Source organism: Pontibacter sp. GD7 (genome assembly GCF_058216375.1).
Window position 1 is genome coordinate 519,044 of record NZ_JBYZMP010000001.1, and the last position, 56,719, is coordinate 575,762.

Annotated in this window: 56 protein-coding genes (1 of these 56 only partly in view); 30 read left to right on the forward strand and 26 right to left on the reverse strand. The window is 48.4% G+C overall.

Going from position 1 to position 56,719, the window contains the following annotated elements; all coding sequences use genetic code 11:
• Positions 1–269 precede the first annotated feature (269 nt).
• On the reverse strand, positions 270–1,856 hold the full coding sequence (locus AC4BAP_RS02140; protein ID WP_490580962.1) for a serine hydrolase: 1,587 nt from the start codon (positions 1,854–1,856) through the stop codon (positions 270–272).
• Positions 1,857–1,986: 130 nt separating this feature from the next.
• Here AC4BAP_RS02140 and AC4BAP_RS02145 point away from each other — a divergent pair, with 130 nt between their 5' ends.
• Entirely contained in the window at positions 1,987–2,961 is a 975-nt protein-coding gene (locus AC4BAP_RS02145; protein WP_490580963.1) for a GNAT family N-acetyltransferase, read from the forward strand.
• Here the strand turns inward: AC4BAP_RS02145 and AC4BAP_RS02150 are convergent.
• Complete coding sequence (locus tag AC4BAP_RS02150; protein WP_490580964.1) at positions 2,958–3,947, reverse strand: zinc dependent phospholipase C family protein; 990 nt, start codon at positions 3,945–3,947, stop codon at positions 2,958–2,960. The genes AC4BAP_RS02145 and AC4BAP_RS02150 overlap by 4 nt on opposite strands.
• A 181-nt stretch (positions 3,948–4,128) precedes the next feature.
• Here AC4BAP_RS02150 and AC4BAP_RS02155 point away from each other — a divergent pair, with 181 nt between their 5' ends.
• From AC4BAP_RS02155 to AC4BAP_RS02175, 5 genes are all read left to right on the forward strand, one after another.
• On the forward strand, positions 4,129–4,713 hold the full coding sequence (locus AC4BAP_RS02155) for an EF-hand domain-containing protein (protein ID WP_490580965.1): 585 nt from the start codon (positions 4,129–4,131) through the stop codon (positions 4,711–4,713).
• A 191-nt stretch (positions 4,714–4,904) separates the two neighbouring features.
• Positions 4,905–5,651 carry a hypothetical protein gene (locus AC4BAP_RS02160; protein WP_490580966.1) on the forward strand — a complete coding sequence of 249 codons (747 nt, stop codon included), beginning with the start codon at positions 4,905–4,907 and terminating at the stop codon, positions 5,649–5,651.
• A gap of 86 nt (positions 5,652–5,737) precedes the next feature.
• Positions 5,738–6,133: a hypothetical protein gene (locus AC4BAP_RS02165; protein ID WP_490580967.1), complete on the forward strand. Its 396-nt coding sequence runs from the start codon at positions 5,738–5,740 to the stop codon at positions 6,131–6,133.
• Between the two features lie 75 nt (positions 6,134–6,208).
• Positions 6,209–7,297 (forward strand): signal peptidase I, encoded by a 1,089-nt coding sequence (lepB, locus tag AC4BAP_RS02170; protein WP_490580968.1) that lies wholly within the window; start codon positions 6,209–6,211, stop codon positions 7,295–7,297.
• A gap of 85 nt (positions 7,298–7,382) precedes the next feature.
• Positions 7,383–7,811: a VOC family protein gene (locus AC4BAP_RS02175; RefSeq protein WP_490580969.1), complete on the forward strand. Its 429-nt coding sequence runs from the start codon at positions 7,383–7,385 to the stop codon at positions 7,809–7,811.
• Positions 7,812–8,181: 370 nt separating this feature from the next.
• Here the strand turns inward: AC4BAP_RS02175 and def are convergent, their stop codons facing one another.
• From def to AC4BAP_RS02215, 8 genes are all read right to left on the reverse strand, one after another.
• Positions 8,182–8,751, reverse strand: a complete 570-nt coding sequence (def, locus tag AC4BAP_RS02180) for a peptide deformylase (protein ID WP_490580970.1) — start codon at positions 8,749–8,751, stop codon at positions 8,182–8,184.
• Entirely contained in the window at positions 8,748–9,164 is a 417-nt protein-coding gene (ruvX, locus tag AC4BAP_RS02185) for a Holliday junction resolvase RuvX (protein ID WP_490580971.1), read from the reverse strand. The genes def and ruvX overlap by 4 nt, the downstream gene beginning before the upstream one ends.
• Positions 9,165–9,273: 109 nt before the next feature.
• Entirely contained in the window at positions 9,274–9,759 is a 486-nt protein-coding gene (locus tag AC4BAP_RS02190; protein ID WP_490580972.1) for a DUF2231 domain-containing protein, read from the reverse strand.
• Between the two features lie 3 nt (positions 9,760–9,762).
• The gene (locus AC4BAP_RS02195) at positions 9,763–10,080 is read right to left on the reverse strand and encodes a hypothetical protein (RefSeq protein WP_490580973.1); all 318 of its coding nucleotides are present in this window, start codon (positions 10,078–10,080) and stop codon (positions 9,763–9,765) included.
• A gap of 62 nt (positions 10,081–10,142) precedes the next feature.
• On the reverse strand, positions 10,143–12,572 hold the full coding sequence (locus AC4BAP_RS02200; RefSeq protein WP_490580974.1) for a TonB-dependent receptor domain-containing protein: 2,430 nt from the start codon (positions 12,570–12,572) through the stop codon (positions 10,143–10,145).
• Position 12,573: 1 nt separating this feature from the next.
• Positions 12,574–13,947 (reverse strand): HTTM domain-containing protein, encoded by a 1,374-nt coding sequence (locus AC4BAP_RS02205; RefSeq protein WP_490580975.1) that lies wholly within the window; start codon positions 13,945–13,947, stop codon positions 12,574–12,576.
• 16 nt (positions 13,948–13,963) lie between these two features.
• Entirely contained in the window at positions 13,964–15,076 is a 1,113-nt protein-coding gene (locus AC4BAP_RS02210) for an imelysin family protein (RefSeq protein WP_490580976.1), read from the reverse strand.
• 98 nt (positions 15,077–15,174) lie between these two features.
• Positions 15,175–16,269 (reverse strand): DUF4856 domain-containing protein, encoded by a 1,095-nt coding sequence (locus tag AC4BAP_RS02215; RefSeq protein ID WP_490580977.1) that lies wholly within the window; start codon positions 16,267–16,269, stop codon positions 15,175–15,177.
• 261 nt (positions 16,270–16,530) lie between these two features.
• Here AC4BAP_RS02215 and AC4BAP_RS02220 point away from each other — a divergent pair, with 261 nt between their 5' ends.
• The 5 genes from AC4BAP_RS02220 to AC4BAP_RS02240 all read left to right on the forward strand — a co-directional run bounded on the left by AC4BAP_RS02220 (position 16,531) and on the right by AC4BAP_RS02240 (position 23,336).
• Positions 16,531–18,192: a S41 family peptidase gene (locus AC4BAP_RS02220; RefSeq protein ID WP_490580978.1), complete on the forward strand. Its 1,662-nt coding sequence runs from the start codon at positions 16,531–16,533 to the stop codon at positions 18,190–18,192.
• 72 nt (positions 18,193–18,264) lie between these two features.
• Positions 18,265–19,464, forward strand: a complete 1,200-nt coding sequence (locus AC4BAP_RS02225) for a homogentisate 1,2-dioxygenase (protein ID WP_490580979.1) — start codon at positions 18,265–18,267, stop codon at positions 19,462–19,464.
• A gap of 97 nt (positions 19,465–19,561) precedes the next feature.
• The gene (locus AC4BAP_RS02230) at positions 19,562–20,089 is read left to right on the forward strand and encodes a hypothetical protein (protein ID WP_490580980.1); all 528 of its coding nucleotides are present in this window, start codon (positions 19,562–19,564) and stop codon (positions 20,087–20,089) included.
• A gap of 16 nt (positions 20,090–20,105) precedes the next feature.
• A complete protein-coding gene (locus tag AC4BAP_RS02235) occupies positions 20,106–20,486 on the forward strand; it encodes a co-chaperone GroES (protein ID WP_490580981.1) in 381 nt (126 codons plus the stop codon).
• Positions 20,487–20,777: 291 nt separating this feature from the next.
• On the forward strand, positions 20,778–23,336 hold the full coding sequence (locus AC4BAP_RS02240) for a DUF5916 domain-containing protein (protein WP_490580982.1): 2,559 nt from the start codon (positions 20,778–20,780) through the stop codon (positions 23,334–23,336).
• A gap of 74 nt (positions 23,337–23,410) precedes the next feature.
• Here the strand turns inward: AC4BAP_RS02240 and AC4BAP_RS02245 are convergent, their stop codons facing one another.
• The 5 genes from AC4BAP_RS02245 to AC4BAP_RS02265 all read right to left on the reverse strand — a co-directional run bounded on the left by AC4BAP_RS02245 (position 23,411) and on the right by AC4BAP_RS02265 (position 31,393).
• Complete coding sequence (locus tag AC4BAP_RS02245; protein ID WP_490580983.1) at positions 23,411–23,956, reverse strand: hypothetical protein; 546 nt, start codon at positions 23,954–23,956, stop codon at positions 23,411–23,413.
• A gap of 90 nt (positions 23,957–24,046) precedes the next feature.
• Positions 24,047–27,811 carry a S8 family serine peptidase gene (locus AC4BAP_RS02250; protein WP_490580984.1) on the reverse strand — a complete coding sequence of 1,255 codons (3,765 nt, stop codon included), beginning with the start codon at positions 27,809–27,811 and terminating at the stop codon, positions 24,047–24,049.
• Positions 27,812–28,016: 205 nt separating this feature from the next.
• Complete coding sequence (gene hemB / locus AC4BAP_RS02255) at positions 28,017–28,988, reverse strand: porphobilinogen synthase (RefSeq protein WP_490580985.1); 972 nt, start codon at positions 28,986–28,988, stop codon at positions 28,017–28,019.
• A gap of 710 nt (positions 28,989–29,698) precedes the next feature.
• On the reverse strand, positions 29,699–30,940 hold the full coding sequence (gene rocD / locus AC4BAP_RS02260) for an ornithine--oxo-acid transaminase (protein ID WP_490580986.1): 1,242 nt from the start codon (positions 30,938–30,940) through the stop codon (positions 29,699–29,701).
• A gap of 144 nt (positions 30,941–31,084) precedes the next feature.
• A complete protein-coding gene (locus tag AC4BAP_RS02265) occupies positions 31,085–31,393 on the reverse strand; it encodes a hypothetical protein (RefSeq protein ID WP_490580987.1) in 309 nt (102 codons plus the stop codon).
• A gap of 149 nt (positions 31,394–31,542) precedes the next feature.
• Here AC4BAP_RS02265 and AC4BAP_RS02270 point away from each other — a divergent pair, with 149 nt between their 5' ends.
• From AC4BAP_RS02270 to AC4BAP_RS02300, 7 genes are all read left to right on the forward strand, one after another.
• On the forward strand, positions 31,543–31,716 hold the full coding sequence (locus tag AC4BAP_RS02270) for a C1orf53 family protein (RefSeq protein ID WP_490580988.1): 174 nt from the start codon (positions 31,543–31,545) through the stop codon (positions 31,714–31,716).
• Between the two features lie 134 nt (positions 31,717–31,850).
• Complete coding sequence (rpmB, locus tag AC4BAP_RS02275) at positions 31,851–32,090, forward strand: 50S ribosomal protein L28 (RefSeq protein ID WP_299826280.1); 240 nt, start codon at positions 31,851–31,853, stop codon at positions 32,088–32,090.
• Positions 32,090–33,706, forward strand: a complete 1,617-nt coding sequence (locus AC4BAP_RS02280; protein ID WP_490580989.1) for an aminopeptidase P family protein — start codon at positions 32,090–32,092, stop codon at positions 33,704–33,706. Before rpmB ends, AC4BAP_RS02280 begins: the two co-directional genes overlap by 1 nt.
• Positions 33,707–33,842: 136 nt before the next feature.
• Entirely contained in the window at positions 33,843–34,031 is a 189-nt protein-coding gene (gene rpmG / locus AC4BAP_RS02285) for a 50S ribosomal protein L33 (protein ID WP_073851609.1), read from the forward strand.
• 2 nt (positions 34,032–34,033) lie between these two features.
• The gene (locus AC4BAP_RS02290; RefSeq protein ID WP_276498625.1) at positions 34,034–34,189 is read left to right on the forward strand and encodes a DUF4295 domain-containing protein; all 156 of its coding nucleotides are present in this window, start codon (positions 34,034–34,036) and stop codon (positions 34,187–34,189) included.
• Positions 34,190–34,300: 111 nt separating this feature from the next.
• A complete protein-coding gene (ftsY, locus tag AC4BAP_RS02295) occupies positions 34,301–35,260 on the forward strand; it encodes a signal recognition particle-docking protein FtsY (protein WP_490580990.1) in 960 nt (319 codons plus the stop codon).
• A 12-nt stretch (positions 35,261–35,272) separates the two neighbouring features.
• Positions 35,273–35,815: a carboxypeptidase-like regulatory domain-containing protein gene (locus AC4BAP_RS02300; protein ID WP_490580991.1), complete on the forward strand. Its 543-nt coding sequence runs from the start codon at positions 35,273–35,275 to the stop codon at positions 35,813–35,815.
• Between the two features lie 160 nt (positions 35,816–35,975).
• On the opposite strand, the gene AC4BAP_RS02305 is transcribed toward AC4BAP_RS02300, so the two are convergent.
• Positions 35,976–36,515: a hypothetical protein gene (locus AC4BAP_RS02305; protein ID WP_490580992.1), complete on the reverse strand. Its 540-nt coding sequence runs from the start codon at positions 36,513–36,515 to the stop codon at positions 35,976–35,978.
• A 265-nt stretch (positions 36,516–36,780) separates the two neighbouring features.
• On the opposite strand from AC4BAP_RS02305, the gene rimO reads away from it, so the two are divergent.
• Positions 36,781–38,094 carry a 30S ribosomal protein S12 methylthiotransferase RimO gene (rimO, locus tag AC4BAP_RS02310; RefSeq protein WP_490580993.1) on the forward strand — a complete coding sequence of 438 codons (1,314 nt, stop codon included), beginning with the start codon at positions 36,781–36,783 and terminating at the stop codon, positions 38,092–38,094.
• A gap of 166 nt (positions 38,095–38,260) precedes the next feature.
• Positions 38,261–38,575, forward strand: coding sequence for an endonuclease domain-containing protein (locus tag AC4BAP_RS02315; protein ID WP_490580994.1), 315 nt, complete (start codon positions 38,261–38,263; stop codon positions 38,573–38,575).
• Positions 38,576–38,613: 38 nt separating this feature from the next.
• Here the strand turns inward: AC4BAP_RS02315 and AC4BAP_RS02320 are convergent, their stop codons facing one another.
• Positions 38,614–38,991, reverse strand: coding sequence for a PH domain-containing protein (locus AC4BAP_RS02320; RefSeq protein ID WP_490580995.1), 378 nt, complete (start codon positions 38,989–38,991; stop codon positions 38,614–38,616).
• A gap of 283 nt (positions 38,992–39,274) precedes the next feature.
• Here AC4BAP_RS02320 and bshC point away from each other — a divergent pair, with 283 nt between their 5' ends.
• Together bshC and AC4BAP_RS02330 are read left to right on the forward strand one after the other, a co-directional pair.
• Positions 39,275–40,837, forward strand: coding sequence for a bacillithiol biosynthesis cysteine-adding enzyme BshC (gene bshC / locus AC4BAP_RS02325; protein ID WP_490580996.1), 1,563 nt, complete (start codon positions 39,275–39,277; stop codon positions 40,835–40,837).
• Positions 40,837–41,418, forward strand: a complete 582-nt coding sequence (locus AC4BAP_RS02330) for a 5-formyltetrahydrofolate cyclo-ligase (protein WP_490580997.1) — start codon at positions 40,837–40,839, stop codon at positions 41,416–41,418. Before bshC ends, AC4BAP_RS02330 begins: the two co-directional genes overlap by 1 nt.
• Position 41,419: 1 nt before the next feature.
• On the opposite strand, the gene AC4BAP_RS02335 is transcribed toward AC4BAP_RS02330, so the two are convergent.
• The 3 genes from AC4BAP_RS02335 to mnmC2 all read right to left on the reverse strand — a co-directional run bounded on the left by AC4BAP_RS02335 (position 41,420) and on the right by mnmC2 (position 43,885).
• Positions 41,420–42,502 (reverse strand): endonuclease/exonuclease/phosphatase family protein, encoded by a 1,083-nt coding sequence (locus AC4BAP_RS02335; RefSeq protein ID WP_490580998.1) that lies wholly within the window; start codon positions 42,500–42,502, stop codon positions 41,420–41,422.
• A 169-nt stretch (positions 42,503–42,671) separates the two neighbouring features.
• On the reverse strand, positions 42,672–42,974 hold the full coding sequence (locus AC4BAP_RS02340; protein WP_490580999.1) for a hypothetical protein: 303 nt from the start codon (positions 42,972–42,974) through the stop codon (positions 42,672–42,674).
• Positions 42,975–43,207: 233 nt separating this feature from the next.
• On the reverse strand, positions 43,208–43,885 hold the full coding sequence (gene mnmC2, locus AC4BAP_RS02345; RefSeq protein ID WP_490581000.1) for a tRNA (5-methylaminomethyl-2-thiouridine)(34)-methyltransferase MnmC2: 678 nt from the start codon (positions 43,883–43,885) through the stop codon (positions 43,208–43,210).
• Between the two features lie 162 nt (positions 43,886–44,047).
• Between mnmC2 and AC4BAP_RS02350 the strand changes: the two genes are divergently transcribed.
• The gene (locus AC4BAP_RS02350) at positions 44,048–44,476 is read left to right on the forward strand and encodes an acyl-CoA thioesterase (RefSeq protein ID WP_490581001.1); all 429 of its coding nucleotides are present in this window, start codon (positions 44,048–44,050) and stop codon (positions 44,474–44,476) included.
• 21 nt (positions 44,477–44,497) lie between these two features.
• Entirely contained in the window at positions 44,498–45,562 is a 1,065-nt protein-coding gene (gene rlmN, locus AC4BAP_RS02355) for a dual-specificity RNA methyltransferase RlmN (RefSeq protein ID WP_490581002.1), read from the forward strand.
• A 352-nt stretch (positions 45,563–45,914) separates the two neighbouring features.
• On the opposite strand, the gene AC4BAP_RS02360 is transcribed toward rlmN, so the two are convergent.
• A complete protein-coding gene (locus AC4BAP_RS02360) occupies positions 45,915–46,874 on the reverse strand; it encodes a YihY/virulence factor BrkB family protein (RefSeq protein WP_490581003.1) in 960 nt (319 codons plus the stop codon).
• A gap of 138 nt (positions 46,875–47,012) precedes the next feature.
• Here AC4BAP_RS02360 and AC4BAP_RS02365 point away from each other — a divergent pair, with 138 nt between their 5' ends.
• Complete coding sequence (locus tag AC4BAP_RS02365; RefSeq protein ID WP_490581004.1) at positions 47,013–47,756, forward strand: hypothetical protein; 744 nt, start codon at positions 47,013–47,015, stop codon at positions 47,754–47,756.
• Between the two features lie 151 nt (positions 47,757–47,907).
• Here the strand turns inward: AC4BAP_RS02365 and AC4BAP_RS02370 are convergent, their stop codons facing one another.
• From AC4BAP_RS02370 to AC4BAP_RS02380, 3 genes are all read right to left on the reverse strand, one after another.
• On the reverse strand, positions 47,908–49,359 hold the full coding sequence (locus AC4BAP_RS02370) for a DUF4403 family protein (RefSeq protein ID WP_490581005.1): 1,452 nt from the start codon (positions 49,357–49,359) through the stop codon (positions 47,908–47,910).
• A gap of 99 nt (positions 49,360–49,458) precedes the next feature.
• Entirely contained in the window at positions 49,459–49,776 is a 318-nt protein-coding gene (locus AC4BAP_RS02375; RefSeq protein ID WP_490581006.1) for a thioredoxin family protein, read from the reverse strand.
• Between the two features lie 150 nt (positions 49,777–49,926).
• The gene (locus tag AC4BAP_RS02380) at positions 49,927–50,907 is read right to left on the reverse strand and encodes an NAD-dependent epimerase/dehydratase family protein (protein ID WP_490581007.1); all 981 of its coding nucleotides are present in this window, start codon (positions 50,905–50,907) and stop codon (positions 49,927–49,929) included.
• Between the two features lie 401 nt (positions 50,908–51,308).
• On the opposite strand from AC4BAP_RS02380, the gene AC4BAP_RS02385 reads away from it, so the two are divergent.
• The 4 genes from AC4BAP_RS02385 (at position 51,309) to AC4BAP_RS02400 (ending at position 54,508) form a co-directional block, all read left to right on the forward strand.
• Positions 51,309–52,409: a hypothetical protein gene (locus tag AC4BAP_RS02385; protein ID WP_490581008.1), complete on the forward strand. Its 1,101-nt coding sequence runs from the start codon at positions 51,309–51,311 to the stop codon at positions 52,407–52,409.
• A gap of 62 nt (positions 52,410–52,471) precedes the next feature.
• Positions 52,472–53,668 (forward strand): glycine C-acetyltransferase, encoded by a 1,197-nt coding sequence (gene kbl / locus AC4BAP_RS02390; protein WP_490581009.1) that lies wholly within the window; start codon positions 52,472–52,474, stop codon positions 53,666–53,668.
• Positions 53,669–54,005: 337 nt separating this feature from the next.
• Positions 54,006–54,293: a hypothetical protein gene (locus AC4BAP_RS02395; RefSeq protein ID WP_490581010.1), complete on the forward strand. Its 288-nt coding sequence runs from the start codon at positions 54,006–54,008 to the stop codon at positions 54,291–54,293.
• 8 nt (positions 54,294–54,301) lie between these two features.
• On the forward strand, positions 54,302–54,508 hold the full coding sequence (locus AC4BAP_RS02400) for a PLDc N-terminal domain-containing protein (protein ID WP_490581011.1): 207 nt from the start codon (positions 54,302–54,304) through the stop codon (positions 54,506–54,508).
• Positions 54,509–54,716: 208 nt separating this feature from the next.
• Here AC4BAP_RS02400 and cdaA read toward each other — a convergent pair whose 3' ends face one another.
• Positions 54,717–55,565, reverse strand: coding sequence for a diadenylate cyclase CdaA (cdaA, locus tag AC4BAP_RS02405; protein WP_490581012.1), 849 nt, complete (start codon positions 55,563–55,565; stop codon positions 54,717–54,719).
• A complete protein-coding gene (gene folP, locus AC4BAP_RS02410) occupies positions 55,562–56,428 on the reverse strand; it encodes a dihydropteroate synthase (protein ID WP_490581013.1) in 867 nt (288 codons plus the stop codon). The genes cdaA and folP overlap by 4 nt, the downstream gene beginning before the upstream one ends.
• Positions 56,429–56,462: 34 nt before the next feature.
• Here folP and AC4BAP_RS02415 point away from each other — a divergent pair, with 34 nt between their 5' ends.
• A protein-coding gene (locus AC4BAP_RS02415; RefSeq protein WP_490581014.1) for a DUF1599 domain-containing protein crosses the window boundary here: on the forward strand, positions 56,463–56,719 show its start. It continues 289 nt past the right edge of the window; 257 of the gene's 546 nt are visible here — the first part of the coding sequence; the start codon lies at positions 56,463–56,465; its stop codon lies beyond the right edge, outside the window.

The window sequence follows — 56,719 nt, forward strand, 5'->3', positions numbered from 1 at the left end:
CGCTAGGTATTAGAATTAACATATCCTGTGTTGTAAACGTATAACATTAAGAATAAAGCACTTACGTGTTTTAACATTAATAGAACGTTTAACTACAAAAGCAAAATGTTATGAAAAAGCTTTACCCTACAAGCAATGAAGCTGTGGCTTACTGGATTATTGCTGGTTGGCTTGCAGCAATAAGTGTAGTAGCTGCAATCGCAGTGTAAGTTTAACTTATTAATAAAGCTTTACAGCAGGGCCCGAAAGCCCTGCTGTAAAGTATAAACCTACCTCTGAGCAGAAGGCGCTGTCTTTAACTTCACAAACTCCAACTCATCAAAATGAAAGTCAGGGTTGTTAGAGTCTAAGCGCATTTCGGCTATACTTCCGTCTTCACCTACCAGAAAACGCACCTTTGTCGGGTGTAACAGGGGATAATTGTTTTTCCAGTACAGGTTAAAAATCTCGTGCTGCCAGAAGTCCAGTGTGCCTCCCAGGGCAGGGGCCGGTACTAACTGCAGTTCCAGTTTTCCGTTTGTAAGCGCAATGGTGGCGTCGCCATATAGTTGGCTGCGGTAAGTGCCCACGTATTCTTTCAGGTCACGGATTGGTTTCGAAGCCTTTTTCTTCTCTTTTGTTTTCTTGTCGTCTTCTTTTTCCTGTGCTTTTTTAGCCTGCTCTGCAGCCGTTAAGTTAAACTGGCTCCAGTCGCGGCCATTGTTTATGCCCAAAAACTGATCGATGGTATAGTTGGCCAACGGCGACATAATGCTGCTCATGCTGTTGGTAAGTATCACAATGCCCAGGTTTTCTTCGGGTACCAGCACAGTGCGGCTGTTCATGCCCTCGTGGCCCCCACCATGATAAACCAGCTTACGCCCTTCGTAATCGCTTACAAACCAGCCCAAGGCAGCGGCGGTAAAGTGCGTGGAAGGGGTGATCTCCTCAGATTTTTTAGAAATTGGCGTTGGGTTATGCGCTGCCCACATGTTGCGGCTGGCGTTCTCGCTGAAAATGCGCTTGTTCTTGTAAGTGCCTTTGTTCAGTTGCAGGCGCATCCATTGTGCATGCTGGTTTACGCTGGTAAATATGCCGGCAGCCGGGTTCCAGTTATCCCACGCAACCTGTGTGGTGGCGTAAGGCTTCCCCTGCTCATCAAAACCATGCGGCGAGGCTACGTTGGCAACGCCTTTCAGGTCATTTACCGAAGTATAGGTGCGGTTCATGCCAAGCGGCTTCAGGAACGTGTCTTTGATGTAAGCCTCCCAGCTTTTGCCGGTAACGTTTTCAATAACCTGGCCTGCCGTAATAAACATCAGGTTGGAGTAGCCATATCCATCTCGGAAGTTGTAAGTAGGCTTGAGATAACGCATGCGATGGATGATCTCTTCGCGGCTGTAGGTGGTGTTGTACCACAACAGATCGCCGCTGAAAGTCTTAAAGCCTACTCTGTGGCTCAGCAGGTCCTCTATGGTCAGGTTCTCAGTTACAAACGGGTCGTAAAGCTGCAGATTGGGCACATACTTCTTTACCTTGTCTTTCCACTTTATCTTGCCGGCATCTACCAGCGTGGCCAGGGCGGCGGCCGTATAAGCCTTCGTGTTAGAGGCTATCCCGAAAACAGTGTTGGCATCCACCTGTCCGCCTTTTTTATTGTCGAGCACACCATACCCTTTGGCAAATATTACTGAGTCGTCTTTTACAATGGCGATGGCCATGCCCGGCACATCCCAGTCTTTCAGGGCTTTCTGGTAGTAGGCATCCAGTTTAGAGAGGTCTGCTTTAGTCTGGGCCTGTACCTGCGGCAGCACAAGTGTGGCGCAAAGCAGCAGGAGCAGGTTTAGCCTGTAAAGGCGTGTGAGGCTTTGTATCATTGGTTAGTTAATTTAGGTGAAAGCAGCAAGTTACTCATTTTTAGAGAATAGCAGAAACCTGATATGGCAGTATGCTGGCTATACTTTTGTATCTTGGCGGCACAGTTAAACCTGCCTTAATTGCTAAACTATGAGCTTGCGTTACCTGCTGCACCACAAAATAGACAAGGCACAATGGGACGCCCTGATAGAGAAGTCAGGGCAGGGGCAGGTGTATGCCCTGAGCTGGTACCTGGATGTGGTGGCACCTGGCTGGGAGGCGGTGGCAGCGCTCGACGAAGCCGGGAAGTATAAAGCCGTGATGCCTGTGCCCTGGCGTAAAAAGCTTGGTATCCGCTATGTGCAGCAGCCTTTTTTCTGCCAGCAATTGGGTATTTATACTTTGGATGATCGTATACCGGATAGTCTGTATCAGCGGTTTTTGACCGAGGTGCAGCGGAGGTTCAGGTATGTGGCAGGCTATCAGTTTAACCAGGACAACCAGTTGCCACCACAGCTGCAGCACGAGCAAACGTATACTTTGTGCCTCGATCTAAGCAAGCCTTACCAGCAGCTAAAGCAACACTACACCCGCGACCGCAAACTGAACCTGAAGCGTGCTTTAAGGGCAGGGCTCACACTACGGCAGCATGATGATCTGGAGCCGCTTATACAATTTTTCAGATCCGAGACTGCGGGCAAGATATATGGCGGTGTTTCGGAGGAGGCTTATAACCTGCTGCGGCAATTATATAAAGAAGCACGGAAGCGAAGCCTGGCGCAGTTGTACTATACAGAAGATGCGGATGGTCTGAAAAATTCCGGTTGTCTTTTCTGGGTGTGGCGAAACCGGATCGTGTATATCTTTAATGCCGCTGCTGCGCATGGAAGGCGCCAGAATGGTCGTACGCTTATACTTGATCACATCATCCAAAAATACGCTGCACAGGAGTTTATACTTGATTTTGAAAGCCCGGACGACCAGGAACCGGATATCGTAAGTTTTTACCGGAGTTTTGGCTCGCAGACCATGTCCCTGCCTGTGCTAAAGTATAACCGCCTGCCCCAAAGTATAAAGTTGCTCCGTGAGTTCAGGATGCGGCTGGTGCAGCGGCTGAAGGGTTAATGTTCGTGCTCTTCTCTTGGCTTGTGGTTGCCGGTTTCGTAGGCTTTTTTCTCCATTTCCAGGCGGTGCAGCTCTTCCGGCGAAAGGTTGGATTTTAGCGTGCCCAGGTTCGGCTGACCCGCATCAACCCACGCCGTGTACCAGTAACTGGCCGTCATGAGTATGGCCAGGCGCATCTGGCGTTCTACCTGTCCTTTCAGTTTGTTGCTGTAGGCCTGCGAAAAGGCCCGGGAGTACACACGCACGGTTTGGTTGTTGCGCACTTCAAAGCCATACTTCTTCTCTTCATCAAACTCCTGCGTCAGCTGCCGCTCAAAGTATAAAACAGAGTCCAGAGCAAGGTGCGATTGGGCAATTATATCCCAGGCCTTAAGCTGAGGCTGCTCCAGGTACTGGGCCTGCCCTACAAAAAAGTCATACCCATCAGAGAAAAGCTCCGGCAACCGCGACTCCCAGAAACCATGTATGCCACGCTGCCCTGTTAGTTGCCCGTTATAGTTTTGGGTGGTGTGTAACGGTACGCAGGCATCAGCAACATAGTGGCCCAGCTCTGTGCTCAGTCGCAAGATCCTGTCTACGTTACGCTCTTTAAATGCCTGCGTGAGCTGCTGTTTCATAAACTGAATGTGCCAGGGCAGTATGCCATAAGCCATCAGAGTGTCCTCGGTATACCTGGCAACGGCCTGCTGCCAAAAACGGGGCATTTTATACAAGGCGCTGTCGCCGTATACATCCAGGTCTATGTAGTGACGGGGAGCCTCGTTAGCCACGGCATAGCGACGTTTGTCGGGGTTTACAGCATTTTCGGTTATGTAGCGGATATGCTTTTTATAAAACCCTACCATCTCGGAGGGCAAGGTGAAAACTGCCAGCCGGTTTATGCGCTGGTGTGCGTAAAAGCCCCACCCATGACTTTGCAGGGGGAGTAAGTATAGCAAAATCAAAAACAGAACGCTTTTATACTTGCTAACATATGGTCCGGTCATGGCGCTTAACTCTACAAGTTCTTATAGGATTACGGTGTACGGCTAAGCATTATCAATAAGTTATACTTTTATAGTAAAAGCCTGCACTTGGGCCGGCTTGTTCGGTGCTGCCTAAACCTTTAAAGCCGTATGGCCCGTAAAATTTTGAAGGTGCTATTTCTAAAACTTAAAATTTAACGCTATGAAAATGAATGAATTAAAATTAGGGAAAACGTTTCGTTACAGTTTGAGCTGCCTGTTGGTAGCAGGCGTGGCGGCATGTGGCGGCGTAGAAGAAACAGAAACAGCCGATGACACCGTAGTGGTGGAAGAGGATGCCGGTGTAATGGAGAACTGGGACACGGAGCGTTTCCGGACGTCTTTTAACGAAAGTGGCCGTTTTGCCGGCTGGGATACAAACGACGATAACCTGCTTGATGAAAACGAATTCTACATCAGTTATTTTGACACCTGGGACGTGAACGACGATAACATGCTGGACGAGGAAGAGTGGAACAACGCTGTTTTACACTACAACATGGAGGGCCAGGCCATGACCGATTGGGATAAGAACAAAGACATGAAGCTGGATGAAAGTGAATTCCGGGCAGGTATGGCAAAGAACAATTATTACCGCGACTGGGACAGAAACAAAGACAACATGCTGGACGAGAACGAATACACAGAGGGTGTGTTCATGCTCTGGGACATGGACGACGATGGGTATATCACTGAAGAAGAGTATAACACCCGCTATAACAGATACTATGGCACAACTATGAAGTAGCCATTAAGGATTACATGCTAAAGGCCTGCAGGTACAGTATCTGCAGGCCTTTATTTTGATCAGATCATAAAGGGAGAAATAGCCTGATGTGGTTAGAAATGAGTTTGTTAGTATAAGTATAGCCGTATATTCAGGTAAAACTATTTTTGCGGGTTAACGTTGCATGCTTTCATAACCCTTATAATAAAAGTATGAAGCAGATATACCTGATCCTGACCATTTTGCTGCTGGCAGCCTGTACGGTAGAGCAAGAACTGACCACCGATTCGCCGGTTGCCGTCGCTGAAGGTGTTGTTGCGGCAAACCCCAATGATACCGGTTGTCAACTGTGTGCACCATCGGAGTTTGCTGTAGAGCGTGAGCCGGATACAACATTCACGTTCTCTAATGGTAAACAGCTGCTCATCTGTGGCACGTATGAGCTGCTTGATGGCAAGAAAGTGTTTTCGGAGTTCGTGCTTTCCGAGTGTGGCGATAAGCGGATAATTGATTTCTGGGAAGCCAGCCAACGCTTTGAGGTAGCCTATGCCAACGACACCCTGAAGCTGCATAAACTGGAACTACTTGCCCTTGGCAACAACCGCGAACTCGTAGACTGGCACTGGCTTACTGAGGTGTATTATTACAGAGGCAACCGTTTGAAACACGACATCCGGTTCAACACAAGTATAAAGTATAACACGGCCCAGATAAACGAAACCCTCCGGGAGTACGAGCAAACTAAATGGCTACCGTTCAGCGATGCTACAGATGACTATCTGGAAGAGAAAAAAGTACTGGCAAACCGCCTGCTTATCGCCTCACTGTCTGGCAGCGACAAGGCCGAAAACTACCTGAAAGAGTTCGACAGTAAATTGAAAGACACCGGTTCCATTATGGAGTGGTATAACCAGTTGGTGCTGCTGCATAAAGCGGCGAGTAAGGGCAGGCCGCTTTAAAACGAAATATACATTATCTGTTTCTAAGCTGGTGCAATAAGCTTATCTTTAAAAAGATTAGCCCTAATTTATACTTTATGCACCTGATGAACACGAAACTGCTGATGGCCTCAAGCGCTGTGGTAATGGGAGTGGCAGGTATTGCCCTATCCTTCTTTCCGGATGAGTTACTGGAGCCTATGGCCTGGGCGGGTACGCCCCCTGTGCTGCTGCAAATGCTTGGAGCTTTATACTTCGGCTTCGCGATGTTAAACTGGATGGCCAAAGGCAGCCTGATAGGAGGCATCTATAGCAGGCCGGTAGCGATCGGGAATTTTGCCCACTTTATGGTTGGAGGACTGGCCCTGGCAAAATCGGGTATAAAAACTGCTGACATTCCAGTGTATGCTTTAGTAGCCCCGGCACTCTATCTAATATTTGCCATTTGCTTTGGCTACGTTCTTTTTGTCGGACCCTCTTTTAAACAAAAAACTGCCACCTGATTTTCAGGACTGATTCACAATATTGTAGCCAATAGTTCAGTTTTATATAGTATAAACACTATACTGGCTATGAATATGAAGTTCTGGAAAAAGAAACCTGTCAGGCAGGAAAAGAAAAGTGCAGCCCGTGAGTGGCGAGATGCCGTTTTGTTCGCCGTAATTGTGGCAACCATCATCCGCTGGGCCACTTTCGAGGCGTATGCCATCCCGTCACCGTCTATGGAGGGCTCATTGATGACAGGAGATTACCTTTTTGTGAGCAAGCTACATTACGGCCCCCGTACGCTAGGCACACTGCTTCAAGTGCCACTCACGCATCAAACCATCTGGGGCACCGATATTCCCTCGTATTCTGGAGTCTTGCAACTGCCTTCTTTCCGTTTGCCGGGCTTTTCGGAGGTAAAGCGCAACGATGCCGTGGTATTCAATTACCCCGTAGAAACAGATCATCCCACTGATCTTAAAACCTATTACATCAAGCGCTGCGTAGGCTTGCCCGGCGATTTGCTGAGTGTACGTGGTGGGCAGGTATACATCAACGGCAGAGCAACTGAGAACCCAACACAAAAACAGACAGCCTATGCAGTAGTAACAGACAGGGTGCTGCATAAAAGCTTTTTCGCAGAACGGGACATAAACAACGATGCTTACCGCACTTCGGGTGGGTATATCATACACACTACCTCTGAAAAGGCAGCCCAACTTGCCAGCCTGGAGATAGTAAAAGATGTGCAGGCCATACAAACAGCTGCAGGGGAGGCCATGCCGGAGGTGTTTCCGCAGGCGCCTGCCACATACAGCTGGAACCTGGACAACTTTGGCCCGCTTTACATCCCGAAAAATGGTACTACTGTGGCCATCAACGAGAAAACATTACCACTCTACAGTAAAGTTATACTTGACTACGAACCCAACCAGAACGCGGAGGTGCGCAACGGCAGGTTGTACATCAATGGCAAAGCAGTGGCTAAGTATACCTTTAAACAGAACTACTACTTTATGATGGGTGACAACCGCCACAACTCCCTCGACTCCCGTTACTGGGGCTTTGTGCCAGAAGACCACCTGGTAGGCAAAGCAGTGCTGGTGTGGATGTCTTTAGACCCTGAGGCCGACTGGTGGGACAAGGTAAGGTGGAGCAGGGTGTTTAGTATGGTGGAGTAAGTAAAAATTACTTTATACTTTGTGATGGTATTAGCTGGATTTGGTGTAGTTTTCAGGCAAAGAACATCTTAAACCACTATCTAAAATGGCATCTATTAATCCATACTTAACCTTTGCTGGCAACTGTGAAGAGGCTTTCAATTTCTACAGATCTGTTTTCGGAGGCGAGTTCCCGTATGTGGGCCGTTTCAAAGACATGCCTTCTGAAACTCCAATTCCTGAGTCGGAAGGCAACAAGATCATGCACATCTCGCTACCGATCAGTAAAGAGACTGTATTAATGGGCAGTGATTCTTCCGAGGCTTTTGGTCATGCAACTGTTATGGGAAATAATTTCTCTATTTCTATCAACACAGAGAGCGAAGAAGAGGCTACCCAGCTTTTCAACGGGCTATCAGCAGGTGGCAAAGTAACCATGCCCCTGAACAAGACTTTCTGGGGAGCTTACTTTGGTATGTTCACTGATAAGTTCGGGATTCAGTGGATGGTGAACTACGACTACGAGCAAAAGTAATTGATACCTCGCAGTGTCCCCGAAGTATTTCGGGGACACTGCGAGGTCTTTGTCTTTAGATTGCCCTGCACGATTGTCATCCCCCTGCCCCCTTCCAAGGGGGACTTGGCTCAAGCTCCGTAAGCCAAGTTAATTACATGGCGCGAGCGTCCTCGCTCGTGACTAAGTATGCTGGGCCTCTGGCCCTTTGAGTTGAAAACTGAACATCATAAAAAGCCAAAATTTGAAAACTTGCGGGATGTCTTTAATCCCAAAAAGGCCCCCTTGGAAGGGGGTAGGGGGATGACCCGCATGATGCAAGGGCTATAAACCAGAACCGCCTGCAACTCGAAAGTAGCAGGCGGTTCTGGTTTATACCTCAAAGTATAAATTATCTCTTCTTGGCCAGCGCCGGGAACTTCATTTTGTAGTCCGCATCCACTTCACCTTTCGAGATTTTGGTGAGCTTGTTCTTGATCAAACGCTTCTTCAGGCCGTTCAGGTGGTCTGTGAAAAGTATACCTTCAATGTGGTCATACTCGTGTTGGATCACGCGGGCCGTCATGCCGTCATACGTGTCCTCATGCTCGTTCCACTCCTCGTCGAAGTAACGGATAACCAGGCGCTCAGGGCGGTAAACCACCTCGCGTACGCCTGGTATGCTCAGGCAGCCTTCTTCAAAGCCCCACTCTTCGCCGCTTTCCTCAATAATCTCCGGGTTAATGAAAGCCTTTTTCACGCCTTTGCCCTCGTCGCCTTCGTCCATCATCGGCTCTGAGTCAATTACAAACAGGCGGATGCTCTTGCTTATCTGCGGAGCCGCCAGGCCAACGCCATGTGCGTAGTACATGGTGTCGAACATGTCATCGATCAACTCCTTCAGGTTCGGGTAATCCTTCGGGATGTCCTGTGCTTCTTCTTTTAAAACTGGATCGCCGTAAGCGGTGATTGGGTAAATCATATGGTTCTGCTATCTAAATACGATTGTAAAATTATGGCCGCACTAATACGGTCAACGTTGCCTTTGTCCTGACGGTCTTTCTTCTTCATGCCCCCGGCCAGCATCGCCTGCTGGGCCATTTTGGAAGTAAAGCGTTCATCTACCAGATGTACCGGTATGCCCGGAAACGTTTTCTGCAACTGCCTATGGAAGCCTACCACATGCTGTGTGGCATCTGTGTCTTCGCCGGACAGGCGCTTGGGCATACCCAGCACAAAAGCGTCAACGGGTTCGCGCTGCACATAGTCTTTCAGGTATGCTAACACATCTTTGGCATGAACGGTTTCTAAAGGGTTGGCGATTATCTGCAGCACATCCGTAGCTGCCAGCCCCACACGCTTTGTTCCGTAGTCAATTGCCAGTATTCTGCCCATAAGTATAAATTGCACCGCAAAGGTAATAATTTAAATTGTATGCTGGTTTACAACAGCTATACAAGCAGCTATGGCTAAGTATAAAGTATAAGAAGGGGAGAAGGGGTAGTTAGTAGCCAGCACAGTCGGAGGCAGGCATGTTAACGCCACCGCCCTGCTCGTACACTACCTGCGCGCCTTTGTGCCCGGCCTCGATCAAAAAATAAGAGCCGGCCAGCATAAGCAATACCACCAGCACACGAAGCGCTTTATGGTACAGGTGGATGATGTTAAGGGAAAGGGTAAGTGCCGTGGCAGCTGTAAACAGGTAAGTAAGCCTGAAAGCTGCGTTCTCGTGGCTCTTAAGTATAGTGGGGTCACATATTTTCCGGGACACGATGCCATCGGCCATGTCGCCGGTGTAAATGGCCAGCCAGGCAGCAAGGCAGCCGGCGTAAAGCGAATAAGAACCGACCTTTAGCCAGAACATCTTTCGGTCACCTTGCAGGAACAAAGCCACCACCATTACCACCGTTGCCACCAGCAACAGCGTTATCGGGAAGTGCAGTGTAAGCGGGTGCCAGATCTCAGCTCGCCAAAAGGTCGGTTCTGTCATGGGTTATTCCAGAATTCTAACTGCAACCGGGTCCAGGCGGTTACCTACTTTCTCAACCTCAACCTCTACTTTGCCGCCTTCTTGCAGTTGGTCAAACGCTACGGTTTCGCCGTTTTTAGTAAGCGTTGTAGTCTCGGTAAAGTATAACTCCAACAGTTTGTCGTCGTCAGTTTTTACATAGATCTCCGACTTGTCAGCCTCTACTTCGTGCAGCGTGCCCGAGTATGTGCCAGACTCAACAACATCGGTTTTCTCTTCGCAGCTTGAGAAGAAAGGCACAGCAGCCACAAGTGCCGGGATAAAAAATTTAGCTAGTTTCATGGGTTAGTTATAATGATTTAAAATGCTTGATTAAATATAGTGATTTCAAAATAAAGCGCCGCTTATAGTTTGAACTGCAGCGTTACATAGTAGTTTCTGGCATCGGAAGGTATGATGCCCGGACCCGGATACGCTGTGGCGCGGCGTGTAAAGTAACGCTCGTCCGTCAGGTTGTTGATGCCGGTTTCCAGCGTAAAGCGCCTGTAAGTATAACTGCCCGAAAGGTCCATAACCCAATAGGCCGGTACTTTGCCAAACACAGCGGTTGGCTCCGTTACACTGTTAGTGGCATCTGTAAACTGCTCCGAAGTATAGGCATACTGGTACGACAGCTTCAGGTTGTTACGCTTAAAGGTTATGCCAGCCTTGGCGATAAGCGCAGGGGCCAACTCCACCTTTTTATCTTTGAACACTTGCTCTTCAATCAGGTAGTCGGCGTCTACGAAGGTAAGGTTAGAGAATACAGACAAACTGTTGCGGTTGTAAGCTTTGCCGTAAAGCAGCTTTAGTACATCTGTTTCCACATACGTTTCGATGCCGCGGTTGCGCGATTTGCCAATGTTGGTGCGCAGCAGGTAGTTCATGTATGTAACCGTATCCTTTGCCGGCTGCAAGCCAATGCGGTTGTCGTATGCCAGGTGGAAGAAGCTTACATCGAAGTTCACCAACTCAGCAATCCCACCCCGGAAGCCCAGGTCGGCGCTATAGCCTTTCTCGTCCTGCAGTTTCTGGTCAATACGGATATTGGCGTTTACCACACGCATGTCGTTGAAGTTAATGGCGCGGTAGTTTTGCGAGAAGTTACCATAAATCTCGAAGTTCTCGGTATGCTTGTAGCTTGCCCCCAGGCCAAAAAGCACAAGGTCGCGGGTGTTTTGGCGATTCTCCTGCACACGCTCTTCCATCAGTATATTACCTGCCTGGTCTTTATTTACCACATCATAACGGCCATCTGCAATAGTTCTTATCCACTCATAACGCACGCCAGGTGTTATGCTAAGCCTTGGAGAGATGTTGAAAATATTCTCGGCAAACAGTGCCAGGTTACGGCTTGGGTAGTCGTAGTCGGAGATACTTGGGTTGTTGTTATCTGGGTAGTATCTGAAATCTGCGTCAGAGGCGGCAGAGCCCATACCTTGTCTCTGGTCGGTAAAGCCATGGTAATAGCGTGCACCCACCAGCACCGTCGAGAAAGCATTCAGGAAATCGTAACGGTGGATCAGGCGCGTTTCGTTGCCAAAGTTGCGGAACTGGTCTTGCAATAGAAGTCGTTCCTGACCTGGGTCGGGGCGGTTGATCTTCTCAAGATACCCTAGTGCGGTGCGCTGCGCGATAAGGCCAAAGTTGCGGACATTTAATTTAGTGCGCTCGCCCATGCGGTAATCCATGGTCAGGGCAAACAGGTTCCAGTTCACGCTAAACCAGTTGCGGTCCCGGACAGACTGGCGCGGGTCTGCGGCAAAGGCAGCGTCCGTTAAGCCGCCTGGTTGCTGCGCCAGGTAATTCATATACGTATAGTTTGCGCCAATCTCAAGCTTGTCGTTTGGCTTGTAATGTATTGAGGTGAAAGCCGTATGCGCGTCAAATCCAGAGTTTTTGCGCCAGCCATCGCCACGCTTATACTGGTAAAAAGTATAGTAATGCAGCTTACCTTTGGAGCCACCAATGCTGTTGAAGGAGTTAAACAGGCCCCACGAACCCGCTGTCTGGCGGCTGGTCAGCTCAAACGGCTTATCCTCCGGGCCCTCCTTCATTACAAAATTGATCATGCCACCGAATTGCGTGCCGTACTGCAGCGAAGCCGCGCCGCGCACTACCTCGATTCTGTCAAGCGCCTCGGTGGGAGGGGTGTAATAGCTTTCCGGGTAGCCCAGGGCATCAGCAGAGATGTCGTACCCGTTCTGTCGTGTATTGAAATTGGAGGTTCGGTTAGGGCTCAGACCACGGCCCCCGATACCCAGTTGCAGGCCGGCACCGTCGCTTTCCCAGATGTTAAGGCCAGCCACACGGCCAAAAACCTGGCGGCTGTTGTTGGTGGCAAGATTGGCTGTAATGTCGTTCAGTACAACCACTTCGCTTTTTTTTGCCTCGTAAATAGCGGCGCCCTCTACGGAGTTGAGACGGGTAATGCCAAAGGTTTTTTCAACATTGCCTTTTACATTTACTTCCTTCAGTTGGCCCTCCAGTGGCTTCAGCTCAAAGTTGAATACCACGTTGGCATTAGTAATGGTAACCGGTAATGTTGCAGAGCCTGCACCTACGCTATAAGCAGTTAAAGTATACGTGCCGGGTGCCAGGTTGCTGATCAGGTAGTTTCCTTTAGAGTCGGTTTGGTACAGGCTGCCGTTATTGGTTAGCAACACTTCAGCGTTTGGCAAAGGCTGCTTTGTGGTGGCGTTGCTTATCTTTCCGGAGATAGAGAATGTTTGCGCCAGTGCCAGGTGCAGGCTGCAAAGTATAAACGCAATGGTTAACGAAAAGCGATACTTCATTTTATTTCTGCCCTACAGCCTCCTGCTGCAGCTTATCGTCATTAAAAGGTAAAATCCAGGTTTTTGCTAAGAAGCTTTCTTTTTCGGCCGCTAAGTTAACACCAGAATCGATAAGAAGCTTACTCCCCCTCCCATTCATGCTAACATAAACTTCGGCGCGCACCTGCGGCGAGGGTATTCCTTTGCGCTCATAGTCATCGCGGAGCATGTGCGCGAACTGCAAGATCATGTCGGGTTGGGTGGCCATTTGCTTTTCCTGTGCCACTGTCAGGTACTCCCGGTTGTTGATCTCGGCCTCGTTTCCGGTGCGTGGATCGCGCACGTAAAAGAATGCCGTCCCGGTTTTTTCCATCAGCATCACGCGCCACGAGAAACGGTAACCCTGCTCAGTCCAGAACAGTTTGTCGGGGTAAAGCATGAAGCGCCACGGCACCAATACCTGAAGTATAAAATGCAGCGCCAGCAGGTTAAGCAGCAGCGGCTGAGTGGTAACTTTTGCAAATGCCGGCTGTTGCGGTATGCTTACTTTGCCCAGACACCTGAACCAGTTTAAAATTTTCTCATGGAAACCAGCTGGGAAGAAGATCAGCGTACTCACCATCATGATGTATGGGAACATGCCGATCTGGAACAGCACAGCGGTTAGTACATGAAATACAACTACAGTAAAGTATGCCAGTAATCTGCTTTTGCGCCAGCTCAGGAAAAATGGGATGGTAAGGTCGTAAAAAGCCCCGAACCAGCAGAACAGGTAAGCCACCCATACTTTATCCAGCAGTGGGCCGATAAGTGGCAGGTGCGTGTGGGCCGGCAGCCAGTAGCGCAAGGGCATGGCCTCCAACAGCCAGTCTGGGTTGAGCTTGGCCACACCGGCATAAAAGTATACCAACCCCAACTGCAGCTGAAATATCAGCACTGCCCAGCGGGGTACGTGGCTCACCCAAATATGCGGCCTGCGCAGCACATCCAGCGAGAAATGCCGGTGTGCCGGTACCAGCACCATCAGCAGGGCCATGATGCTTACAAAATAGTAGTGATTAAGGTAGTTGGTCTTGTCTATCAGCTCCACATAAGTGAAGCTCAGGAAAAACAGCACCGCCGACCAGCGGTAAAACAGCCCCAGCATGATGCCCAGCGATGATAAAACCATTAGGCCAAAAAGTGCATACATGCCGGTTTCGCCGAGTGGCTTTACCCACTCAAAACCATAGTAGGGGAAGTATACTTTAGGCTGTACATACAGCTCTGTTACCCACCCCTTAAGTATAAACCGAAGTATACTTGCCAGCATCATGCCACCAAAAATGACACGGAACACGGCCAGCGGAGCCGCCGATACAGGTGCTGTTGCGTATGACTTCAGCTTAGTTAACATCAGTGCTTCTTAAAGCTTAATCGCCGTCGTTATCGGTGTAGGTGATGCTCACACCCAGGGCAGCTGGCATATCGGTTTTGGTAAGCACGATCAGTTTTTGCAGTTCTTCATACACTTTGCTCACCCCTTGTGGGTTAGAGTTAACCGCCTGCGAGATCGGGTTCTGTAACGCATTGATAGCTGCCAGGGCCGCATCGAACTGCGCCACGATGGCCGCCGACAAAGTGCCGTTGTTATACTTTGCGCCTACATGGTCCAGGTAATCATCCAGGCCAGGGCCGTTGTTGCCGGCAGCGTTCATGCCCTGGAAGATGGCTTTCTCGGCCAGAACGGCGCGCTTCAGTAACTCCAGTGAGCTTTTGCTGTAAAACGCCTCTGCTTTGTCGGGTTGCGGAGTGCCTACCGAAAAACGGCCCGAAGGAATGCCCACTTTGGCGCGCTTGGTAAGGTCGATGTCGCCGTTAAGGCCATTAACCATGTTGCTGACAGCGCTACCTACTGCCGTGCCTGTTGATGTTTTGAAGGTCTGGGCATAGTTGCCGCTTATCCAGGCAGTTGCAGTGGCATCAACACCCTGCTTTACCAGTGTGATAATATCCTGTAAGTATTTTTTGCGCTTGGCCGCGTTAGTGTCAGAAGTATAAAGTGCCACTACATCGGCATCAGAGGCATTGCTGTAAAGCAAGTAGTCGATTGCCGGAAAACCTTTGGCCGAGAAGTTTTCAGTCAGCTGCAGGTTGTAAGTGCCCGAGGAGATGTTGCTTTCAATTTTAGAGGTGGTGGTAGGGTAGATGTTCAGGTTGCTGCGGAGCATTTGCGCATCGGCAGGGCCAAACTCATACACACTCACGTCCTGCCATACTTTGTAGGCATCCAGGTATTCTTTTCTGGCGGCTGTTAGCGTTGCAACAGTTGGGTTGGCGGTAAATGCCGCAACAGCTGTGTTCATTTCATCGGTCTCGGTCTTGAACTGCTGATAACCCGGCACGATCAGGTTGTCGGCGTAGTTGGCCAGCATTGCCTCGCGGTCGTACTCCGATTTCGGACCTGAGTCGCTGTCGGAGCAACTGCTGTTAAGTATGGCCAGGCCGGCCAGTGCCAGAAAAGTATACTTGTTGAAAGCTTTCATGGGCTATACTTTTTAAATTTGAAAGGCAGCAGCTGTGACATATGGCGGTGCCCCAGCTGCTGCTTCCAGTTAATAAACGTTATGAGTTTGCAGCTATACTAGAGCTGTGATTTAATATTGTCCATCTGGTAAATTGTGCTAAGCAAGTCAATCGCAGCGGAAATATCTGTTGCTGTGGTATTATATAAGTTGGTGCCGATCTTGGCCATTACCTCATTATACTTTGTGTCAGAGATCTTGCGATCAGTTTTATACTTCAAGCCTTTTACAAAGCCTATCGCTTCAGACAAATAGTGGCTCTTTTTAGCCTGGTCTGCTACATTAGCCTTGGCAGCGTTCAGCTCATGTATGGCAGAGGCAACCACAAGGCGTTCCCACTCGGTGCGCAGCGTCTCAATGGCCTGGTCCTTTCCTTTCATGTCTTTGGCTGAGATAGCGGCGCGACCTTTCAGGTAAGCGTCCATAATAGTTTTGTTGCTTCCTAAAGTTGCATCTACCTGGTTGCTATAGTTGGCCCAGTACATGATACCAGTCTTGTTTTTAGGGAAATCGATCGGGGCACCGAAGTAGCCGAATGCCTCGTCGAAGTGGTGCTCCATTTTAGTGCCCTGGCCAGGAGTTACGGTGGTGTTGTCTACGGCTGGGCCTATTTTCTCAGTAGATAAGTAGCCATCAACCACCTGGAAGTAGAACACTGCGCCCATAAGGCCTTTCTGAATGAGCTGGCCTAGCTCTACACCATTGGCGTCAACAAGGTATTTTTTGTTGTCTAGTGTAGTAAGTATACCGGCTGTGCCGTTGCTGGCTGGTGCGCCTGCACGCTGGCTGGCAGTAGCCACAGCATTAAAGTAACCCTCATACTCGGCCACAACAGTTGGTACTGTTTTGTCTTTAAGTTGTTTGCCAGAGGTGTTCAGGGCTGCATCAGCAAATGGTGCGTTGGCATTGGCATACATGTTCTTCATTTTCTGAGCATCCAATACGGCACCGTTGTTACCGGTTTTAATGTAGCTGTCCAGTGCGCTTAACATATTAATGCGGGCAACCTGGCCAGAGTAATCTACATTTGCGAAATTATAGGTTTCCGGTACGTTGTAAGGAGTTTCGTCTTTGTCGTCGGTACAGGAAGTGAAGGCTACGCACATTGCAAGGCTTGCTACTGCTACTGCTTTGTGCTTAAAAGTTGAAAACATATTATATATTTTTTATTTAGACTGATTATAAATAGTGATGCAAAGCTAAAGACGAACTTTATATTAGGCAAGCCTTATTTAAAATTATTTTAAATAAGCTTTTGTTGTGTAGGTAAAGTATGCCCACTGAGCAGGCTAGTGTAGCGTAACCTTCGTTATTTTCTGCTTGTATAGATGGTATACCCCACTCAAAATTGCTAAATTGTAGCACCTGCTGCCTCGCAAAATGGGTTAACAGGGCTGCACGTATACTTTTGCACTATGAAAGAGCTCGAAAACGGAGAGGGAAAAGATAAGATCCAGAATTCGCCATTTCAGATCAGGTTGCCGCTATTTATAGCCATGGCCCTGGTGGTGGGTGTTTTAATTGGAGCTACTACCTTCTCGCCGTCAACAAATAACCCGCAAGGCACTGCCAGAAGCTATCTTAAGTTCCGCGACATCCTTAGTTACATAGACCGCGACTACGTGGATACTGTTAATGTGGAGGAGCTTTCTGATTACGCCATTACCAAGATGCTGGAAAAGCTGGACCCGCATACTTCATATATCCCGGCAGATGAAATGGCCATGGCCCGGTCCTACTTGGAGGGTGATTTTGAAGGCATCGGCATCGAGTTCAATATCTTTAAAGACACTGTTTATGTGATCACTCCGCTTAGTGGCGGTCCTTCTGAGGCTGCCGGACTGCTCGCCGGCGATAAGATCGTTAAAGTGGACGGAGAGACAGTGGCCGGCATCGGCATTAACAACGAAGGCGTGTTTAAGCGCCTGCGCGGCCCTAAGGGCTCCAAGGTAAATTTGGGCATCATCCGTAAAGGGTCTAAAAAGCCGCTCAACTTTACCATCACCCGCAATAAGATCCCTACCTACTCCGTGGATGTAAATTACATGATCAATAACCGGGTGGGTTATATTAAGGTGAGCCGCTTCTCGGCTACTACCTACGACGAGTTTAAGAGGGCCCTTACAGAATTACGCCAGAAAGGCATGCAGCAACTGGTGCTGGACCTGCGCGGCAACCCGGGCGGTTATATGGACCACGCCATCCGGATGGCTGATGAGTTTATTGCCGGCAATGAGATGATCGTGTACACAGATGGTAAAGGCGAAAAGTATGACTCAGAAACCTTTGCTCAGGTAAAAGGCGATTTTGAGAATGGCCCGCTAATCGTGCTGCTGGACGAGGGCAGCGCTTCTGCCTCCGAAATTGTGGCCGGCGCCTTGCAGGACAATGACCGCGGCCTGATCGTGGGGCGTCGTTCGTTTGGCAAAGGCCTGGTGCAAATGCCGATTCCGCTAAACGATGGCTCCGAGCTAAGACTGACTATCTCGCGTTACTACACGCCAAGCGGCCGTTCTATCCAAAAACCCTACACTGGCAAACCGGAAGAGTACCAGCAGGACATGCTGCACCGCTTCGAGAACGGAGAGTACTTCCACCCGGATAGCAGCCTGTTTGTTGACTCGCTGAAGTATAAAACAGCTAAAGGGCGTGCCGTGTATGGCGGTGGCGGTATTATGCCGGATGTGTTTGTGCCACGCGATACCATGGCGCTTACACAGTACCTGAGCCAGCTGTACAATAACAACATCATACGGGAATACTCATTGAACTATTACCGCGACAACCGGAAGGCCCTTGAAAAAATGAGCTTTGAGGAGTTCAGCAAAAACTTTACGGTAACGGATAAGATGCTGCAGGATGTGATGCGAATGGCTGACAAAGCAGGCGTAAAGTATAGCGCAACTGAGTATAGCCGCTCTAAGGCCTTGATCCGCAATAACCTGAAGGCGTTTATCGCGCGAAGCTTGTATGGTAACAAAGGCTTTTTCCCGGTACTGCACGAGCAGGACGAAGAGCTGCAGGAGGCCTTAAAGCACTTTAGCCAGGCACAACGGCTGGCAAAGGGAGGCTCGTAAGGCAAAATGTACGGTATACTTTTGTAACTTGCCCGTACAAGGTATTAATCCAAACTAATATAGCATCTAAGCATGGCATATTATTATAAGCTGGGAGAGATTCCATCAAAAAGACACACGCAGTTCAGGCAACCGGATGGCTCGCTGTACGCAGAGCAGCTGGTAGGTACGCTTGGTTTCAGTGGTGTATCATCGTTGCTGTACCATATTAACCCGCCTACCCAGATGAGCCGCATCGGGGAGCCAAAGCCTTTTGCGCCTAAAAAGGCAGAAGGTATAAAGCTGCAGCCGCACCACCTGCGCACGCTAAATGCAGGAACCACAGGCTCTGATTACCTGGATGCCCGCAAAACAATGCTTTTTAACAACGATGTGGCCATCAGTATCTGTAATCCGTCGGAGCATGAAATGGACTACTACTATAAAAACGGCCAGGCCGATGAGGTAGTGTTTGTGCATGATGGTACCGGAGACCTGCTTACTCAGATGGGCCGTATTCCGTTCGGGCCCGGCGATTATCTTGTTATCCCGCGCACCGTTATACATAAGTTCCGTTTCGATGAGGGTGAGGTAAGACTGCTGGTAATCGAGTCTTTCAGCCCGATAGAAACGCCGCGCCGCTACCGCAATCACTTTGGCCAGTTGCTGGAGCACTCGCCGTTTTGTGAGCGCGACATGCGTCCGCCGGTGGAGCTGATCACCGAGACTGAAAAAGGCGAACGTTTAGTACAAGTGAAAAAGGAAGGGGAGTTGCACCAGTTTTACTACGACTTCAGTCCGTTTGATGCCGTTGGTTGGGATGGCTATTTTTACCCATATGCCTTTAACATCAAGGATTTTGAGCCGATAACAGGCCGCATTCATCAGCCGCCTCCGGTACACCAGACCTTCGAGGCGCATAACTTCGTGATCTGCTCGTTTGTGCCGCGCCTCTTCGACTATCACCCTGATGCCATACCTGCGCCATACAACCACTCCAACGTAGACTCTGACGAGGTGCTATACTATGTAGAGGGTGATTTTATGAGCCGTAAAGGTGTAGACAGGGCTTCTTTTACAGTACACCCTGGTGGTATCCCTCACGGGCCGCACCCAGGTACCGTAGAGGCAAGTATAGGCAAAAAAGAAACCCACGAATACGCCGTGATGATCGATACCTTTAAGCCGTTATACTTAACCCAGGATGCAGTACAGTACCTGGACAAGAACTACCCGATGAGCTGGAACGAAAGCGGTAACGGTACTGTGCGAAAAGGAGATATGTTTGATTAATCCAATCAGGATTTTGTAAATTTGCGTCAGGCAAAGCACTTTATACTTGCTTTTCCTGGCGCATTTATATTTTATACAGTTTTTATTTTACCCTTTTATGAGACGATTACTTTTAGCCTTTGTAATGCTGCTGGCCTTCGCCAACGTGGCCTGCGATAAAATTGACGATCTGCTTACTTTCTATATCAACCACGACGAAACGATTGTTATAAGATCATACTTCCCGGTGGGCACTGTGGCTCCCATTTCCCCGATTCCGGTAACCACCAACTCCAGCGAAGACTTTAAAAACAATAAGACACGCGCTGAGCTGGTAAAGAACGTGACGCTGGATAAGCTGGAGCTTGTTATCACAGACCCACAGACGGAGAACTTCAACTTTCTGAAGAAGATTGAGATCTACATCTCTGCCGAAGGCAAGCCGGAAGTGAAGATCGCCTACCTGGAGGAGATTCCACAGAATGTGAACAAGATCGTGCTGAACTCCACAAATGCCAGGCTGGATGAGTACATTAAAGGCGATAAGTATACGATTGGTACACGCGCCACACTGGCCAAGGCAGTAACCAAAGACATCACCATTAAGGCCAACATGCGATTTAAAGTAACCGCAGACCCATTATAAGATGCACACATTACCCATGAGGATTTCTGAAGACAATAAGCTTGAGAAGATAATCATTGTAGGAGACAGGGTGCTTATCAAGCCCAAGTCTTCGAAAGAGCAGACCAAGAGCGGTTTATACTTGCCGCCGGGCGTACAGGAAAAAGAAAAGGTGCAGGAAGGCTACATTATGAAAGTAGGCCCTGGTTACCCTGTATCTGCCGATTATGGTTTTGACGAGGAGCCCTGGGGCCAGGAAGAGGAGGAGGCTGTGCGCTATATACCGCTACAAGCCAAAGAAGGCGATCTGGCCATTTACCTGCAACGCGATGCCATTGAGATAAACTACCTTGGCGAGAAGTACTTTATCGTGCCACAGTCGGCGGTGCTGATGCTGGTGCGCGAAGAAGACCTGTAGTTTATACTTTATACCATTTATAAGCGCCACTCCGAAAAGGGTGGCGCTTTATTTTTTTAATGATGTCAGGTATTGCTGGAAACAGGCATAATATTAGTACCTGTTTAGGCGGTTTCTGTCTGGGGTTTTGGGGCTTACGTCTATTCTTTTTTAATGACGATCTTAAAACTTCTACCTTTCGGGACGATTAAATTAAAAAGCAGAAAAAAAAGTATACCTAAAAGCAACCATTGTGGTGTCTGCCTCATCTATTGTATACTAGTTGTTCTGTATAAGCATCTAAACCAAACTATGAAGAAACCATTACCTCTGACGCGCATTGCGTGGCAGCTCCTCGCTTTATCTTTATTTTTCTCTACCTGCTTCTCTTTCAAGGCCTTTGCACAGGAACAGAAGAAAGAGTACAACTATCCTCAGAAACAGTTAAATGCACTACGCATTTCGGAGCCTCCCAAAATAGACGGCAACCTGGATGATGCCGTATGGCAAGGCGCCCAGGTTGCAACTGATTTTATACAGAACAGGCCCACTCCCGGCCCAATGGAAAGACATAAAACTGAAGTGCGCATACTTTATGATGATGTGGCCATTTATGTAGGTGCTATTATGCACGACGTGTCGCAGGATAGTATACTTCGGCAGCTGAGCAGCCGCGATGATTTCGGCAATACGGACTTCTTCGGTGTGTTTCTGGATACCTATAACGACGAGATAAACGGGTTTGGCTTTTTTATTACACCGGCCGGTGTGCAGTTAGATGCGCGTTACTCTTCCAATGGCGAGGACTTTAGCTGGAATGCGGTTTGGGAAAGCAGTGCCAGCCTGCAGGGAACCAACTGGGTAGCGGAGCTGAAGATCCCATACTCGGCCATACGATTCAGTGGCAAACCCGAGCAGCTCTGGGGGCTTAATTTTATGCGTAACCGGCAGGCTACACGGCAAGGCTATTTCTGGAACTTCGTGGATCCGGCCAAGAACGGCTTTGTAAACCAGTGGGGTAAGCTTACAGGCATTAAAAACGTAGAGGCGCCTTTGCGTTTATCGCTAACGCCTTACGTAGCCGCGCAGGCCAGAAGCTACCCAACCAGCAACGAGGCAAACACAACTTACAAAGAGGACTTCAACTTTAGCGGCGGCCTCGATTTGAAGTATGGAATAAACGATGCCTTTACCCTGGACATGACGCTGATCCCGGATTTCAGCCAGGTGCAGTCGGACAACCAGGTACTCAACTTAAGCCCTTTTGAGATACAGTTTAACGAGAACCGTCCTTTCTTTATGGAGGGCACGGAGTTGTTCAACAAAGGTGGTTTCTTTTACTCCAGACGCATCGGCGGCAGGCCCGTGAATGCACGCATCGATACAGAAAATAAATACGCAGGCTACACTGTTATCGATAACCCCGCCGAAACCAAGATGCTGAACGGCACCAAGATATCAGGCCGCACACAGTCTGGTTTGGGTATTGGGGTGTTTAATGCGGTGGTGGGCAGGCAGTTTGCCACCTTAGAGAACAACGAAGGCGAAAGAATAGAGGTAGAAACCCAGCCACTTACCAATTATAACATCACGGTGCTGGACCAGTCGCTGAAGAACAACTCCTTTGTAACACTGGTGAATACGAACGTGATGCGCCAGGGCAGCACCTACGATGCCAACCTTACGGGTGTGGTGTTCAGGTTCGCGAACAAAAGTAACAAGTATGCTCTTAGTGGTAAAGCAGCCCTAAGTCAGCGCTACTTCACCGACAGCACTGATCTGGGTTATACTTATCGCGTTAGCTTAGGGAAAATCAGTGGTAACTTTACTTACAGGTATACCCATACAGTTGAGTCTAAAACATACAACCCAAACGACCTGGGTATACTTTTCACGCCTAACAGCATCGAGGAGAACCCACACCTGCAGTATAACATCTACAAGCCATTCTGGAAACTGCTAAACATGCAAAGCAACATTGGCGCTGTTTACGAACGCAGGCTAAGCCCAAACACGTTTCAGAACTTTTCTATTTACAGTAACCTGAGCGGCACCTTTAAGAACTTCTGGAGCGCAGGTTTGTGGGCCAACATGGAGCCTGTAAAAACCAACGATTTCTTTGAGCCGCGTGTAGATAACCGCTTTTACGAGTTTCCGGAAAACAATAACATCGGTGCATGGGTGTCTACGGATTACCGCAAAAAGTTTGCGCTGGATTTAAGCGCTAATTACCGGGCGTTTGACGAGAACGACAGGAGAAACATTAACTACTCCATTTCGCCGCGCTACAGGTTTAACGACCAGTTGTCTTTTAGCTATAGCTACAGCAAAAACAGCCGTTACGATGACATGGGCTATGCAAACGACTTTGTTGACAAGCCTGAGGGCAGTTCTGGCCAGCATTACCTGATCTTCGGCCTGCGGGATGTGAATACGGTAACAAATACACTGTCGGGTAGCTACATCTTTAACAACAGGATGTCGGTTAGCCTGCGTGCGCGCCATTACTGGTCAAGTGCCAGTTACAAAAGGTATTTTGATCTGAATGAAAACGGAAGGTTAACTCCATCCTTGTACCCAGACAAATACCCGGCAGAATTTATTGAAAGGAACGGTCTGGCGGATGCAAGACACGACCGTAATTACAATGCTTTCAACATTGACATGGTGTACTCGTGGTGGTTTGCCCCTGGCAGCGAGATCAGCATTGTATGGAAAAACGCAATTTCAAACGGCGGTAACCAAGTTATACCTGAGTACCTGGACAACTTCTCCCGCACGCTGTCTACTCCGCAAACAAACTCATTGTCTATCAAGATACTATACTTTATAGATTACCTTACGCTAAAAGACAAGTTTACTAAGTCCTAAATAACAGCAGCACCCGCTAACTGAAAGGGCCATAGCTTAATGCCATGGCCCTTTTGGTTTTAGCTGGGTTTACGTTACAGTGGCCTGGTCATGTCGAAGTCGGCGCGGAAACGGAGCTCGTTGTTGCGCTTAAGTATATAACTGAATGTTTTGCCATCCGGGCTTAAGGCTAGTGTCCACTCGTTGGTTGCGGCGGCAGGTATAAGTTTAGCGGTATGGGCATCTGCCGGAAAGCGCTGCACTAGTTTATCCTCAGAAGCCAGTGCCATGCCGCCATACATGGTTATCTCATCCGGAGTGCCGTCTGCGTGCCGGTGGTCGTGCTTCAGTTGCAAGCCTTTAGCAGTTTTACGCAGCACCCACGTCCTGGACTTGTCTTCTCCCACATGAAAAGGTATCCGGATAGTGGTGTCAGAGCAAGTGGCGATGTGCATGGTTAGTGGCTGTCCGGCAAAAGGGTCTTTGCCATCGGCCGGGTAAATAACCTTGCCCGCGTAAGACTTGCCGCAGTGGCTGGCCATACTTTTGTAGAACGATTGCTGCGGTTTGCTAAGCTGGTATGGCTGTTTAGCGCAGGCAAGTATAAACAGCAGGCAAATGGTTGGGAAGAGATGCTTCATGCAACCAAATTAAAGAATAGTGGCGGATAAACAAGTATAAAAAGGAAGGCCCTGATCTGTTGTCAGGGCCTTCCTTTTTATACTTTATACTTAGTGCTGTACCAGTATCCTTTCAGTGTAGGTCTTGTCGCCGTGTTGCAGCTTAAAGATGTATAGGCCTGATGCCTTGCTGCTCAGGTTTATAAAACCTTCATACTGGCCATAGTAATTTTTAACACTCCCTGACAAGACGTGGTTGCCCAACATGTCCACCACCTCAAATATAATGTCTTCGGGCTTGCTGGTTTCCAGCTCAAACCGGAAGCGGCCTGTGGTTGGGTTAGGCGATACAACCAGTTCTGTGCCGAGCTCACGTATGCCGGGCTTGTAAGAGAAATTGTACGCCATCGACATCTCTGAGATACAGCCATCCTTAAATACTATTACACTATAGTTGCCGCTTTCAGTCGGAGCGAACTCCTTGCCTGTGGCGCCGGCAACCGGCTTGTCGTTTTTGTACCACTGGTTGCCTGCATCCGCGCTCGACACCAACTTTTGGCCGTTACGCGAGATCACTGGTTTCTGCAATGGCGTACCTCCTTTTACAACCGCCTCCACACGTGGTCCTGCACAGCCCAATGCGCGCACTTTCATGTTGTAGAAGTAATAATAGAAAGCCTCCGGTGTAGTAGAAGCCGTATTTCCGGTAATCGATACCACATTGCCCACCTGGAACGGATACCCTGTTACGCCGGCATTGTTTCGGAAGATAGTAGCCCCGTTTTCGTAAGAAATGGCTATTCGGTAATTGCCGGCAGCTGGCAGCTCGAGCCCCAGGTAATAAACAGCACCCTCATCGTTAGGGTCGTCGGGCTGCACGCCTGGGCCAGGCGTAGTGCGCGTGGCAGTTACATACAGTGTTTTGGCAGATACCGGTGCGCCCTCCTCGTTAAATGCCGTGAACGTGATCTTACCGCTGTTGCCAATGTATAGCCTGGCACTCTCCAGCATCACAGGTGCCTTCGTATTAATGATCACGTCCGGGCTGAAGGTGTTGTAACCACCCCCGGTGGCGAACTTTTTGTCTGCTGGTCCAATCGTGCCCGAAAAATCATTGAAGGCTGCGAACAGCTTTCCGTTGATTTGGCTTGCCGGTACCAGTATCTGGTTGCCGGCAGCGATTGGCGTGGTGGCAGTAGCAGAAGTATACCAGTAAACCGTGCCGTTTCCAGAGGCTGACAGCGCATAGTTAGGGTCGGTGCCGCAGCGGAAAGCAGCAGCCTCGGTAGGAGCACCGGCAGGGCTGCCCACGGCAAAAGCCCGGATCTTGCTGTTGTTCTCTTCTATAGGGTCGCCTTGAAGCGAAGAGGTGGCAATGAGCTCATAAGTAGCGCCGGCTTCTGTTGCAAATGTACCGTTAAGCAATACCTCAGCCTGTGCGTTTGGCTGCAGCGTGGCAGTGTGCACGTAAGAGAATTGCTTTATCTCCGTGTTGTTCTTAAGCACGCGTACTGTAACCGGAATATTGCTCTGAGCCGTAGTGCCGTAGTTTTTGATATTTACAAGCACCTGCTGCGCCGGGTTGGCACACATAGACGAGCCGGCCGGTAATACCGCCGAAACACCCACATCACGTTTAGCACGCTCAAACTGTACCAGGTAATCCTGGGTTTCGCCCTTATTATACACACCGCAAGGTGCAACTTCTGTACTGTTGCTTGTTTCCTGCACCACAATGCGCATGCGCACGGAAGTGCCCTCTTTTACGGAGCTTGGTGCTGAAACAGGTGCGGTAAAGGTCGCATTCCCATTCAGGACAGCAGATGCTGCCACTTCTTCGCCGGCGTCGCTAAAGTTTCCGTTACCGTTCCAGTCGATGTATACTTTTACAACTTTCGGTGCATCGGTTGTGCAGGTGGCTAACGTTAATGCCAGGTTTTGCTGTTGGCCTGGCTCGAAAGCAAAGATCTTGTCTGTAAGGTTCTGGTAAGTAGTACAGCCACTTCCATAAGTATAAGACTTACTGCCCAGTGTTACTGAGGCAATTCTGGCACCCTGATCAGAGTTTGGCTTGCTCTCGCAAACAGCTGTGCCGCCAATGCCGCTCACAATAAGGGAGTAGGCCTGAGGTCCTTTCAGCAATGTACCCTTATGCTTAACCGTGATGGTATATGTTTCGCCAGGCACGGCGTCCATGATCTTTATCTGCTCTACGTTGTCCAGTTTGTTGTCGCCGGTTGTGGCAGGGCTTGTAGGATTAAGCGGGTCAAGTATCCATGGCTGGTACAATGTGTTGCCCCTGGTTATGCGTACATCCAGGTCGTTGATAAGGCGCGGTGCACGGTTGTTTAACGCAGATGAACCCACACCGATCGGGCTGGCTTCTGGGTCAGTCCAGGAGATGGTTGCTACCAGCGGACCAGCGCCTGAGGCGGTAACCTGGTAAGTATAGGTCTGGCCCTGTGCTAGCAGATTTTCCTGTATGGCGTGGGTGTTGTTGCTGTTGGAGATTACCGTTGCGGCACGCCTCACATTAAGCAGTCCCCAGCCAAATTTATAGTCCGGACCTGGGTGCTTGCCAGCCTCATCGGTAGTATGTATGGCCAGGCCTTTTAAGGTGGCGGCTCGCATTAGTTGTCCGTTTTTAACACTGGCATAATGCTCCTGAAGCAACAGCAGGCTGCCGGCCACATTAGGCGATGCCATAGAGGTTCCGCTCAGCGAGGTATAAGCCGTGTTACTTTTATCTGAAGTAGACAGAACCGAAACACCATTGCCTACCAGGTCAGGCTTTATACGTCCGTCGTCGGTAGGGCCAAAGCTGCTGAAAGTAGAGATCACGACATCAGACGTATCGCGGTATCCTTCGGAAATAGGGTTAACAGCACCTACCGTAAGTATGTTTTTGGCAGTGCCGTAAGTAGAGATGATATCGAAACCGTTGTTGCTGCTCATACTTGCCGGACGGCTGGCTATTCTTGTAAACTTGCCGGTATTGTCGCGCTGGAAGTATGGCTGCCCTGCCTGAGGGCCATTCTCTGAACGGTTGTTGCCCGCAGATTTTACGATCAGGTAATAGGGCGCATTATAAGCGATGCGGTCCCAGGATGAGGCCGTTTCGTTGTAATAGCCAAATTTATAGTCCTCTGTTGAGCTGATGTCTGCGTCTCCCCACCACTCCCAATAGGGGTCTTCGGAGGTGCCTTTGCGTTCGGAGTTGTAGCGCCACCCGGTAATAGCCCCATACGAATGATTGGAAACCAGCAGTTGTTCGGCTGCGGCGGCCATCTCCGATACATCGTTGCTAAAATCGTAGGCAGCCAGGGATTTCAGGCCAAACGACATGCCTTTTGCCAAAGGGTTAACGCCTTTGGCCATCATAGTGCCGGCTACGTGTGTGGCGTGTTCGCTGGATGATGACGGGCTGTCTCGCTGTACTACCCGACCTGTTAGCTCCTGGTGAGATTCCCTCACACGGCCACCGTCCCATACACCCAGTCGTTCTCCCACGCTGTTGCTCGCGCCGCTCAAAGACAAGCCAAGCGATCCGCCGGCCCACAGGTCGGTTGTGCCCACAGAGGCAGCAGCTCTAACGTTGTTGTAAGTGATGTAATAAATGGGCATGCCTTTGGTATCGATGCCCTGCAATGAGATAACTGTGCCGTCGGCGTATGTCTTTTCTACTATCCACCCGTTCTTTTTGGCCAATTGCAGTGCTTTGCCGCGGTTGGCTTTATAGTCTTTCTCTGCAGCAACAGAAATGCGCTCCAGTTCTTTCACATTGGCACGCGCATTCGGTGTGTCACCACGCTGTGCAAGTGCCGTTGTGGCTGTTGTAACTGCCGCAGCAAACAACCATAGGCGTAATCTTCTCATAAATATGTGCTTGGGTAGATATAATAATCTCTCAATTTATAACAAAATGCTAAGAATGGCAAAGCAGTTCCTTATTTATCGGATGCAATCGTTAAAATTTACTATCTGAAGAAGTGTCCGGTGTTATGGGTGTTGGGTTCGGGGGTAAAACAAAAGCCCCGGTGTTGGCCGGGGCTTTAAAGTATGATCGGGGAAATTCTGCCTTTTACTTTTTCAGGTACTGCGCAAATTCTTTGGCAAAGTATGAAAGTATAATATCGGCGCCGGCCCGTTTAATGCTCAGTAGCACTTCCAGCATCCCTTTCTCTGCATCCAGCCAGCCATTCTGGGCAGCGGCCTTTACCATGGCATACTCGCCGCTTACGTTATAGGCTGCAATAGGCAGGTGCGAGTTATCGCGCAACAACTTAATGATGTCAAGATAAGCCAGTGCTGGTTTTACCATCAGGAAGTCTGCGCCCTCGGCTGTGTCCAGTTCTGCCTCGATCAGGGCCTCGCGGCTGTTGGCCGGGTTCATCTGGTATGTTTTCTTGTCGCCTTTTTTAGGTGCGGAGTCCAGGGCGTCGCGGAACGGGCCATAGAAAGCGCTGGCATACTTGGCAGTATAAGTCATGATGCCCACCTTTGTGAAGCCGTTCTCATCAAGCACTTTGCGGATGTGGCCCACGCGTCCATCCATCATATCCGATGGTCCCACAATGTCGGCGCCGGCCTGCGCTTGCGTTAAGGCCATTTTGCCCAGCACCTCTAATGTTTCGTCGTTCAGGATCTCATCGTTCTCCACAATGCCGTCGTGCCCGTCAGAAGAGTAGGGGTCCATGGCTACATCCGTCATCAGCATCACCTCCGGAAAGTTTTTCTTGATCTCGCGGATAGCCCTCGGGAACAGGCCGTCTGGATTGTGGCTTTCAGTGGCATACTTATCTTTTAAGTGCTCTGGTATGCTTGGGAAAGGAGCAAATGCTTTTATGCCAAGGTCTACGCACGCAGCAACCTCGTCCTGCAGCCTGTCGATGGAGAAACGCGCAATGCCCGGCATGGAAGCCACCTCGATGCGCTGGTTTTGTCCTTCAATAATAAAAAGCGGGAATATAAAATCGTTCAGGCTCAGCGAGGTTTCCTGTACCATGTTTCGGATCACCTCTGACTGGCGGTTACGTCTTGGTCTTTTGTTCATAAGTATAAATTCTTTGCAGAAATTCTTTGAATTCAAGTTCTGGCAAAGGTACGATTTAATTGTTGATTGATGAATTGATATGATGATGGGTGAGGAGTGGTGTGTAACTATTTTCTGCCGTTCTATCTAGCTGCTGTTATTCCTCAGTCTTGCTTGCCTATCGTTTCACCTCTGGCTTTGGTGCCCTCAAGGCCGGGCGGCCTCGTCCTTGGCCATCGCGCGGCTGGGGGTAGGGGCCCTCTTAGCTTCCTTTGCTCCTCTCGTCGCAATGCCTCGCTTACGCTCGTCACCGGAACCTCTCGAGGCGCTCAGTCCAAGGACTGGGATGGACACTTCTTCGTAAGCGGCTGTCGCAACTGGCAAGCAAGTGTAAAATAAGGATTAGCAGAAAATTCCCCTCCTGTTTTTAGGAGGGGCTAGGGGAGGTAAATCCCCTCTCGAGAGGGGTGCAGGGGTGTGTCAATCGTCTACAGAAATTTTACGACTTGGGGTAAGTTTAAAATCCCGGACTTGCCCTGGGAAAGGGCAGATGGCCCCAATCTTGCCACATCTAACCTTGTGAAATCAAGCATAATCAAACTGCACAACGTAAAACCTTTTAATCCAACCAATCTCATTAATCAGCGGTTAATCCCCTTAATCACCGGTCAAAAAGAAAGGCGAAGCCACTACAGCCTCGCCTTTCAACATCAATAAGTAAACTTTATGCTTTAAAAATTCAGAATCACATCCTCGATTATGTCACAGCATTCGTGCAGCTGGTCTTCGGTCATAACCAGTGGTGGCGCAAAACGGATGATGTCGCCGTGGGTTGGCTTGGCAAGCAGGCCTTTGTTCATTAACTCCACACACACATCCCAGGCAGTGCGGCCATCGGCGGTTGGCTCCACTACAATAGCGTTTAGCAAGCCCTTGCCACGTACAAGCGTCACCAGGTTAGGGCGTTTCTCCATCAGGCGGTGCATGCGCTCTCTGAATATCTCTCCCAGCCTATAAGCACTCTCCGTCAGGTTCTCTTCTTTAATAACTTCTAAAGCAGCGATGGCTACTTGTGCCGCCAAAGGGTTGCCACCAAAGGTAGAGCCATGCTCTCCTGGCTGTATGCACAGCATGATGTCGTCGTTGGCCAATACGCAGGAAACCGGCAGCACACCACCAGATAATGCCTTGCCAAGTATAAGTATGTCGGCCTTCACATCGTCGTAATAGCTGGCCAGCAGTTTGCCGGTACGGCCGATACCTGTCTGGATCTCATCAGCCATCAGCAGCACGCTGTATTCTTTGCAAAGCGCGTGTGCCTTTGCAAGGTAGCCATCGTCTGGTACCATTACGCCAGCCTCGCCTTGTATAGGCTCCACCATAAAGCCGCAAACATTCGGGTTCTCTTTCAGGGCTTGCTCCAGTGCGTCGATGTCGTTATAAGGTATAACTTTATAACCTGGCATGTACGGGCCAAAACCTTTGGTAGAGTCCGGGTCGGTGGAGAAGGAGATGATGCCGGTGGTACGGCCATGGAAATTATGCTCTACCACAATGATCTCGGCATTATGCGGCGCGATGCCTTTTTTGAGGTAGCCCCACTTGCGGGCCAGCTTAATGGCAGTTTCAACGGCCTCTGCGCCTGAGTTCATGTACAGCGCCTTATCGTAGCCAAAGAGTTCGCAGATATACTTCTCGGCCAGGCCAAGTTTGTCGTTGTAAAACGCACGGGAGGTAAGGGTTAGTTGCTGCGCCTGCTCTATAAGGGCGTTAACGATCTTTGGGTGGCAGTGGCCCTGGTTCACGGCGCTGTAAGCCGACAGGAAATCATAGTATTGCTTGCCTTCCACATCCCAGAGGTATACTCCCTCGCCACGACTAAGCACAACTGGCAGCGGGTGATAGTTATGGGCTCCGTACTTGTGTTCGGTATCAATGGCCTGCTGGCTCGAAGAAATTGTTTGCGTACTCATAGTTTTAAGTTAATGTGTTTTATGCTCTATACGTATGCCCCGCACAAGCGGCAACAGCACAATAAAAGTATAGCTGCGATGATTTAATAGTTGTAAAAGTAGTGAATTGGCGGCTGTTTTAAAACCAGGCTGCGGGGGCCAGGGTCAGCCTTTCCTGTTCGTCTGCTTTTTGCAGCGATTGAAGATACGGTTAAATCCTTCCGGGTCGTATTCGGCATATGTGCTGGTCATCAGGCCCATTATGTTGTCATCGGTCCTGAAGCCAAATACATCCCGTTCTGCTGTTCCATCCATTATTACATGGTGTTGCTCTACCAGTGTTATACTTTCCGGGTTAAGTGTGGCATCTAGTTCGGGGCAGTACAGTTGCTGGTTCTGTATGCTGAAGGTACATGTAAAACCGCGGTCCCGCATGTCGCAGACGGCCTCTTTAAACGTGTTGTAGGTAGGCATAGGCATTACTATTAAAGTATAAACTGGCTTGCGCCTTAAAATATAACGTGTGGTCCGGCATTTAGGTACGGACTAGTAGGTTTGGTAAAGCCAGTTTTGGTGATTGAGGAGTAAATAGCGTAATTTGCAGCGTAATAAACAGATACAACGTGAGCCAGAAGCTAACAGAAGGGGAAGATTTTTATTTTAACGAGCATGGGTTGATGGTGCTGACGGCTAAGTACCTGCAAAAACGCGGGTATTGCTGCAAGAACGCCTGCAAGCACTGCCCCTACGGGTTTAGTAAAGGAAAAATCCAGGCCGAGACGCAGAAGCAAGTATAAATTTTGTGTCAGAAATGCGCCTTAATGCGGCAGAATACACAATTAAAGGAAAAATATTTCCTATGCTTTTGAATTTCTGTATCTTTTTGTAGATATTTGCACCCCTATTGAAATAATTTAGAAGAAAATACAAGATGGCACGAGTTTGCGATTTAACAGGTAAAAGACCACGCGTAGGTAACAACGTATCTCACGCTAACAATAAAACGAAGCGTAAGTTTTATCCAAACCTTCAGAAGAAGCGTTTCTACATCCCTGAAGAGGATGCATGGGTAACTCTTAAAGTTTCTACTTCTGCTCTGAGAACGATCAACAAGAACGGTATCACTGCAGTGTTGAAGAAAGCTGTAGAGCAGGGATATATCCTGTACTAATGGCAGCCTTCCGGCTGTGCGTACTTATACTTTGGGCAGCTGTAACTGCTGCCACAGCCCAGGTACGCGCTACACCGGATAAGCCATCTGATACTTTAGATAAAACATTTCATCAGCAACGGAGAGAGCAACTGCGCAAGCAGCTTCCGCCTCGCTCCGTTGCTGTTTTTTTTGCCTCGCCGGTACGCAATCGTGCCAACGACGTGGATTACTACTACCACCCCGATCCGGATATCTACTACCTGACAGGGTACAATGAGCCGAACGCGGTGTTGCTGCTTTTCTCTGAGCCGCAAAGTATAGGTGGTAAGCAATCCGAAGAGCTCCTTTTTGTGCAACCCAACGACCCGCAAGCCGAGCTTTGGAACGGTGAGCGTTTGGGTGTAGAAGGCGCAGCCACAGCACTAGGCATAGCCACACAGCCCAATACCGCCTTTTCGGCTTTCAAGCTGGATACCACAAACCTTGAGCACATACTTATTAAAGAGCTGCCCCACGACGTGCGCGACGATGCGAACGACGACGCTGATCTGTATAGTTTGCTGGAGCAGTTCAGGCGAAAGGTAAAAGTGCCTGCCAACTTTGATGCGCAACGACACATGCTGTACGGTATTATCCGTGAGCAGGGGGTATCGCAGCCAGAGGCCGTGAAAGATTACCTGAGCCAGATGATGCAGTACAACCCATCGCTGCGCCAGGACAAATACCTGAGCAGTTACCTAAGTGCCAATGATGCCCGCAGCCGTGCGAAAGCAGTTGCTGCTGTGCCGAAAGGCAAGTTGGATGCTTATACTTTAGGACAGGCCTTGGCAGAGTTGCGCGAGGTTAAAACCGAAGAGGAAATACAGCTGTTGCGCAAAGCCGTGAATATCTCAGCTATTGGACAGATAGAAGTGATGAAGGCCATGCACCCGAATATGTCGGAGATGGAGCTGCAAGGGATACACGAATTTGTGCACAAAAAGTATGGTGCGCAGCATGTTGGCTACCCGTCTATTGTTGGGGCCGGTAAAAATGCCTGTGTGCTGCATTATATAGAAAGTAAAAAGCCGGTTGTAGGCAACGACCTGGTTCTGATGGACGTAGGTGCAGCGTATAAAGGCTACACCGCTGATGTTACCCGAACGATACCCGCCAACGGTAAGTTTACGAAAGAACAGAAAGAGATTTACGAACTGGTTTATAGAGCGCAGGAAGCCGGGTTTGCAGCCTGTAAAGTGGGTAACGATTTTCAGGCACCAGGCAGAGCTGCCCAGGAAGTGATCGCCGACGGTTTGCTAAAGCTGGGTATCATCAAAGATAAGTCTGAAGTACGCAGGTATTTTCCGCATGGCACCTCGCATTACCTGGGTTTGGATGTGCATGATGCCGGCACTTATGGGGTGTTTAAGCCAAACACTGTGATCACGGTGGAGCCTGGTATTTACATACCCGAGGGAAGCCCCTGCGACAAAAAATGGTGGAACATAGGGGTGCGCATCGAAGACGACATCCTGATCACGGAAAAGGGTTGGGAAAACCTCTCGAAGCTTGCGCCGCGCACTGTTGCCGACATAGAAAAGACCATGGCACAGCCAAGCGCACTCGACGATTTTATACTTCCTGCGCTGCGCTAATGGCACTTTGTCACCGTTTTATGTAATGTTTGTAAAGCATCCGGCTTAAATTTCACAATAAATATTATACTTTGTTTGTAATTAGAGATTTAAGCGTCTATATTTGCAGTCCTAAATAAAAAATTACAATAGAGAGATGGCTAAAAAAGCAAAAGGTAATAGAATCCAGGTTATCATGGAGTGCACAGAGCATAAAGCGACTGGCATGCCTGGAACTTCAAGGTACATCACTACCAAAAACAGAAAGAATACTCCTGAGCGTCTTGAGCTTAAGAAGTATAACCCAGTATTGAAGAAAGTAACTGTACATAAAGAAATTAAATAACCATGGCTAAGAAGGTAGTTGCAACCCTAAAGACCGCTACAGGTAAAGATTGGGCGAAAGTAATCAAAGCTGTGAAGTCTCCAAAAACTGGTGCTTACAGCTTTAAAGAGGAGATGGTACCTGTTGACAAGGTGCAGGAGTTCCTTGCAAAGAAGTAATAAGCCGACTCTATTTTACATAGATAGACAACATCAAAAAGTCCCACTATTGGGACTTTTTTAGTATATTACCGTATCACCGAACGTCTTCATCCTTACAAAAACATCGGTATGGGCATTTTTGACTTTTTCAGCAAAGAGAAGAAAAAAGAGTCGCTCGACAAAGGGCTTGAGAAAACCAAAACCAGCTTTTTCGGGCAGCTAAGCAAGGCTGTCGTGGGTAAATCTACAGTAGACGTAGAAGTACTCGACGAACTGGAGGAAATTCTGGTGCATGCCGATGTGGGGGTAGATACGACGGTAAAGATCATCGACCGCATTGAGAAGCGCGTTGCCCGCGACAAGTATGTGGGCACCGACGAGCTGGACAAGATCCTGCGTGAGGAAATTGCCGCTTTGCTGGAAGAGAACCGTGCTGGAGACGGAGCCAACTTCGAGCTGCCTGCAGGTGTTAAGCCATACGTGATCATGGTGGTAGGCGTGAACGGTGTGGGTAAAACCACAACCATTGGTAAACTGGCCGCGCAATTCCATAAGGCTGGCAAAAAAGTAGTGCTTGGCGCTGCCGATACCTTCCGTGCCGCTGCCGTTGACCAGCTGATCATCTGGGGTGAGCGTGTGGGTGTGCCGGTAATATCGCACGGCATGAACACAGACCCTGCCTCTGTAGCCTACGATGCCGTGAAGAAAGGCGTGGAGATTGGCGCAGACGTTGTGATCATCGACACAGCCGGACGCTTGCATAACAAAGTAGGCCTGATGAACGAGCTTTCGAAGATCAAGCGTGTGATGCAGAAGGTAACGGAAGATACGCCGCATGAGGTGCTGCTTGTACTGGATGGCAGTACAGGCCAGAACGCTCTGTTGCAGGCCCGTGAGTTTACCAAAGCCACCGATGTTACAGCGCTTGCCATTACCAAACTGGACGGTACAGCCAAAGGCGGTGTGGTGATTGGTATTTCCGACGAGTTTAAGATTCCGGTGAAATATATCGGAGTTGGCGAGAAAATTGAGGACTTACAACTGTTCGACAAGCACGAATTTGTAGAGTCTTTCTTTTCACGCAGATAAAGTATAAAAGTCATGGAAAAGCTTCTGTTGTTGCCGTTGGCACTGCTGTTAATGCAATGCAACGGTTCTAAGTCTTCGCAGTCTGCTAACCCACAGGAGCAGGCCGAACCGGCAAACACACACCAGAAGCAAGCCCCTGTAGCCAGCGCATCGCAGGCACAGGATCAGCAAGCTCCCATAGAACAAGGTATAGCGGGTAAAGTGCTGTGGGTGGCGGGTAACCAAATGCCATCCCCGGATGTGCCGCCAAGCAAAGGCAGAGGCATTCAACGCACGTTGTACATCTACGAGCTTACCAACAGCAGCCAGGCCAAAACCACAGAAGGTGTTTTTCACACCAACATTCAAACTAATTTAGTGACTCAGGTTGTTACAGATGCTAACGGCAATTTTGCAGTTAGCCTGAAACCCGGCAAGTATAGCCTTTTCTCGAAAGAAGAGAAGGGGATGTTTGCCAACCTCTTTGATGGGCAAATGAACATCAACCCAGTGGAGGTAAAGCAGGGGCAGGTAACAAATGTTGAGTTTCAGATAAATTATCAAGCAAGTTATTAATACTCCTTAATCAATATCACTCCTTCTCAATTTTAAGCTTTATACTTCGCCAAGAGTTTTACATAGCACTCGTTTTGTGCATTTGTGTAGAGAAACAACCGAGAAAAGTGCTTCTTTAAATTTTAAGTAAAAGTATAAAGTGATGTACTTTTGCTTCGCTTTACTTAAGGAATTTAATGCTGGTCAGCATATTGTTTAAAGCCTTCTCTGCTGCCTCTCTCTTGCCCTTGCTATATTCTAAAGTTCCTACCAGAATGCTGTCTCCGGTTTTGTTATAACTCCTGATCAAGAAGTAGCCCTTGTCTTTTCCAGCATATTCATAATTGGTTATAACCACAGCGTGGTTCTGAAAGCGCTTAATATAAGTATTGTAAACCTGGGGTAGGGCAAGGCTAAAAAGATCATCCATTTCCCTTTTCTGCTGCTCCAAAAAGTTGGGGCTTGGCGCGGTAGCGGTAGAAGCAGCGTTTAGTTGAATAAGCAAATTTTTCCCCTTGTAAGACTCACCTTTAGAATTTTCATAAACGATAGGAGAAGACTTGCCTTCACTTGGTTTGAGGGCATATAGCTTCTCTTCTGTTAGCTTTTCTACATTTTTAGGTAGCGTTATAGAAACAACATTGTGTATTGTAGTCTGCTGCTGTCCGAAACTATTGAGAAAGATCAAGAAGCTAAATAAGGTGAGTAAGGCTGTTTTCATATTGTTAATTTAATACATAAATACTGAAAAAGTATAAAGTAATCAATTGCATTGCACCAATTTCTTTCAGAGTTCGAAGAGTAAAAGAAATAAGTAAGCCGCTAAGGGGTTAATGTTGCTGCCCAAGTATAAGAATCAATTGCTTAGCTACCTGCCCTTTATTACACAAACATATTGTACCTTTGCAAACTGGTTATCAAAACGAACCATTACAGTCTGGTAAGGGTTTTTATCGGTTGTAGCGTATTTCATAAATATAGATTAAGTGAAAGTAAGATCTTTAAAGAAGGATAAGGTAAACGTAATCACCCTGGGTTGCTCTAAAAACCTGGTGGATTCGGAAGTACTGATGGGGCAGCTGCGTGCCAATGAGTTTGATGTGGCGCACGAGTCTGACAAAGACGATTCTAACATCATTATCGTGAACACCTGTGGTTTTATAGATAATGCCAAGCAGGAGTCTATCGATACCATACTTCGCTATGCGGATGCAAAAGAAGCCGGGCAGATAGATAAGCTGTATGTAACAGGTTGCCTTTCGCAGCGCTACAAAGATTCTTTAGAGGCTGAAATACCGCAGGTGGATGCTTATTTCGGTACGCTGGAATTACCGCAGTTGCTTAAAAAACTGGAGGCTGACTACAAGCACGAGTTGATCGGTGAGCGTTTACTGACCACACCTTCGCACTTCGCATACTTTAAAATTGCCGAGGGTTGTAACCGCCCTTGCTCGTTCTGTGCTATACCTTTAATGCGCGGCAAACACGTTGACCGCCCAATAGAGGACCTTGTAAAAGAGGCGAAGCGCTTGGCAAGTATGGGTACAAAAGAACTGGTACTTATTGCCCAGGATTTAACATACTATGGCCTGCAGCATTACGGAGAGCGTAAGCTTGCAGATTTGCTGAGAAATCTTTCTGACGTGGATGGCATCGAGTGGATACGCATGCAGTATGCCTATCCGTCGCAGTTCCCGATGGATGTGTTTGACGTGATGAACGAGCGTGAGAACATCTGCAAGTACCTGGACATGCCATTGCAGCATATCTCTGATAACATGCTCAAGACAATGCGCCGTGGCATCAGCAAGCGCCGCACTATTGAGCTGGTAGATCAGATTCGTCAGCGCGTACCAGACATTGCTTTAAGAACAACGCTTATCGCAGGTCACCCGGGTGAGACAGATCAGGACTTCCAGGAGCTGTACGATTGGGTAGAGGAAACAAGATTTGACAGACTGGGTATTTTTACCTACTCTCACGAAGACAACACGCATTCTTATACTTTAGAAGATAATGTGCCGGACGAAGTGAAACAGGATCGTGCCGATGCCATTATGGAGCTGCAGCAGGGTATCTCTGTGGAGCTGAACGAAGAGAAAATCGGCAAGACATACAAAGTATTGTTTGACCGTAAAGAAAGCGGCTATTTCGTGGGCCGTACGCAGTACGACTCTCCGGAAGTAGACAACGAAGTACTGGTGCCAGCTGATAGTAACTATGTTCGCTTAGGTGACTTTGCTAACGTTAAGATAACAGATTCTTCAGATTTTGATTTGTATGGGGAAGTGGTGAGTTAACTGCCCCTGCACTTTTACCCCACCCAAGCCCTCCCCTAAAAACAGGGGAGGGTTTTTGTTTTTGGAGGAACGTAATCGTGTCTTTGGGATGTTGGTGGGCAAAGCCTTAGATATGAGGAGAGATCAATTACATAGCTTGCCCATTTTAAAACCTACACGATCAGAGTTGAGAAGCAATTTGACACCTGCTGAGGAAGAGCTTTGGAGGCTGCTTCGGAAGCAGAGGTTAGATGGCCGCAAGTTCAGGAGACAGCATAGCATCAGCAGCTACATTGTAGACTTCTACTGCGCCTCTGAAAAATTAGTGATAGAAGTAGACGGCTCTGTGCACGACACACCCGAAGCCGTTGCGAATGATTTAGTGCGGGACGAAACCTTAAAGCTTTTAGGTTACAAAGTCGTCCGCATCAGAAACAGTGAAGTATTCGAGGTACCAGAACTGGTGCTTGAAAAGATTGCCTCTACTTTTACCAAACTCTAACTTACCCCCTCCTGTTTTTAGGAGGGGGCAGGGGGAGGTCATAACACATGCCTACTCAGCACCCGATACGCCTCGTTAATATTCTCGCCTCTCCTGAACTCCTGCTTTAAGGTTGGCTCTGTCTCTCCGGTTAACCATATTTTTAACTCTGCGTCCAGGTCTGCGATGCCGGCGCTTTCTTTCGAGAACATTTTAATGCTGCTGTAAGGTATGCTGCGGTAGTCGATTTTGGAGCCGGTAATGCCTTGCTTGTTTACAAGTATGAGCCGCTTACTGGTAAACACCAGCATGTCGCGTATCAGCTTGTAGGCTTTCTCGATGCGCTCATCCTCTAAAAGTATAGGCTGAAATTCCTTTGATATTTTCTCGATAGACACCTCCGAGGCGTGTCCCATGATTCCGCTAAGTAGTCCCATAGCTAATACCTGATTTATAGATTGCTTAAAAAGTTCTTGTTCAGCTTAACGAGAAAGGTGGCTTACAAGGTTTGCATCCTGTTACCCGCTATAATGTTATTAACAGCTGTATGCAGTAGCTTAACCCGCTGAGCTTGTTTTATGTCGTGTTTACTGCGATAGCCTCTGCAAAAAACTATAACTTTACGCAGCAGCCGGAAAGTATAGATTGCTGCAACACAATTCAGGTAAAACTGTTAAAGAGGCTATACTTGGGCCGCACACGCTGATGGAAATACTAACTATGAAAGTAACGAAAATGGATTACGCCTCTACTGGCGCATTCTCAAAAACAGTGGCAGACTATCTTTGTCAGGATGAAAAGCTGCAAACGTTCTATAACCGTTTTCCTACACTAGAGGCATTTGAGGCACAGCTTAAGGAGAAAACGTTCAGTGATTCGCAACGCCAAGTCCTGCACCAGGCCCTGCAACAGCAGTATAGCTCCATCGGAACCATCAACCCAAAGGTGCAGCAAAACATAGACCTGTTACAGCAGCCAAACACCTTTACAATAACTACAGGCCACCAGCTTAACATCTTTACCGGCCCGTTATACTTTATCTACAAAATAGTAACAGCCATAAACACTTGCAGGCAGCTGCAGCAGCAATACCCGGACTATAACTTTGTGCCGGTATATTGGATGGCTTCCGAAGATCACGATTTCGCGGAGATCAACCACTTCAACCTTTTTGGCAAGGGCTATAAATGGGAAACGGACCAGACCGGTGCTGTGGGACGCTTCTTAACGGAGGGACTTAACAAGTTGATGGAAGAGCTGCCAGAGGCTTACCCTTTATTTGAGGAAGCTTACCGCAACAGTAAAACTCTAGCTGATGCCACTCGCGCCATCACACACGCCCTATTCGGGGAGTATGGCCTGGTAAGTATAGATGGCGATGACAAAGAGTTAAAAAAAGCTTTAACACCGGTTGTAAAGCGTGAACTGACTGAACAGCTCTCAAATAAGCTGGTAGAAGAAGCAAACACAGAACTGGAAAAGCTTGGGTATAAGCCACAGGTTTACTCCCGTGAGATAAACCTTTTCTACCTGACGGATAAACTGCGTGAGCGGATTGTGCTGGAAGATGGAAAGTATAACGTGCTGAACACCGACATCAGTTTTACCCAAGAAGAGATACTGCAGGAGGCAAACGAGCACCCGGAGCGCTTCAGCCCGAATGTTATACTTAGGCCGCTGTACGAAGAAATTATACTTCCGAACCTGGCCTACATCGGCGGTGGGGCAGAGGTAGCTTACTGGTTCCAGTTGAAGAAAGTGTTTGAGGCATACGCAGAAGTATTTCCGATTCTGATGCTGCGCAACTCGGCTATGTACATTACAAAAGCTAATGCCAGCCGCATGCACAAGCTGGGGCTGCAGCCGGAGCAGATGTTCCAGCCCTACATCGATCTTAAAAAGCACCTTTCAAGTCAGATACATGAGGAGGAATTAAACCTGGAAGCGCAGCGTAAGGTAGTGGCCGCTGCCTTTGCCGAGGTAGAAGAGTTGGCCAAAAGTATAGACCCGACGCTGGCAAGGGCCACTGCCGCTGAGGAACAGAAAGCCCAGAATGCCCTGCACATGCTTGAGAAGAAAATAGCCAAGGCGCGGGACGCGAAGCACGAGCAAACCTTTAAGCAACTGGAGAACCTGAAAGAGAAGCTCTTCCCGAACGGCTCGCTGCAGGAACGCCACGATAACCTGCTTACCTACCAGACCAACAACCCGGACTTTATACCTGCACTGGTGGATGCTTTTGATCCACTGGAGTTTAAGTTTACCATACTGGAGGAGGAATAATGCGCAAAGCGGAACTGCGTAAACAAATGCTGCAAAAGCGCCGTGCCTTGTCTACTGGTGAGATGCAGCGTTTAAGCGAAAGTATAGCCAACCGGTTCTTTACCCACTTCGATCTGCAGCCGGGGCAAACAGTGCATGTTTTTCTTCCGATCATCAAGAACAACGAGGTAGATACCTGGCCCATTATTGAGCGGCTGCGGCAGGAACACCCCGAGGTGCGTGTGGCCGTACCCGTAACCGATATCGAACAGAACATACTTACCCACCACCACTTAACCGAAGAGGCTGTTCTGGTTGAGAATACCTGGGGGATTCCAGAGCCTCAGAATGCCCACATCATACATGCCCACGAGGTAGATATAGTGCTGATTCCATTGCTGGCTTTTGACCTGGCAGGGCACAGGGTAGGCTACGGCAAAGGCTTCTACGATCGTTTCCTGGCTGATTGCCGTCCCGATGTACTGAAAGTGGGCCTCTCGGTGGAACCACCAGTGGAAAGTATAGCAGATCCTAATCCGTTTGATGTGCCCCTGGATGCGGTGGTAATGCCGGATGGGGTATGGCAGGCTGCTGCCAACTAATTTACTTTTCTTTCTGTGCCTCTTCCTGGCCTTCCTGTACCGTTTCAGCCGCTTCTTTCTCAGTGTCTGCGTCTGCCTTTGGTTCCTGCTGCTTATACTGGTTCTCAGGTGAGAAACGCAGCTTAATGTAAATAGGAAAGTGGTCGGAACCGATATCTGGCAATCTTTTTATACTTACCAGTGCAAAATGTTTGCTATGGAAAACGTGGTCGAGGGGCCAGCGCATTAAAGGGTAATTAGCATTAAATGTATTGTAAAATCCCCTTCCAAGGCGTGGGTCCAGTAAGCCGCTTACCTCCTGGAAAAGCTCCGTTGTATGCGACCAGGCCACATCGTTAAAATCGCCGGCTACCACCACCGGGTAGTTAGCCTTTTTCGCTTCGCGGCCTATCATCACGATCTCAGCGTCACGCTTTTCAGAGGTTGGGTCTTCGGTGGGTACGGGTGGTTTGGGGTGTACGGCGTGTAGCTGCACCCAGGTGCCACTCCGCAGTTTCACAAAAGTCTTGATAGATGGGATGTCCTCATCCAGCAGATAGCTTACTTTTTCCTGGCGCAAGGGCAACTTGCTGTATAAATGCATGCCATAGGTGTTCTTCAGCGGAATCTCGACACGGTACGGATAATTTTGGATAACAGGCTGCATGGCGTCTTGCCATACTTTATCGCTTTCCAGCATCAGCAGGATGTCTGGGTTCTGTTGCCTGACCTGCTGCATTAGCCTGTCATGTTCCGTATTATCCATCAGCACGTTGGAGATCAGTAGGCTAATGTCTGCATCTGGGCCGGCTTGTTCCGCTTGCTTTACCTGCTCAGGTGCCAGTAAAGTATAGGGGTAAATATTTATGGCCTGGTAAACTATGCCAATGGCTAAGGCTGCTATAAATAGTTTGTCGCGTTTGCGGTTTTTTGTGCCTAGCCACAGGTAAAGGATAAGGCAAAGTATGGCAAGGCCGAACAGCTGAAGTCTGGGGTAGTCGAATACGCGCACATACCATTCCTCATTTGGAAGTATGGGCAGAAAGGTGGCAAGTACGGCAAAGCTGCCAAGTGCCTGTATAAGTACGATCGCTACGTTTTTCATGGTGCTGTTGTAGCGGCTGGTTTAAGTAAGGGTGTTAGGTGTGCAGTACGGAGAATACAGGCAGAAGTTGAATAAGTGCCTTCAGGGGGCTAGGCAAAGCGGCTTAAAAACAAAAGGTCCGGCGCTTGCAAGCTGCGCCGGACCTTTTGTTTTATATAATCGTTATTTCTTATTTCTTTTTTGTGCCGATTTTCTTCAACTGCTCTACCGGGCCAAACTGCTTCTGCTCGATGGTCTTGCCTCTCAGGTAAATCTTTCTTAGCTGCACCTCAACAGGGGCCATGGTCTTTGTCATTTCAGAAGAAACAACTTTGATGTAAAATTCTCTGGCTTCTGTAGCAGCGCCACGCTCAAAAGTATGGGTTTGCTGATTCTTGTTAACAGGCATGCCCGGAATAACATGGTAGTTAGTGCAGACTACCTCATACTTCGATAAAAAGGGTTTGATAAAGCTTTTAAATAACTTCTTCATTATAAATTATTTGTGAACAAGGGTTAAAGAACTCGCAATGTAACTTTTTAATTTTATAAAAGCAGGTGCCCTACTAAATTATTACAAAACTTTAACATGCCAATAAAATCAGGCAAAATGGTTGTTAAAGTATAAGCCTGGCCTGTCTTTGCTTATTAAATTATTGCAATAAGCGTTCTTCCGTGGTTTAGGTTCAGTTTTAAACTAAAAAAAGAGCAGTACGGAAAGGTTGATTAAGATACCTGCTTAACCCCGCGCGTCATTTCGCGCTTGCCCGGAGGACCAGGCAATGCCTCTACTGTAAAGCCGGCGGCTTTCAGGCTGCGTTTAAAAGACCCTTTAGCACAATACGTTACCAACACGCCACCAGGGCGTATAGCGTCGTACAGCTTCACAAACATCTCCTCAGACCACAACTCCGGCTGCTTTTCCGGGGCAAATGCATCGAAGTATACTAGGTCGTAGTATGCCTGAGGGGCCACAAACTCTTCCAGGGTTTCGTGCATTTTCTGCAGCGAAAAGTATGGGATCAGGTCGGTTGGTTTGTTCCAGGGCGCGGCATGCATCTTCAGGAATACGTCGTGCAACTCCGGGTTAAGTATGATCTTGTCGAACTGCAACTGCGCTACCACCTCCTGGCTAAGCGGAAACTTCTCCAGGGTGTCGTACTGTATAAACGCTTTCTGGGCCAGGGCAAAAGGATATGTAAGGATAGCGTTAAGGCCGGTGCCAAAGCCTACTTCCAGAATTTTTATGTCTTTTTTGGAGGATAGGGCATGTTCCAGACCGTGTTTTATGAAAACATGCTGCGACTCCTGCAGCGCGCCATGTACCGAATGGTAGTGCTCGTTAAGCTCGGGTACATACAGCGTGTTAGAACCGTCTTTGGTTTGCCTTATTTCGAGATGCATGTTTTTTGTGTTACTTTACAAAGGTAAGCAAACCTGCTTACAGGCTGCAAGCCTATGGTAATAATACAGGCGCTTTAAATCAAACTACAAAAAAAACAAAGATTTCGGGAGTTTGCGCCTTTATGCAAGTATAAAAAAATAAACCGCTACAAATAAGCAGCAATGGCAAGAGTTAAAGTACAAATACCAACCCATACGCATTTCTCCACCAATATTCCTGTACGCGTTACAGACCTGAACTACGGCAACCACCTGGGCAACGACGCATTGCTCTCTATTCTGCATGAGGCGCGCATGCAACTGCTGAACCACTTTGGCTGGAGTGAGCTTAGCATTGGCGGGGCAAGTATGATCATGGCCGATGTGGCTATAGAGTATAAAGGGGAGGGCTTTTACGGAGATGTGCTAAGCATAAAGTTGGCTTTCGACGACATCAACAAGTATGGCTTTGATATAACCTACCATGTAGTTAACCAGGATGGCAAAGAAGTGGCCCGCGCCAAAACCGGAATGCTGTGCTTTGATTACCAGAACCGTAAGTTAATGGCCCTGCCAGCGGAAGTAAAGGCAAAAATTGAAACTAAAGCCTGAAGTTTTTTGTAATTTTGCCGTATGAATTTGATTGCAGACATAAAGATTATCAACAAGAAAGACATCCGTAAGCTTAGCCTGGATGATTTGAAGGCTTGGTTGGTGGAGCAGGGAGAGAAGCCATTTCGTGCAAAGCAGGTGTATGAGTGGTTGTGGAAGCATTCTGCCCGGTCTTTCTCGGAGATGAACAACGTGAGCCTGGCACTGCGCGAAAAGCTGGAGCAGCACTTCGACATTAATTCCGTTGAGGTTGCTACGGAACAGATAAGCAACGATGGCACTATTAAATCTGCATTCAAACTTTACGATGGCAACATCGTGGAGGGCGTAATGATACCGCACAACGAGCGTAAAACTGCCTGTGTAAGTAGCCAGGTGGGGTGCTCGCTTACCTGCAAGTTCTGCGCCACTGGCTACATGGACCGCCTGCGCAACCTTGATGCTGCCGAGATCTATGACCAGGTGGTGCGCATAAACGAGCAGAGTATGCGCCAGTACGGTGAGCCATTAACCAACATTGTGTACATGGGTATGGGCGAGCCGATGCTGAACTATGCCAACGTAATGAAGAGCATTGAGCGCATTACGGCACACGATGGTCTGGGTATGGCTGCACGCCGCATTACGGTTAGTACCGCCGGTATTGCCAAGATGATTAAGAAAATGGCCGACGATGGCGTAAAGGCTAACCTGGCCCTATCGCTGCATGCTGCCAACGACGTGAAGCGTAACGAGATCATGCCGATCAATGAAACCAACTCGTTGGAGGCCCTGACAGATGCGCTGAAGTACTACCACCAGGTTACAGGCCGCAAAGTAACTTACGAGTACATCGTTTTCCAGAATTTCAATGATACCCTGCAGGATGCGGAAGAGCTGCTGCGCTTCTCCAAAATCATACCTTGCAAGATCAACCTGATAGAGTATAACCCAATCGAAAAAGCCGATTACCAGAACACCGACGAGGAACGCTGGCAGGAGTTTATCTATTACCTGGCCGACAGAGGTGTGCAGGTGAATGTGCGTCGCAGCCGTGGCAAAGATATTGATGCTGCCTGTGGGCAGTTGGCTGTGAAGGAAAAATAAGCTTGATTAACATATCACGGCTTTGTGACAAAAGACCATTTGACAAAGGACAAAAGAGAATACTCTAAGGCCTTTTCAAATGGTCTTTTAGTTGATAGCCTAAAGGCTTATCCCGGATACATCTTGCAGATAACCAACAACGAATAACGAAACTAACTGCCCTATAGCTGAAAAGACGCAAAATATTGCGTCTCTACAATTCCAACAACGAATAACCAGTAACGAATAACGATACTAACTGCCTTGTAGCCAGCAAGACGCAAAATATTGCGTCTCTACAATTCTAACAACCAATAACGAAATCCCGATTCTACAAATCGAACAACGAATAACCAGCAACGAATAACGAAATTTACCCTTTATACCTACCCTCTGCAGGTGGCCTGCCGCTCTGCGTATCTGCGGGGTCTTTGGTAACTTCGCGCTCTTCCACAAACACGGCGTGTTCTTTTGGCCTGATGCGCTGGCCATACTTTCTGGCGTATTGCTGGGTAAACTCGGCGCCATAGAACACGATCATCGAAGAATAATAGATCCAGACAAGCAACACGATGATAGAGCCTGCAGCCCCATAAGCGGAACCCGGGTCTGATGTTGAGATGTAGAACCCGATCAGAAACTTACCGATCACGAATAATAACGACGTAATAAAGGCACCGATCAAAGTGTCTCTCCATCTGATGTAGGCATCCGGCAGGTATTTAAATATCAGCCCGAAAAGCAAGGTTATGATGCCAACGGAAACAACAAAGTCTACCAGCTGGATAAGGGTTACACTTATACTTGGCATTATCTCGGAGAGGTAATCGCTGAGCACGGATATGGCCGCACTGATAACCAGCGAGATAAGCATGAGCAAGGCGATGCTTAGAATAATGCCGAACGACGAAGCCCTAACCTTGGCCATGTGCATTAACCCGCTGCTGGGCTTAACTTTAAGGTTCCAGATGCTGTTAAGCGACTCCTGCAAGGTGGAGAAAAAAGTGGTGGCCGCAAATATAGTAGTGCCTATACCTACCCAAAGCGCCAACCCAGTGGACTCGGCCATGGAGGCGTTCTTGATTATGGTTTCTATACTGTCGGCTGCACCCTGGCCAACAGCTTTTCCAATCTTGTCTGACAGTTCTCCTGAGATTGCTTTTTCGCCCAGAAAGAAGCTGGCTATTTTAATAACTATGATCAGGATGGGAGGAATTGAGAATATGGCGTTGAATGCCAGGGCTGCCGCCATCCTGAGCGAGTTGGCTTCGATGAAGCCGCTTGCAGAAGTCTTTAATAAACTGAAGATTCCTTTTAGAGTATAATTAGCCATAGGCCTCCACTGTTTTTAGATACAGTTCTTGATACGGCACCATATTATGTATGGTTAGAATGCCCAAATATCTGGCTAACTTTATTTTATTATATAAAGGAGCTATGTATCTTACCCAACTATCAATTTATATCAGCCATGGGCAGATACATATCTTTAAAAATAGTGCTGTTGAGCTTTCTGATGATTGCGCCAGCTATTGGGATGCAGGCACAAACAACCGATGCAAAAGCCATAAGTATAGCCGAAAAGGTAATGAAGAGTATGGGCGGCGAAAAGGCCTGGAACAAAACCCGCTACCTTGCCTGGACCTTTAACAACCAGTACCAGGTGTGGGACAAGCATCAGAACCGCTTCAGGTGGGAGCGGGATAGCCTGGTGGCTATTATCGATACTCAAACCAAAGACGGCAAAGTATACGTGGCAGGGCAGGAGTTGCAGAACCCCGAGGAAAAGCAAAAGCTACTGGACCGTGCCTATGCCCTCTGGATAAACAACTCTTACTGGCTGGTGATGCCGTTTAAGCTGAAGGATGATGGGGTTACCCTGAAGTATATCTGGGAAGGAACCACTATGGCCGGGGAAGAAGCTGATATTTTAGAGATGACTTTTGAGAGCGTTGGCCTAACGCCTCAGAACAAGTATAGGCTTTGGGTAAGCAAGAAAGATGACTTGGTTACGCAATGGGCTTTCTACCGCAACCACACCGATGATCAGCCAACATTTACCCGCCGCTGGAACGACTACCAGAAGTATGGCCGTATTAGGCTGGCAAGTGATCGCAGCAATCCGCAAAGCGACTTTAAACTCACTAACATTGCCGCCCCCAAAGATGTACCGGATAAAGTATTCAATAGCCCAACGCCGATAGAGAAGTTCTAGAGACATAAGATGTCAGACACAAGACATAAGATATCTATAAATGATAAAAAGATGTTACTAATTATGCACGGCTGCCAAAAGTAATAGGAGCTCGTTTATATAAAAAGCAGTAGTCTTTTGTCTTACATCTTGTGTCTTTAGTCAATTATTTCTACAGCTTATCCACTGTGGCTGTAAGTGTGCCTTTGGCGTTTACTACGGCTTTTATGCCGTCTTGTGTCAGGTAAATGTTGTCTGGGGTAATGTGCTTTATACTTCCGCGCAGCAGCAGCGACTCATGCACACGGCCTTGCTTGTCCAGGGTGCTTTGCAGCATCTTTTTGGCATCGTCCAGCTGGCTTTGTACCGGTATGTTCACCTGCGCCTGAATGATCTCTATGAACTTGTTTTTACCCAGCCAGCTTGCCGTTTTTAGCAGCTTGTCTTTGGTGTCCAGGTCGTAATCGATGTCGCGTACCTTGATGGAGGCTGTTTGGGCATCGTAGTATGGCGTGCCGCGCAGGTATACTTTACCTACAATTTTCTTCGTGAAGATGCCTGCCTTGGTTTTACCGTTTACGTCCAGCATCAGTACAAGCTGCTCACCTCCGGGCATTACAGCAACATCGTTTACAGTGATCTGGCTTTTGCCGCCATCAAATTTATACGTTTGCTTTGCCACCTGTGCCTGTGCCATCTTGCTGGCATGGGCATAAGGTATAGTAGTGGTCAGGCCAATCTGGATATCATCTGCCAAACGGCTGTCTACGATAAGCTTTGGTAATGTCTTGTTTACCTGCGTCTGCGGCTTTCCGTCGGTAGTTACTGAGATGTAAGACGTAATGCCCAGGCGTGTGTTTAAGGTACCATTGTGTGCAGTAAGCGGAGCCATTCTCACTTCTTTCGGCACCACGGTTAGCCAGGCGTTCATGGCATCGTCCAACTTAACAGGCTCCTGCACCATCTGCCATGCCTCCGCAACATACTTCTTCATGTCCAGGCGGCTCTGCAGTTCTTTGTCCAGCTGCTTCGAAAGGTTTGCCATCTGGCCGCGCAGGGCTGGCTCTACAAAACGGGCCAGGCCAATCTTAAGCGGACCCAGTTCCAGTACAGGCTTGGTGTTGCCCCACTCAAAGTCGCCGCTGGTGATGGTTTGTATCTTGTAGTCTTCTGTTAAACCGATCTTGCTCTCGGTCTTGATGATCATATCAAAAGTAGTATCCTCTGTCTTGTCGATGGCAGGGCAAAGCTTGCAGGGGTCCCACTTCCAGCGGCCCTTGGCATAGATGCGCAGCGGCACGCTAAAGTATACTTTATCCTTCTCGGCCCTGATGCTCATGCGGCCACTCTTCGATACAGTTACAGCCACGTTGTCATCGTCCAGGTTGGTGTCTTTGTACAGCACCCCCTTTATCTCATCGTTCAGTTTCTCTTCCATAGCGGCAATAGATATGGAAACCGGAACTGTGATAGAAGAGAGTTGTGGTTTGTAGGCCGGAATAGCCATGGACTTTGCCTCAGGAGCAGCAGTATTTAACTTGTCTGTGCTCGAGCAGCTTGTCAGGGTAATGTTCATGGCTGTAGCCAGCAACAGCGGGTAGATAAAAGTAGTAGATTTTTTCACGGATCTTGCCTGTTTTTTAAAAGCGGCGCAAGTTAGTACGGGAATTTGATTTGCGCTATACTTTGTACTGTCAGTGCTGCAAGATTTCCTGAGTTATAACTACTTAAGCTTTTGCAGCATGTGTTCAATTTCCTCTTCCGTTGACAACAAACCACACTCCATAATGGTGCCACGCTGGTAAATGGCGAAGAAAGGGGTGCCCGTTAACCTTACCTTCTGGCTGGACACAGGATTTTGGCTGGCATGCATGCGTACAAACGTTATGGCACTATAGGTAGGGTTAGTCGCGAATTTCTCAAACGTAGGGGCCAGGCTTTGGCAAATGGGGCAGGTCTCATCCACAAACTTTACGATCACTTTATCTTTCTCAAAAATCAGTTGCCTTAGCTGGTTGTCGTCAGACTCTAGAATTCTCATATACATTTACTGTTACTGAACTCTATGTACGTACAAGGAGCTATAGTGGCTGGCCTGAATTTGCGATACTGCTACCTTACTGCATGTTATTAAAAAAGCGAAGGCGACATCTAAATGCCGCCTTCGCTTTTTTATACTTTATAAATAGCCTTACTGCCCTACAGCTTGTTCTTCCTTCATCTTCTTCAGGTTCAGGAGCATGTCGGCTGTCATGGCATCCAGGTCGAAGGCAGGTTTCCAACCCCAGTCCTGCTGCGCGGCGCTGTCGTCGATACTTTGCGGCCACGAGTCTGCGATCTGCTGGCGTGAGTCTGGTTTGTAAGTGATCTCAAACTCAGGTATGTGTTTCTGGATAGAGGCAGCGATCTCTTTCGGAGAGAAGCTCATGGCGCTCAGGTTATAAGAGCTGCGCACTTTTACCTGCTCGGCTGGTGCGTGCATCAGGTCCAGGGTAGCCTTCAGTGCATCCGGCATGTACATCATCGGCAGGTAAGTGTCCTCGCTCAGGAAGCACTCAAATTTGGCATCCTCCAGTGCTTTGTGGTAGATGTCCACGGCGTAGTCTGTGGTGCCGCCACCTGGTAGTGCTTTATAACCGATAAGGCCAGGGTAACGCAGGCTGCGCACATCCAGGCCATACTTCTCGAAATAATATTCGCACCAACGCTCACCGGCCTGCTTGCTGATACCATATACCGTGTTAGGGTCCATGATGGTATGCTGCGGCGTGTTCTGGCGCGGTGTGTTAGGGCCAAATACGGCAATAGAGCTAGGCCAGTATACGCGTTCTACTTTATGCTCCAGGGCAAGGTCCAGCACGTTAAACAGGCCATCCATGTTCAGTTGCCAGGCAAATTTCGGGTTTTTCTCGCCGGTGGCCGAAAGTACAGCCGCCAGGTGGTAGATCTGCTTGAATTTATACTTGGCTGCCAACTCACCCATCCCTTTCGCGTTCAGCACGTCGATCTTCTCAAACGGACCTGAGTCACGTAGGTCTTCCTGCTTTGGTGCCGCAATATCTGCCGCCACTACATTTGCCCCTCCATACATATTACGCAGCTCCAGGGTAAGCTCAGAGCCAAGTTGCCCGCAGGCACCAATCACCAATACTGTGTCAGTTGTATTTGCCATAATAAACTTAAATTCCTTGCACAAAGTAACCTAATTCGGGGCAATAGTTAAAATATAAGCTTCAAGAATGGCGGATACTTACTTAAAAGTATAGCTAAAAGTAACTTATGTACAAAAAAGGAGGGGCCAGCTGTTGCCGGCACCTCCGTCTACTCACTAATCTAAACTAACCTGTTACTAACCTTGCACAAAGGTATGGCGGCTTTCCGGAGGCTGAAACAGGTTTGGGGAGATTTAATAAAGAGTTAATAAAAGGTTAAAGTATAAATAATGCCCGGCTGTTTCGGGAGTCGGATTTTCTTATATTTGTTTGGTGCGGAGGTGCATTTTATACTTCTAGGGGTATTTTTAAAAAAGGAAGGCCGTAACTTTGCATTAATGGTTACAGGCCAGGCGCAGAAATGACATTTGAAGAGTACCTGATAAAAAAACGGATAAACAAGGCGGCTTTTGAAGCCGGAGATCCGGCTCGCTTTGCGGCCTGGCAGGAAATGTATGCCCAGATGCATCCAAATAGCTTCCTGATAGCCGTGAAGATGCAAATTAACAATGTTCGCCTGCGTTATCATCTGGCCGAGGAAGATGTGCCGAAGGCTGCTCCGGCCACCACTGCTCCAAAACCTGTTATCAGAAGGGCCACCGTGCCGGCCCCAGCCAAGCCAGAAAAATCCGCAGAACCTACTGTTCCACAGGAAACATCTGCTACAGAAGCAGCTGCACCAAAGCCAAGGCCAGTAGTAAAACGCCCAACCGCTTTGCCAAAGAAGGAGGAGGGCACTGAAAAACCAGCTACAGAACAAGCGCCAGCCAAGCCACGACCAGTTATCAAGCGACCTGTTATCGGTAAACCGGCAACGGCTGAAGAGCCAAAGGCAAATGTGGAAGGAGAGGTTGAAAGTAAGCAGACAAGCGAGGAAACCAAATCGGCTGCCAGACCGCGACCTGTGATCAAGCGCCCTGCGGCATTGCAAAAGCCAGAGCCGCCTGCCCAAGGTGAAGAGCCGACAGCAAAGCCTGCTGCTGAAGAAAGCAATTCGACACCTGTTGCTCCACGTCCAAGGCCGGTAATAAAAAGGCCAACCGCCCTGCAGAAGCCAACTACAGAACAAACACCTGCTACGCCTGAAGAGAAAGAAGCTGCAGCCCAAAAAGATACAGAAGCTCCAAAGGCTACTCCACGCCCTAGGCCAGTGATCAAGAGACCGGTGGCCTTGCAGAAACCTGCTGAAGAAGAGACCAAGCAGGAGAGTGCAGCGATTCCGCCAGCAGAACCACCAACGGAACCAGAGCAGAAACCGGCTACACCAAGGCCTCGGCCAATCATAAAACGGCCTGTGCCTTCTGACAAACCATCTGAGGAATCTGCTCCTCAACAGGAAGCAAAAGAAGAAGCTACTCCAGCACCGGAAGAAGAGCAAAAGCCAAAGCCACCGCGGCCACGACCTATTATCTGGAGACCTCCGCCTAAGCCAGAAGAGGGCGGCGAAGCAATAGGCGTTTAGCTGGCTATACTTATACTTACATTAAATCGAACAACGATAAACGAATAACGACAAACGAGACTATGTACGAGACTTTAAAACCAGACTTAGAGCAGCAGCTTGCCGAGATAAAAGAGGCAGGTTTGTATAAACAAGAGCGAATTATCACCACACCACAAGGCGCTGATATTGATACCACACAGCAGCACCATGTGCTTAACTTTTGCGCCAACAACTACCTGGGTCTTTCAGCACACCCGAAGGTGATCGAGGCAGCCAAAGAGGCCATCGATACGCATGGTTACGGCATGAGCTCAGTGCGTTTTATCTGCGGTACCCAGGATATCCACAAAGAACTGGAACGTAAGATATCGGAGTTCTTGGGAACAGAGGATACTATACTTTATGCCGCTGCTTTTGATGCAAACGGTGGTGTGTTCGAGCCATTGTTTGATGCTGACTCAGCCATCATTTCCGATGCATTGAACCACGCTTCTATCATTGATGGGGTTCGTTTGTGTAAAGCGCAGCGTTTCCGTTACAACCACAACGATATGGCTGACCTGGAGGCAAAACTGCAGGAAGCTGTTGCGGCAAATACCAAGCACCGCATCATCGTAACCGACGGTTCTTTCTCGATGGACGGCACCATTGCGCAGTTGGATAAGATCGTGGAGCTGGCCGAAAAGTATAAAGCTCTGATCATGATCGATGAGTGCCATAGCTCCGGCTTCCTGGGCAAAACTGGCCGTGGCACGCACGAGTACCGCAATGTAATGGGCAAGATCGATATCATTACTGGTACGCTTGGTAAAGCATTGGGTGGTGCGATGGGCGGCTTCACATCTGGCCACAAAGAGATCATCGATATGCTACGTCAGCGTTCGCGCCCATACTTGTTCTCTAACTCTCTAGCTCCTTCAATTGTAGGTGCCTCTATTGCTGTGCTCGACCTGCTGAGCTCTACTACCGAGCTGCGCGACAAACTGGAGTGGAACACAAAGTACTTCCGTGAGAAGATAACTGAGGCAGGTTTCGATATCAAGCCAGGCGACCACCCGATTGTGCCTGTAATGCTTTACGATGCACCGCTGGCTCAGGAGTTCGCTGCCCGCATGCTGGACAAAGGCATTTACGTGATCGGTTTCTACTACCCGGTAGTGCCAAAAGGCCAGGCGCGTATCCGTGTTCAGATCTCAGCTGTGCATGATAAGGAGCATCTGGATAAGTGTATTGCTGCTTTTACAGAGGTTGGTAAAGAACTGGGTGTGATTAAGTAAGAAATTATGTCAATCTTACATATTGCATTGGCCCCATTGTTATTTCTAACGCTTTATAAGCGTATTAGTAGCCTTTTACTTGCTGTTAAAGAGAAAAAACAGGATAAAGTAAAAGTTGAACTGCTATTTCTGAGCCTTGTTATAATTGTGAGTGCTTTTGTAATTTTTAACATTGAAAGTGTTGGCAATTGAAATGGCACCATATTGCATGTGTGAGGTTTTACATGAATGATTTTATATAAGACAATTTTCTAAGGATTGTGTTACTAAAGGCCACTTCCGATAAGGGAGTGGCCTTTCTTTTTTTTGTATATTGTCAAAAATCAGAACAGGCAGCATGAACAATATCAAAATAAAACCGGGGCAGTTATTACTGGGCACAGTGCTGTCGTGGCTGGTGATCTCGTTTCTGGCGTATGCAACGGCCGGCATACGAGGGGAAGCTAATATTACCTATACTTTGCTGCAGATCACGTATTACTTCTCCTTGCTACTTTCCGCAGAGGCTTACATCAGTATGCTACTGAACCCCCAGTGGACCCGTGTAAACCTGGGAACTATACTTTTGCTAGTGGCACCGGCCCTGCTATACCTGGTTTGGTTTGTGAGTGAGATTATGTTTTAAGACGGCAAATGGCTCAGGTTTTTTCTCAATATCCTTTCGTGGTTATACTTATAGTTGCCAACTACCTGGTGGTGCTACTAAGTATCTTTCATCTCATCTTTAAAACAAATTATACTTTGCCACAGCGCCTTAACTGGATGGTGCTGCTCTGGATACTGCCCATACTTGGCCCGGCGGCTTATTGGTATTTCTGGTATAAGCGGACCACGGATTAAAACCGGTGATTAAGGGGGATTTGATGGATTAATTGGATTTCTGACTTGGCCGAGTGAAGCTACATTATTATAGGGTTGGCAAAACTGGCTATCTTAATCCAAACGAAAAAGACGCAAAATATTGCGTCTTTACATAAATCCTACATTATAAGATAATCCCTCTAATCAATCTAATCCCCTTAATCTGTGGTCAAAATCACCGATCTGTTTAGGCTGGGCTAACTGTTTTCTCGTTGGCTATTGCTGCTGCGTTGGCGCGTTGGTCCGTGTCGAACAGGAACTGGTTTAGTTTAACGCGAAGGTCGGAAGAGGATAAATTGCGGAAAACCTCGCCGTTGCGCACAAGCGCGATCTGGCCTGTTTCCTCAGATACCACCAGCACCACGCTATCCGTGATCTCGGTCAGGCCAATGGCGGCGCGGTGACGCAAACCCATAGAGGCGGGTATCTCCTGGTTCTCCGAAACCGGAAGTATACAGCGGGCAGCTTTGATTCGATTGCCCGAAATGATGACAGCGCCATCGTGCAATGGGCTGTTCTTGTTGAAGATGGAAACCAGTAAACGCTTCGAAATAACCGCGTCGATCAAGTCGCCGGACTCGGCATAGTACTTTAGCTCAGAGCTTTTGGTGAACACGATGAGTGCGCCTGTATTCTTGCCTGCCAACGACTTAGCAGCCTCAATAAAAGGGGTAAGGCTCAATTTATCGCTTTGCTCGCGGCGCCACGGGAAACTCCGGAAAAAGCGATCGTTGTTAAAGGCCGTGGTTTTGCCTATAAGCAGTAGGAAGCGCCTGATCTCGGGCTGGAAAAGTATAATAGCTGCCAGTACACCCACACCCATAAACTGCCCAAGTATAATACTGAGCAACTCCATGCCGGCAGCGCGCACCACCAGGTACAGCAGGTAAATAGAAAGCAGGCCAAGGAAGATCTTCAGCGCCACACTACCCGTCAGGAGCTTGTACAGTTGGTACAACAGCGCCGTAACGAGCAGGATGTCGATGATGTCGAGCATCTCAATCTCCAGGAACCCTATGCTGAATAATAATTTCAAAGTATTGTTTTCGAGTAAATTTGTACTGTTTGCTTTGTTTCTTTTACGTCGTGCACCCTCAAAATGTCGGCACCCTTCATCAACGCGATTGTGTTGGCGGCTATTGTGCCGGTAAGCGCATCCGCCTGATCTATGCCCAGTGCTTTATAAACCATCGACTTGCGCGACATGCCGGCAAGTATAGGCAGCCCTAAGATACGCAATTCATCCATACGGTGCAGCAATTCGAAATTGTGCTCTATGGTTTTGGCAAATCCGAAACCGGGGTCAAGTATGATATCTTTTACGCCAAGCTGGATAAGTTTTGATACTTGCACCTGGAGTTCATCTATCACCTCCAGTACAACATCCTCATACTTAGCCAACGTTGTCATGGTTTGGGGCGTTCCGCGCATGTGCATTAAGATGTAAGGCACCTGTAGTTTTGCCACGGTCTCAAACATCGTCTCGTCCAGGTTTCCGCCCGAAATATCGTTTACAATGGCAGCTCCGGCACTCACGGCAGCCTCCGCCACACGGGCCCTGAATGTATCAACAGAAAGTATAGCTTCCGGAAAAGCTGCATGTATGGCTTCAATAGCAGGCACCACGCGGTCAATCTCTTCATGTTCCGAAATATTGGCTGCACCAGGGCGGCTCGAGTATCCTCCAATATCAAGTATGTCGGCACCGTCTGTTAGCATGGCTTCGGCGCGTTTTATAGCTTCGGCGGCTGAACTAAGCCTGCTGCCGGCATAAAAAGAATCTGGAGTGAGGTTGAGAATGCCCATTACCAGCGGAGTGCTCAGAGAGAGGATTTTTCCGCGGCAGTTAAGTGTACTTTTTTTATGAAAAAGCTTATCTTTCGAATCCAATGGTGGCATTTCAGTCTATCGTTTTAAAATTAAATCTAAAAAGTTGATTAGCCAAACACTGCAAGAATATAATAGCGTTGTAAACCGCTGCAAAGACACGTTTGTAAAGAAAACAAAAGATTACGGCACCGCCTGGCGCGTGCTGCGCTTACCATCTATCACCGATCAGATCTTTATCAAAGCCCAGCGCATCCGCTCTATTCAGGAGAAAGGGAAACAAATGGTGGAAGATGATATTAACGGGGAGTTTGTAGGCATTATCAACTACTGCGTGATAGCCCTGATGCAGCTGAACCTGCC

What these genes read in the sequence shown, in the direction of transcription:
- AC4BAP_RS02160 (WP_490580966.1), top strand. Translation starts at nt 4,905, where the DNA reads ATGAAGCAGATATACCTGATCCTGACCATTTTGCTGCTGGCAGCCTGT.
- AC4BAP_RS02320 (WP_490580995.1), bottom strand. Translation starts at nt 38,991, where the DNA reads ATGGGACTACTTAGCGGAATCATGGGACACGCCTCGGAGGTGTCTATC.
- AC4BAP_RS02200 (WP_490580974.1), bottom strand. Translation starts at nt 12,572, where the DNA reads ATGAAGTATCGCTTTTCGTTAACCATTGCGTTTATACTTTGCAGCCTG.
- AC4BAP_RS02150 (WP_490580964.1), bottom strand. Translation starts at nt 3,947, where the DNA reads ATGACCGGACCATATGTTAGCAAGTATAAAAGCGTTCTGTTTTTGATT.
- AC4BAP_RS02245 (WP_490580983.1), bottom strand. Translation starts at nt 23,956, where the DNA reads ATGAAGCATCTCTTCCCAACCATTTGCCTGCTGTTTATACTTGCCTGC.
- def (WP_490580970.1), bottom strand. Translation starts at nt 8,751, where the DNA reads ATGATTTACCCAATCACCGCTTACGGCGATCCAGTTTTAAAAGAAGAA.
- AC4BAP_RS02235 (WP_490580981.1), top strand. Translation starts at nt 20,106, where the DNA reads ATGAGGATTTCTGAAGACAATAAGCTTGAGAAGATAATCATTGTAGGA.
- AC4BAP_RS02195 (WP_490580973.1), bottom strand. Translation starts at nt 10,080, where the DNA reads ATGAAACTAGCTAAATTTTTTATCCCGGCACTTGTGGCTGCTGTGCCT.
- AC4BAP_RS02240 (WP_490580982.1), top strand. Translation starts at nt 20,778, where the DNA reads ATGAAGAAACCATTACCTCTGACGCGCATTGCGTGGCAGCTCCTCGCT.
- rlmN (WP_490581002.1), top strand. Translation starts at nt 44,498, where the DNA reads ATGAATTTGATTGCAGACATAAAGATTATCAACAAGAAAGACATCCGT.
- hemB (WP_490580985.1), bottom strand. Translation starts at nt 28,988, where the DNA reads ATGAACAAAAGACCAAGACGTAACCGCCAGTCAGAGGTGATCCGAAAC.
- AC4BAP_RS02215 (WP_490580977.1), bottom strand. Translation starts at nt 16,269, where the DNA reads ATGTTTTCAACTTTTAAGCACAAAGCAGTAGCAGTAGCAAGCCTTGCA.
- AC4BAP_RS02290 (WP_276498625.1), top strand. Translation starts at nt 34,034, where the DNA reads ATGGCTAAGAAGGTAGTTGCAACCCTAAAGACCGCTACAGGTAAAGAT.
- rpmG (WP_073851609.1), top strand. Translation starts at nt 33,843, where the DNA reads ATGGCTAAAAAAGCAAAAGGTAATAGAATCCAGGTTATCATGGAGTGC.
- AC4BAP_RS02380 (WP_490581007.1), bottom strand. Translation starts at nt 50,907, where the DNA reads ATGGCAAATACAACTGACACAGTATTGGTGATTGGTGCCTGCGGGCAA.
- AC4BAP_RS02220 (WP_490580978.1), top strand. Translation starts at nt 16,531, where the DNA reads ATGAAAGAGCTCGAAAACGGAGAGGGAAAAGATAAGATCCAGAATTCG.
- ftsY (WP_490580990.1), top strand. Translation starts at nt 34,301, where the DNA reads ATGGGCATTTTTGACTTTTTCAGCAAAGAGAAGAAAAAAGAGTCGCTC.
- AC4BAP_RS02395 (WP_490581010.1), top strand. Translation starts at nt 54,006, where the DNA reads ATGAACAATATCAAAATAAAACCGGGGCAGTTATTACTGGGCACAGTG.
- AC4BAP_RS02280 (WP_490580989.1), top strand. Translation starts at nt 32,090, where the DNA reads ATGGCAGCCTTCCGGCTGTGCGTACTTATACTTTGGGCAGCTGTAACT.
- rpmB (WP_299826280.1), top strand. Translation starts at nt 31,851, where the DNA reads ATGGCACGAGTTTGCGATTTAACAGGTAAAAGACCACGCGTAGGTAAC.
- AC4BAP_RS02375 (WP_490581006.1), bottom strand. Translation starts at nt 49,776, where the DNA reads ATGAGAATTCTAGAGTCTGACGACAACCAGCTAAGGCAACTGATTTTT.
- mnmC2 (WP_490581000.1), bottom strand. Translation starts at nt 43,885, where the DNA reads ATGCATCTCGAAATAAGGCAAACCAAAGACGGTTCTAACACGCTGTAT.
- AC4BAP_RS02190 (WP_490580972.1), bottom strand. Translation starts at nt 9,759, where the DNA reads ATGACAGAACCGACCTTTTGGCGAGCTGAGATCTGGCACCCGCTTACA.
- AC4BAP_RS02175 (WP_490580969.1), top strand. Translation starts at nt 7,383, where the DNA reads ATGGCATCTATTAATCCATACTTAACCTTTGCTGGCAACTGTGAAGAG.
- AC4BAP_RS02250 (WP_490580984.1), bottom strand. Translation starts at nt 27,811, where the DNA reads ATGAGAAGATTACGCCTATGGTTGTTTGCTGCGGCAGTTACAACAGCC.
- AC4BAP_RS02155 (WP_490580965.1), top strand. Translation starts at nt 4,129, where the DNA reads ATGAAAATGAATGAATTAAAATTAGGGAAAACGTTTCGTTACAGTTTG.
- AC4BAP_RS02265 (WP_490580987.1), bottom strand. Translation starts at nt 31,393, where the DNA reads ATGCCTACCTACAACACGTTTAAAGAGGCCGTCTGCGACATGCGGGAC.
- folP (WP_490581013.1), bottom strand. Translation starts at nt 56,428, where the DNA reads ATGCCACCATTGGATTCGAAAGATAAGCTTTTTCATAAAAAAAGTACA.
- rocD (WP_490580986.1), bottom strand. Translation starts at nt 30,940, where the DNA reads ATGAGTACGCAAACAATTTCTTCGAGCCAGCAGGCCATTGATACCGAA.
- AC4BAP_RS02340 (WP_490580999.1), bottom strand. Translation starts at nt 42,974, where the DNA reads ATGAAGAAGTTATTTAAAAGCTTTATCAAACCCTTTTTATCGAAGTAT.
- kbl (WP_490581009.1), top strand. Translation starts at nt 52,472, where the DNA reads ATGTACGAGACTTTAAAACCAGACTTAGAGCAGCAGCTTGCCGAGATA.
- bshC (WP_490580996.1), top strand. Translation starts at nt 39,275, where the DNA reads ATGAAAGTAACGAAAATGGATTACGCCTCTACTGGCGCATTCTCAAAA.
- AC4BAP_RS02350 (WP_490581001.1), top strand. Translation starts at nt 44,048, where the DNA reads ATGGCAAGAGTTAAAGTACAAATACCAACCCATACGCATTTCTCCACC.
- AC4BAP_RS02230 (WP_490580980.1), top strand. Translation starts at nt 19,562, where the DNA reads ATGAGACGATTACTTTTAGCCTTTGTAATGCTGCTGGCCTTCGCCAAC.
- AC4BAP_RS02140 (WP_490580962.1), bottom strand. Translation starts at nt 1,856, where the DNA reads ATGATACAAAGCCTCACACGCCTTTACAGGCTAAACCTGCTCCTGCTG.
- AC4BAP_RS02360 (WP_490581003.1), bottom strand. Translation starts at nt 46,874, where the DNA reads ATGGCTAATTATACTCTAAAAGGAATCTTCAGTTTATTAAAGACTTCT.
- lepB (WP_490580968.1), top strand. Translation starts at nt 6,209, where the DNA reads ATGAAGTTCTGGAAAAAGAAACCTGTCAGGCAGGAAAAGAAAAGTGCA.
- AC4BAP_RS02400 (WP_490581011.1), top strand. Translation starts at nt 54,302, where the DNA reads ATGGCTCAGGTTTTTTCTCAATATCCTTTCGTGGTTATACTTATAGTT.
- AC4BAP_RS02225 (WP_490580979.1), top strand. Translation starts at nt 18,265, where the DNA reads ATGGCATATTATTATAAGCTGGGAGAGATTCCATCAAAAAGACACACG.
- AC4BAP_RS02205 (WP_490580975.1), bottom strand. Translation starts at nt 13,947, where the DNA reads ATGTTAACTAAGCTGAAGTCATACGCAACAGCACCTGTATCGGCGGCT.
- AC4BAP_RS02385 (WP_490581008.1), top strand. Translation starts at nt 51,309, where the DNA reads ATGACATTTGAAGAGTACCTGATAAAAAAACGGATAAACAAGGCGGCT.
- AC4BAP_RS02300 (WP_490580991.1), top strand. Translation starts at nt 35,273, where the DNA reads ATGGAAAAGCTTCTGTTGTTGCCGTTGGCACTGCTGTTAATGCAATGC.
- AC4BAP_RS02335 (WP_490580998.1), bottom strand. Translation starts at nt 42,502, where the DNA reads ATGAAAAACGTAGCGATCGTACTTATACAGGCACTTGGCAGCTTTGCC.
- AC4BAP_RS02210 (WP_490580976.1), bottom strand. Translation starts at nt 15,076, where the DNA reads ATGAAAGCTTTCAACAAGTATACTTTTCTGGCACTGGCCGGCCTGGCC.
- AC4BAP_RS02330 (WP_490580997.1), top strand. Translation starts at nt 40,837, where the DNA reads ATGCGCAAAGCGGAACTGCGTAAACAAATGCTGCAAAAGCGCCGTGCC.
- AC4BAP_RS02145 (WP_490580963.1), top strand. Translation starts at nt 1,987, where the DNA reads ATGAGCTTGCGTTACCTGCTGCACCACAAAATAGACAAGGCACAATGG.
- AC4BAP_RS02305 (WP_490580992.1), bottom strand. Translation starts at nt 36,515, where the DNA reads ATGAAAACAGCCTTACTCACCTTATTTAGCTTCTTGATCTTTCTCAAT.
- AC4BAP_RS02165 (WP_490580967.1), top strand. Translation starts at nt 5,738, where the DNA reads ATGAACACGAAACTGCTGATGGCCTCAAGCGCTGTGGTAATGGGAGTG.
- ruvX (WP_490580971.1), bottom strand. Translation starts at nt 9,164, where the DNA reads ATGGGCAGAATACTGGCAATTGACTACGGAACAAAGCGTGTGGGGCTG.
- AC4BAP_RS02365 (WP_490581004.1), top strand. Translation starts at nt 47,013, where the DNA reads ATGGGCAGATACATATCTTTAAAAATAGTGCTGTTGAGCTTTCTGATG.